We start from the raw sequence: 56026 nt of genomic DNA, 5'->3' as shown, positions 1-56026 counted from the left end.
CAGACCTGCTGGTGCATTTCGGTCGGGAAGAAGTGAATGATCCGGTCCAGCGCCTGGTTGGCGTTGTTGGCGTGCAGTGTGGCCAGACACAGGTGACCGGTTTCGGCGAAGGCGACCGCGTGATCCATGGTCTCCTTGGTGCGCACCTCACCGATCAGAATCACGTCCGGCGCCTGACGCAGGGTGTTCTTCAACGCCACTTCAAACGAGTCGGTGTCGATACCAACCTCGCGCTGGGTGACGATGCAGTTCTGATGCTGGTGAATGAATTCGATCGGGTCTTCGATGGAAATGATGTGCCCGCTGGAGTGCTTATTGCGGTAACCGATCATCGACGCCAGCGAGGTCGACTTACCGGTGCCGGTGGCACCGACGAAGATCACCAGACCACGCTTGGTCATCGCCAGCTGCTTGAGCACCTCTGGCAGACGCAGCTCTTCCATGGTCGGGATATTGATCTCGATCCGACGCAGTACCATGCCGACCAGGTTGCGCTGGTAGAAGGCGCTGACCCGGAAACGGCCAATGCCACGGGCGCTGATGGCGAAGTTGCATTCGCGCTTCTCTGCAAACTCGCGGCGCTGCGCTTCGGTCATGACACCGAGCACGGTCTCGCGGGTCTGTTCGGGGGACAAGGGGGTCTTGGTAACCGGCAGAATCTTGCCGTTCACCTTCATGCTCGGCGGAACACCAGCCGTGATGAAAAGGTCGGAAGAACCCTTTTCAACCATCAGCCGCAACAGCTTCTCGAACTCCATGCGATGCCTCTACTTTCCTTCATGGCGGCCGGCATGCCGCCGCCGACACATTGTTGAACTCAGAACCCGTCTGCGACCTTGGCCTTCTCGCGCGCACTTTCCTTGCTGACCAACCCCTTGGCAACCAGCGTCTTCAGACACATGTCGAGGGTCTGCATGCCGAGGTTACCGCCAGTCTGAATCGCCGAGTACATCTGGGCGATCTTGTCTTCACGGATCAGGTTACGAATCGCCGGGGTACCGATCATGATTTCGTGTGCTGCGACCCGGCCACCGCCAATCTTCTTCAGCAGGGTCTGGGAAATAACCGCCTGCAGCGACTCGGAGAGCATTGAGCGCACCATCGCCTTCTCTTCGCCCGGGAACACGTCGACGATGCGGTCGATGGTCTTGGCCGCCGAGGTGGTGTGCAGGGTGCCGAATACCAGGTGGCCGGTCTCCGCGGCGGTCAGTGCCAGACGGATGGTTTCCAGGTCACGCATCTCACCCACCAGGATGATATCCGGGTCTTCCCGCAGTGCCGAGCGCAACGCTTCGGCAAAGCCAAGTGTGTCACGGTGTACTTCACGCTGGTTGACCAGACACTTCTTCGATTCGTGGACGAATTCGATCGGGTCTTCGATGGTCAGGATGTGGTGGTACTTGTTGGAGTTGATGTAGTCGAGCATGGCCGCAAGGCTGGTCGACTTACCCGAACCGGTCGGGCCGGTAACCAGCACCAGACCACGGGGTACATCGGAAATCTTCTTGAACACGTCACCCATGCCCAGATCTTCCATGGTCAGTACCTTGGAAGGAATGGTCCGGAACACGGCGCCAGCGCCACGGTTCTGGTTGAATGCGTTAACCCGGAAACGGGCCACGCCGGGAACCTCGAACGAGAAGTCGGTCTCCAGGAACTCTTCATAGTCCTTGCGCTGCTTGTCGTTCATGATGTCGTAGATCAGCGCGTGAACCTGCTTGTGCTCCATCGCCGGGACGTTGATCCGACGCACGTCGCCATCTACCCGGATCATCGGCGGCAATCCGGCCGACAAGTGCAAATCCGACGCGCCCTGTTTAGCACTGAAGGCTAACAGCTCGGTAATATCCATAGGGTTCCCCATAACAACCTGCAAGCATGTAGAATGCCCGCAGTGTCTATTCCATTGGCAAGGTATTAACGTCCGTAATGTCCACGATAGCAGAGAATATTGCAAACGTTCGTGAGCGCATCCAGCGGGCGGCCGAGGCCGCCGGACGCCCGCCCGAAGCGATCACCCTGCTGGCCGTCAGCAAGACCCGTCCGGCCAGCGCCATTCGCGACGCCTGGGCTGCGGGCCTGAAGGATATCGGCGAAAACTACCTGCAGGAAGCCCTCGACAAGATGGCCGAGCTGAGCGACCTGCCCTTGTGCTGGCACTTCATCGGCCCCATTCAATCGAACAAGACCCGCCCCATCGCCGAGCACTTCGACTGGGTGCACAGCGTCGACCGTCTGAAGATCGCCCAACGGCTGTCCAGCCAACGCCCGGAACATCTGCCGCCGCTGAATGTCTGCCTGCAAGTGAACATCAGCGATGAGGACAGCAAATCCGGCGTGTCACTGGCCGAGCTGCCGGCACTGGCCGCCGAGATCGCGGCACTGCCGCGCATCCGGCTGCGCGGGCTGATGGCCATTCCGGCGCCGGCTGACACCAGCGAAGCACGCCGCGCGCCGCTGGCTGCGCTGCGCCAGGCCGCCGAGAGCCTGCCGCTGGCGCTGGACACCCTGTCGATGGGCATGAGCGACGACCTGACCGAAGCGGTACAGGAAGGCGCCACCATCGTGCGTATCGGCACTGCTCTGTTCGGGCAACGCCAGTACGCCAACACCTAACGCATGTTGAACGAGGTTTCCCCTATGACTGCACCCGTAATCGGATTCATCGGCGCCGGCAACATGGCCACCAGCCTGATCGGCGGCATGCTGCAGAAGAACGTCAAGCCGGCAAACCTGATTGCCAGCGACACCAAGGCCGAGCAATGCGCTGCCCTTGAGCGTCAGTTCCACATCCGCACCACCACCGATAACGCCGTGCTGGCCGCCGAGTGCGACATCCTCCTGCTGGCAGTCAAGCCGCAGGTCATGCAGGACGTCTGCCGCGCCCTGCCTCGCAGCCGCAAGCCGGGCCAACTGATTATCTCCATCGCCGCCGGTATCACCTGTGACAGCCTTGAGGCCTGGCTGGGCGCGGGCACCGCTATCGTGCGCTGCATGCCAAATACCCCGTCACTGCGTGGTCAAGGTGTCAGCGGTCTGTACGCCAACGCCGCCGTCAGTGACGAACAGCGCGAACAGGCCGAAGGCATCCTCAACGCGGTCGGCATCAGTGTCTGGCTGGAGGAGGAAAAGCTGATCGACGCGGTCACCGCCGTCTCCGGCAGCGGCCCGGCCTACTTCTTCTATTTGATGGAAGCGATGATCGACGCCGGCGAAAAACTCGGCCTGCCACGCGACACCGCCGAACGTCTGGCGCTGTTCACCGGCCTTGGTGCCGCCGACATGGCGGTGCACAGCGATGTCGACGTTGCCGAGCTTCGCCGCCGCGTCTGCTCGCCAAACGGCACCACCGAGCGCGCCATCGAGACCTTCCGCAGCCAGGGGCTGCCGAAGATGGTCGATGACGCCATGCAGGCCTGCGCCGACCGCGCCGCCGAAATGTCCCGCGAGCTTGCCTGAGGATTGACTACCCATGAACAGCCTTAGTACAGCCGCCATCTATCTGCTGCAGACCGTCGGTAGCCTTTACCTGCTGGTAGTGCTGCTGCGTTTTCTGCTGCAGCTGGTCCGCGCCGACTTCTACAACCCCGTCTCGCAGTTCATCGTACGTGCCACCAAGCCGCTGCTGATGCCGCTGCGCCGCATCATTCCCGGATACGGCGGGCTCGACTTCGCCTCGCTGGTGCTGGCGCTGGTAATCCAGCTGGTGCTGATGATCCTGATCATCGTGCTGATGGGCTACGCGCTGCCGAACATCATTCTGCTGGTAGCCTGGTCGGCGATCGCTATCCTCGCGCTGTTCGCCAAAATCTTCTTCTTTGCCCTGATCATCAGTGTGATCCTGTCGTGGGTCGCGCAAGGCAGCTACAACCCGGCGGTACTGCTGATCAACCAGCTGTGTGAGCCGCTGCTGGCACCGATTCGCAAGATCCTGCCGGCGCTCGGCGGGCTCGACCTGTCACCGATTGCCGCCTTTATCGCCATCCGCCTGTTCGACATGCTGGTGATCGCCAATCTGGCGGCCGCGGCCGGCATGCCCCGCGGCCTGACCCTGGCGCTGTAAGCGGGGCGTGGCCTTCTACCACTGGCACGGCGAGGACCTGGTCCTCGACTGCCATCTGCAGCCCGGCGCCAAGCGCGCCGAGTTTGCCGGTCAGCACGGCGAACGGCTGAAAATCCGCATCAGCGCACCACCGGTCGACGGCAAGGCCAACTACGCGCTGATCCGTTTTCTCGCCGACGCCTTCGCAGTCAGCCGCCAGCACGTCAGCCTGCTCAGCGGCCAGACCAGCCGGCAAAAACGCATGCTGGTCCGGCAGCCGCAGCAGCTGCCCGAGGAACTGGGCATCAACCACGGCTGAATGTTGCACCAGAACAACGCCCTCTTTAGACTGGCGCATCCATAATTGGCCCTTCGCCTGCCTGCTGTATCCCGGGAGCGATCCTCCCTACGAAGTCCGGCCAAGCGACACAGGAACAGGTTACCGATGTCCCGACTACCTGCTGACTCCGTCGGCCTGGTCACCCCCCAGCGCCAGACGTTTACCGACCCTCTGCCCCTGGCCTGCGGCACGCCGCTGAACAGCTACGAACTGGTCTACGAGACCTACGGTGAGCTCAACGCCAGCGCCAGCAACGCGGTGCTGATCTGCCACGCCCTGTCCGGCCATCACCATGCCGCCGGCTATCACAGCGAAGACGACCGCAAGCCCGGCTGGTGGGACAACTGCATCGGCCCCGGCAAGGCCATCGACACCAATCGCTTTTTCGTCGTCAGCCTGAACAACCTCGGCGGCTGCCACGGCTCCACCGGCCCATCGAGCATCAACCCGGAAACCGGCAAGAGCTACGGCGCCAGCTTCCCGGTGCTGACCGTTGAAGACTGGGTGCACAGTCAGGCCCGGCTGGCTGATGTACTCGGGATCAAGCAGTGGGCTGCAGTGGTGGGTGGCAGCCTTGGCGGCATGCAGGCGCTGCAGTGGGCGATCAGCTACCCCGACCGCGTGCGTCACTGCGTGGCCATTGCCACCGCACCCAAACTGTCGGCGCAGAACATCGCCTTCAACGAAGTCGCCCGTCAGGCGATCATCACCGACCCGGACTTCCACAACGGCGACTACGCCGCCTTTGGCGTGATCCCCAAGCGCGGCCTGATGCTGGCCCGCATGGTCGGCCACATTACCTACCTGTCGGATGACTCGATGGGCGCCAAGTTCGGCCGCGATCTGCGCTCCGATCAGCTCAACTACGACCTCACCAGCGTCGAGTTCGAGGTGGAAAGCTACCTGCGCTATCAGGGGCAGGAGTTCTCTGGCCGCTTTGACGCCAACACCTATCTGCTGATGACCAAGGCGCTGGACTACTTTGATCCGGCCGCGGCCAACGGCGGCGACCTGGCGCGCACACTGGCAGTCGTTCAGGCGCGCTGCCTGGTAATGTCCTTTACCACCGACTGGCGCTTCTCGCCGGCGCGCTCGCGCGAGCTGGTCGACGGCCTGCTCGCCGCCCGCAAGGACGTCAGCTATCTGGAGATCGAAGCCGCGCAGGGGCATGACGCCTTCCTGCTGCCGATTCCCCGCTATATCGAGGCCCTGAGTGGCTACATGAACCGCATCGAGGTGAACCAATGAGCCTGCGCGCCGATCTGGAGATCATCCAGCAGTGGATTCGCCCGGGCAGCCGGGTACTCGACCTGGGCTGCGGCGAGGGCCAGTTGCTGCGCCACCTGCGTGACCACAAGCAGGTGCAGGGCTACGGTCTGGAAATCGACCCGGACAAGATCAGCAGCTGCATCCGCCACGGCGTCAACGTGATGGAGCAGAACCTCGACGAAAGCCTCGACAACTTCGAGGACAACAGCTTCGACACCGTGGTCATGACCCAGTCGCTGCAGGCCATGCACTACCCCGACCGCGTACTCGAAGACATGCTGCGCATCGGCCACGAAGGCATTCTGACCTTCCCCAATTTTGCCCACTGGCGCTGCCGCTGGTATCTCGGCACCAAGGGCCGCATGCCGGTGTCCGAGTTCATGCCCTACACTTGGTACAACACCCCGAACATCCATTTCTGTACCTTCAAGGATTTCGAGCAGCTGTGCCGTGAGCGCAACATCAAGGTGCTGGACCGTCTGGTGGTCGACCAAACCCACCAGACCAGCTGGTTGAGTGGCCTGTGGCCCAACCTGCTCGGCGAAGTGGCGATTTATCGGGTCAGCCGCTAATCCTCAACGACAGGAGAACTGCCATGTTTCGTCGTCTCTGCCTGCTGAGCCTGATGCTGCTCAGCCTCAACGTATTCGCCGGCCCGGAGCCCACCCGCTTCGGTCATCTGGTGGTCTACCACAACGTCTTCAACAGCAGCATCCTGCAGCCCGACATCGCCGCCAACGCGGGCCTCAAGCGTGGCCCGACCCACGGTGTGCTTAACGTCGCCGTCCAACGCGCCGATGGCAGCGCGGTCGACGCCATCCTCAAGGGCGAGGTGCGCAGCCTGATCGGTCAGCCGGTCGCGCTCGACTTCAAACGCATTCAGGAAGACGACGCCATCTACTTCGTTGCCAACTACACCGCCACCCAGCGCGGCATTTTGCTGTTCAAGGTCGACATTCAGTCTGCCCCGGGCAGCATCATGCACACCCTGAGCTTCCAGCAGGAGTTTTTCCCCGATGACGAGTAACGCCACCCTGCCCTTTAACGAACTCGTACTGGCGAGCAACAACAAGGGCAAACTGGCCGAACTCCAGGCCATGCTGGGTGACCGCATCAAGGTGCGTCCGCAAAGCGACTTCACCGATATCGAAGCCGAAGAAACCGGGCTGACCTTCGTCGAAAACGCCCTGATCAAGGCCCGTCACGCCGCCCGTGTATCGGGTCTGCCGGCACTCGCCGACGACTCCGGCCTCGCGGTCGACGCCCTTGGCGGCGCGCCCGGCATCTACTCCGCCCGCTACGCCGGGGGCGGCGGCGATGCCGCCAACAACGCCAAGCTGCTTGAGGCGCTGAAGGATGTGCCGGACGCCGAGCGCGGCGCCCAGTTCATCTGCGCACTGGCGCTGCTGCGCCACGCCGAAGACCCTATCCCCGTGATCTGCGAGGGCGCCTGGCAGGGCCGCATTCTGCGTGCTGCCAGCGGCGAGCACGGCTTTGGCTATGATCCGCTATTCTGGGTACCGGAGCGCGACTGCTCCAGTGCCGAGCTCAGTCCACAAGAGAAGAACCAGCTCAGCCACCGCGCCCGCGCCATGGCCCTGCTGAAGGCGCGGTTGGGCCTATGACCCGGCCGCTGCCCCCGCTGGCGGCCTACGTCCACATTCCCTGGTGCGTAAAGAAGTGCCCCTACTGCGACTTCAACTCGCACACCAGTCATGATGCCCTGCCCGAAGCCGAGTACGTTGACGCCCTGATCGAGGATCTGGAGCAGGACCTGCGCTTGCTCGACGGCCTGCCCGCCCGGCCGCTGACCTCAATATTCTTCGGTGGCGGCACGCCGAGCCTGTTCTCGGCCGCCGCCCTCGACCGCTTTCTGCAGGCGCTGAACCAGCGCGTGCCGTTCGCCGATGACATCGAAATCACCCTCGAAGCCAACCCCGGCACCTTCGAGCAGGCCAAGTTTCGCGACTACCGGCTGGCGGGCATCAACCGCCTGTCGATCGGCATCCAGAGCTTCAATGCCGAACAGCTCCAGGCCCTGGGCCGGATTCACGATGACCGTGAAGCGCTCGGCGCTGTCGACATGGCGCGCCGCGCCGGCTTCGACAACCTGAACCTCGACCTGATGCACGGCCTGCCAAATCAGGAGCACGCCCAGGCGATGGCCGATCTGGATCAGGCGATGGCGCTCGCGCCCGAGCACCTGTCCTGGTATCAGCTGACGCTGGAGCCCAACACCGTGTTCTACTCGCGTCCGCCCACGCTGCCCGAGGAAGACATTCTCTGGTCGATTCAGGAGGCAGGGCTGCAGCGGCTGGCCGCCGGCGGTTACGCCCAGTACGAGATCTCGGCCTACGCCAAGGATGACCGCCGCGCCCGCCATAACCTTAACTACTGGCAGTACGGCGATTTCCTCGGCCTGGGTGCCGGTGCCCACGGCAAGCTGACCGACGCCAGCGGTCGCGTACAGCGCTACTGGAAGACCCGTCTACCCAAGGACTATCTCAACCCGGACAAAGCCTATCTGGCCGGCAGCAAGAGTCTGGACGCAGACGAGCTGCCGTTCGACTTCCTGATGAACGCCCTGCGGCTGGTCGATGGCGTACCCAGCGCCTGGTACGCCGAGCGCACGGGCCAGCCACTGGAGCAGATCGCCGATACCTTGAACCAGGCCGCGGCCAAGGGCCTGCTCGAGCCCTGGCAACAGCAGCTGCGCCCAACCGAACGCGGCCGGCTGTTCCTCAACGACCTGCTGGAAATGTTCCTCTAGGCTGCCGGGGAAGAACGAGTTCCACCCCGACCAGCAGGCCAAGCCCACCTTCGCAGGGCTGTGAATTACCATCGGTAACATCAATAGCCCTTGCCGCATGAACGTACAGTCAGCAGAATTGGCTCAGTCTGGAAACTGATTTCGATCTCGCCAGCCGGTGACTACCCGGCGACGAATGCACAACAACAGCAGCCTGCAGGCACGCAGCAGATCGAACCCGCACCCAACCCGGAGGCCCGATGAATCCCTTCAGCTTTGCCACCACCGCGCAGATCCTCTGCGAATCCGGTTCCGCCAGCCAGCTCGGCGAGCTGTGCAAGGTCCGCGACGCCCACCGCGTGCTGATTGTCACCGACCCCGGTATCACCAAGATCGGGCTGCTCAACGGCGTCCTGCCGACCCTGAGCAATGCCGGCATTGCCGTTGAGGTGTTCGATCAGGTCGAGGCCGATCCGCCGGAATCCGTGGTGCTGGCGGCCGTTGAGCAGGCCAAAGCCATGCAGGCTGAGCTGATCATCGGTTTCGGTGGCGGCAGCTCGATGGACGTGGCCAAGCTGGTTGCCCTGCTCGCACACCCGAGCTGCAGCCAGACCCTGCAAGACATCTACGGCGTCGGCAACGCCCGCGGCCAGCGCCTGCCGCTGATTCAGGTGCCGACCACCGCCGGTACCGGTTCGGAAGTCACCCAGATCGCGATCATCACTACCGGCGCCACCACCAAGATGGGTGTGGTATCACCGATTCTGCTGCCGGATCTGGCGCTGCTGGATGCCGACCTGACCCTGGGCCTGCCTGCCCACGTCACCGCCGCCACCGGTATCGACGCCATGGTGCACGCCATCGAGGCCTACACCAGCAAGCTGAAGAAGAACCCGCTGTCCGACATGCTCGCCCGCGAGGCCCTGCGCCTGCTGGCTGGCAATCTGGATGCCGTGGTGCAAGACGGTCACAACCGCGAAGCCCGCCAAGCCATGCTGCTCGGCGCCCTGCTCGCCGGTCAGGCCTTCGCCAACGCACCGGTTGCTGCGGTGCACGCGCTGGCCTACCCGCTCGGCGGCCACTTCCACATTCCACACGGTCTGTCGAACGCGCTGGTACTGCCGACGGTGGTCGAATTCAACGCCCCGGCTGCCGCACCACTGTACGCCGAACTGGCGCCGCTGATCGTCGGCCCCGGACTGGTTGCCGGTGACGCCGACAGCCTGACCGCGCAAATGATCAGCGCGCTGGCCGACCTGAGCCCGCGCTGCGGGCTGCCAAGCCGCTTGCGCGACGCTGGCGTGCCGAAAGACACACTGGACATGCTGGCCAAGGACGCCATGCTGCAGCAGCGTCTGCTGGTCAACAACCCTCGCGAGGTCACCGAAGCGGACGCGCTGGCCATTTATAACCAGGCTTACTGAGCCAGAAGCGGAGCATTCATGAGTACAAGCAAGCCCACGCGCAGCGATTACCACTACCTGCACGCCATCACCACCCGCTGGCACGACAACGACATCTACGGCCACGTCAACAACGTGACCTACTACAGCTACTTCGACAGCGCGGTAAACAGCTGGCTGATCGCCGAGGGCGGGCTGGATATCCACACCGGTGATCAGGTCGCCTTTGTGGTCAGCTCCAACTGCGATTACTTCGCGCCCATCGCCTTCCCCGATGCCATCGAGATCGGCGTCAAGGTCGCGCGCCTCGGCAGCAGCTCGGTGCACTACGAACTGGCCGTGTTCAAACAGGGTCGTGAAGAAGCCTGCGCGGCAGGGCGTTTCGTCCATGTGTTCGTGGACCGCGCCAGCAACACCGCCTTCCCGATTCCCAACCGCTGCCGCGCTGCCCTTGAGCGGCTGATGGACCCGATCTGATGCGCCGCCGGTTGCTGTTACCGCTACTGCTCGGCCCGCTGCTGATCGCCGCCGGCCAAAGCCAAGCCGAGCCCCGGCTGCAGAGCCGGGTGGAAAGCTTTGATGTCAGCGGTGCGACCGTCGACACCATCCGCGCCAGCCTCAACCGCAACCGGCAACACAGCGCCAACCGGGTCAACTGGAACTTCCGCTGGACCTCCACGCCCGGCCAGTGCCGCATCACCGAAGCCACTACCGACGTCAGCGTGACCGCCTACATCCCGCGCCTGCAGCCCGACCCGCAACTCGCCGCCAGCGTGCAGCAAAAGTGGGACAGCTATCTCCTCGCCCTGCAGCTGCATCAGGATGGTCACGTGGAGTTGGCAATGAACGCCGCCAGACAGATTGAGCAGGCAATTCAAGCCCTGCCGCCCGCGGCCTCGTGCGAGCAATTGCAACAAGCAGCCAACGCCACCGGCCGCCGCCTGCTGGAACAACTCGCGATCGACGACCGCGAGTACGACAAGCGCACCCAGCAGGGGACGTTAGAGGGTGCGCACTTCCCCTGACGCCTGCAGGCTTGTCCACCCGGCAACAGCAATAGATCGAGCCGGGGCTTTGCCAACACGCCGTGCCTCAGCACCGCAGGCCGGCTTAGAAGCCGGCCCTCCCGGGAAGGTCGAGCTCCCGCTCGACCTGCGTCAGGCGTGAACCACTCTGTTACGCCATCCCACCCGGCGCAAAAATTTCGATCCAATACCCATCCGGGTCACGGATAAAGGCGATGTTGTGCATCTTGCCGTCCTGCGGGCGCTTGACGAAGGACACACCCAGCTCCTCAAAGCGCGCGCAGGCCGCTTCCAGATCCGGCACGGCAAAGCCGATATGACCAAAACCACGCGGGTCTTCGTTGCCGTTGTGATAGCTGAATTCCGGATCGTCCTCGGTGCCCCAGTTGTGGGTCAGCTCGAGCATGGCCGGGCGGCCGAAGGTCTGGTGGGTGCGCTCAACCGGATCGTGCGACCAGGTATCCAGTGCGTTGCTGTCGACTGCAGCCAGAAAGTACAGGCTGAACTTCATCGCCGGAAAATCCAGCTTCTTAACCAGTGTCATACCCATGATGCGGGTATAGAAATCCAGCGTCGCTTTCGGGTCCTTGATGCGCAGCATGGTCTGGTTGAAGACAAAGCCCTCGGTGGCCGGATCGCGGTTCTCGCACAGGCCCGGGGCGGATTCAAAGTGACGACTCATGGCAACAGCTCCCATTGGGTAGAAAAGGCCAAAGCCTAACACTGAAACGCCCGCACACAGAACGTGCGCGGGCGTCAGATCCGGTCAGCAGCGCGTCGCGCTGGCGCCGAACATTAAAAGCGTCACCGCGGCAGGCAGCTTTTACCGAAACTTGCGCTCTTCCCACCACGGGAAGAACGCCGGCTTGTCAGTGCTCGGGCGCAGTTTGAACTGCGGCGCACGCTTCTCCAGGAAGGAGCTGACGCCCTCTTTCGCATCCTCAGACTCACCCATAAAGGCAATCGCGCGCGAATCGATGATGTGCGCTTCCATCGGATGATCCGCCGCCATCATGCGCCACAGCAGCTGACGGTTCAGCGCAGCAGACATGGCGGAGGTGTTGTCGGCAATTTCACGGGCCAGCTCGCGCGCTGCGGGCAGCAGCTCGTCCGGCTCGTGGACGCTGCGCAGCAGACCGCCCTTGAGCGCTTCTTCGGCACTGAATACGCGGCCGGTGTAAACCCACTCAGCCGCCTGCATCGGGCCAACGAGACGCGGCAGGAACCAGCTGGAACAAGCCTCCATGGTGATGCCGCGGCGGGCAAACACGAAGCCGAACTTGGCGTTGGTCGAGGCCATGCGAATATCTGCCGGCAGGCTCATGGTCACGCCCACACCGACCGCCGCGCCGTTAAAGGCAACGATGACCGGCTTGGTGCACTCATAGATACGCAGCGAGACAGTGCCCCCGCCATCACGCAGATCATCACCCTCGGGCTGGTCCTGACGCTTGTGGCGGTTGAAGGTATCCCCGCCCTTCTCCAGATCCGCACCGGCACAGAACGCACGACCCGCACCGGTCATGATCACAACGCGCACCGCATCATCCGCATCGGCCGCATCGAAGGCCGCAATCAGCTCACGACGCATCAGGCCATTGAAGGCGTTCATGCGGTCAGGACGGTTCAGCGTCAGCGTGAGGACACCGTCCTCCACCTGATAATCGAGGGTTTCGTAAGTCATCTGGGCTTTCCTGTTTGTTCAAATGCGGCCCAGTGTAGAACCGGTCAGTCACGGTAACCAGTTGAGTTACCGAGGCGTATGTGTGGGTATTGGCGGGGTGGATGGCAGGTAGCAGAAACCTCATGAACCTAGGGATCCAGCCCGACAGCAGTACGGTGCTCTCTATCGCCGGCCGCGCCAGGGCTACCAGTGACCCTGAAGTGCTCTAACCACTCACGGTGAACAACAAAGCACCGAAGGTGGCGACCGTACTGGAGGTCGGGCGCTATCGCTCTCAGCATTGTCCGGAGCTGATCGGCGCGGCCTGTGGGACACCGCCACCCACCTGCCGGCGGACGCGATACCGGCGTTCTCGAAGATGCTGGCGGAACACATGAACGGCCGCGGCCTGCTCGGCAAGGCGACCACTGTGGTGGTAGACGCGGTGGTCAAGCATGACCTGCGCAACCTCTTTTAGCAGTGCATGGCCCGATTGCGCCCCGCGGACTTGGCGGCATACAGGGCACGGTCCGCGCGATTGAAAATGTCATCTACAGAGGCATCGGCCACCCGCCAGTCGGTATAGCCGATGCTGACGGTGACGCCGGGCAAGTCCGGCTCGCTGGTCACCGCGGCCAGCAGGAGCCGGTTAGCCAATTCGCCTGCCTGCGCCATCGTGGTCGCCGGCAGCAGCACGATGAATTCCTCGCCGCCCAGCCTGCCAAACACATCAGATTGGCGCAGGGCATCCTCCATGCGGCGACAAAACGCTTGCAGTACGCGATCACCAATTTGATGACCAAACTGGTCATTGATCGCCTTGAAGTGGTCGAGATCAATCGACAGCACCGCAAATGGCTCCCGGCTGCGCTTGCTGCGCTGGAACAGGTCACTGGCTGCATCCACCACCGCGCGCCGGCTGCGCACACCGGTCAGCGTATCGGTCATGGCCAGATCTTCGAAGTTTCTACGGATACGCTCGGACGCAAGCAACAAGAAGCCGATATTCACGATCACCAGCCCGAAGCTGAAGGTGCCGAGGTAGAGCGCTTGCAGCCAGGACGAGTCGAGCATGCTCTGTCCGTCCTGCGGCTCAAGGATGGCATGCAGCCAGCGAGCGCCAAACACCAGTGATGAGAAGCTGACCCAAAAGCCGGTAAAGAAAACGCCCAGCAGACGCTGCCCATGGGCGCCACGGCTGCGGTAAATCTCTTGCGCGAACACCAGGGCGTGCATCAGGCTCGCAGCGAACACATATCCGGTGAGGCTCCAGTAGCGCCCGCGCAGGCTGTCTTCAACGTAGGTGTAATACGTCTGCCCAATCCAGGCCAGCACAAACAGCACAACCCAACCCTTGAGCTTGGGCTGCTGGCCGAAGTGCTTGGCGCTGCCAATCCAGAACAGCGTGTAAGCCAACATCGCCGCGGTGTTCTCGACGGTGTAAGTCAGCCAGACCGGCGCCACACCGCGCAAGGTGATCAGGACCCCTGCCACCGTCGTCAGCAACGAACCCGCCGCCCAGTAGCGGACACCAGGAATGCGTGGTGTGGTTGCTCGAGCCATCAACAACAACACGGAACCCATAACGCCGGTCAGCACACTGGCCAACATCAGCAGGGTTTTGGGGTCGTAAGTCGGTGTCAAATCTATAAATTCCGCGTCGTCTGCTGACCGTGGATTATGCACCCAACGGCAGGATTGCAGTGCTACAAGTCTCGCAGGTTATGACCAAATCGCAACTTCGCCGTTGCTATATGGCCCGCTTGGCAACCACGACGTCTGACGGCCAGTGTGATCGGCTCGACACAACAGCTGCGCAACGCCCAAGCGTCACCTTGCCGTAACCTGAATGTCATCTACCTGTCGCACTCTGGCAGCCTCGCACCCCTGCTGTCAGATGAATGAGGTCCATCATGCATTCCGTTCGCCACCACCTGCGCCACCTGTGGCTTTCGCTCGTCCTTTTGCCGGGCCTGGTCAGCGCTCATGCGCTGGAGATCCACGGCTCCAACACCATCGGCGCCACCCTTGCCCCCATGTTGATGACCGGCTTTCTTCAGCAGCTGACCGGCAGCGCGGTCTCCGCCCGCCCGACCGAGACGGCCAACGAGACCATTCTCTCGACAACCTACAACGGCAAACCGATGACCGTTTTGGTAGCGGCCCACGGCTCCAGCACCGGTTTTACCGCGCTGGCAGCCAACCGCGCCGACATTTGGGCGGCATCGCGCCGGGTCAAGAGTAGCGAAAGCGCGCAGATGGCTTCACGCGCCGACATGACCAGCCCGGCCAGTGAGCACGTGATTGCGATTGATGGTCTGGCAATTCTGGTGCACCCATCCAACCCGGTTGAGCAGCTGAACATCGATACCCTCGCGCGCATCTTTGCCGGTGAAATCAGCAACTGGTCAGAGGTTGGCGGCCCGGATCGGGCGATTCAGATCTACGCCCGGGATGAGCAATCCGGTACCTGGGATACCTTCAAGGAACTGGTGCTGGCCGGGCGCTACAGCCTGACACCGGGCGCGCGGCGCTACGAGTCGAACGACCAGTTGTCGAATGACGTCAGCAATGACCCGTCCGGCATCGGCTTTGCCGGCTTTGCCTCCGCGGGCAGCAGCAAACTGCTGGCCATTGCCGACGGCAACGCCCCGGCGCTGAAGCCGAGCAAGCTGTCAGTCGCGACCGAAGACTACCCACTGGCACGCCGGCTGTATCTGTATACCGCGGCAGATACCGGCAAGCCGCTAGCCCAGCAGTTCATCGAGTACGTGCAGAGCCAGGCCGGGCAGGCCATTGTGGCCGAGTCCGGCTTCTTCTCGCAGACACCCTTTGCCGTCGACCTGCCCCCGGATGCCAGCGTCCCGGATACCTTCAAACGCCTGACACAGCACTACCAGCGGCTATCGGTGAACTTCCGCTTTGGCGAAGGCCGCACCCAGCTCGACAACAAGGCCATGCGCGATCTGCAACGCGTGCAGCAGTATCTCGACGACACCGGCAAGACCGGCCGTGATCTGATGCTGATCGGTTTTGCAGACCAGCAGAGCCACGAACTGCGCGCGCAGATGATCTCGGAGCTACGAGCGCTGTCTGCCGCCAAGGCGCTGCGGGAAATGGGCACCCGGGTGCAGGGCTACGTGGGTTACGGACACTACATGCCGGTGGGATCGGCAGGTGGGGAAAGCGGTGCGCGGCGCAACGGGCGGGTTGAGGTGTGGGTCCGGCGCTAAGCCCGTCGCATCAAACAACACAACAGAACGGCGCGCACATACGCGCCGTTCTGCGTTTACTTATTCGACTCGCTCGAACTTCAGATCCCAGACGCCGTGGCCCAGACGCTCGCCGCGGCGCTCGAACTTGGTCACCGGGCGCTCTTCCGGGCGCGGCACGTAACCTGCCTCACCCGCCTGGTTACGGTAGCCGGGGGCAACGTTCATGACTTCCAGCATGTGTTCGGCGTAGTGCTCCCAATCGGTTGCCATGTGGAACACGCCACCGATCTTCAGCTTGCGGCGCACCTGCTCGGCAAAGGCCGGCTGGACGATGCGGCGCTTGTGGTGCTTCTTCTTGTGCCACGGGTCGGGGAAGAACAGCAGTAGACGATCCAGGCTGCCATCCGGAATGCAACGGTTCAGCACTTCGATAGCGTCGCAGTCAAACACGCGAACATTGCTCAAACCGTTAGTCAGCAGGCCGTTGAGCAATGCCCCCACACCCGGTCGGTGCACTTCGATGCCGATAAAATCCTGCTCGGGCGCAGCGGCGGCCATTTCCAGCAGCGAATGACCCATGCCGAAGCCGATCTCCAGCGTGCGCGGCGCGCTGCGGCCAAACAGGGCGTCCAGATCGAGCATGCCCTGATCCAGCGTCAGACCAAAACGCGGCCAACCCTGATCAACGCCCTTCTGCTGACCTTCGGTCATGCGACCAGCGCGCATGACGAAGCTGCGAATGGCGCGGCGCGGTGGGCTCTCGGGATTCGGGGTGTCTGCGCTTTCGGGCAGTTCAGGAGTATCGGACATGGGCAGCTCGGTAATGATTCGAATAAGACGGCGCCCCGCAGGGCGCCTGACAGAAGGATAGCCTGCTCAGCGCAGGGTGCCGTCCAGCGGCGATGAGGCCGAGGCGTACAGCTTGCGCGGCATCCGGCCAGCCAGATAGGCAGCGCGACCGGCGACTACGGCGTGATGCATGGCTTGGGCCATCAACACCGGGTGGTCGGCGTGGGCGATAGCGCTGTTCATCAGCACACCAGCGCAGCCCAGCTCCATCGCGATGGTCGCGTCGGAGGCGGTGCCAACACCAGCATCCACCAGCACCGGCACGGTGGCTTCTTCCAGAATGATGCGCAGGTTCCACGGGTTGCAGATGCCCATGCCGGAGCCGATCAGGCCGGCCAGCGGCATGACCGCGACACAGCCCATCGCTGCCAGCTCGCGCGCGATGATCGGGTCATCGCTGGTGTAGACCATGACGTCGAAGCCGTCCTTGATCAGCACTTCAGCGGCCTTGAGGGTTTCCACCACGTTCGGGAACAGGGTCTTCTGGTCGGCCAGCACTTCCAGCTTGACCAGTTTGTGGCCATCCAGCAGCTCACGGGCCAGACGGCAGGTACGTACCGCCTCTTCGGCGGTGTAGCAGCCAGCGGTGTTCGGCAAAATGGTGTAGCGGTCCGGTGATACCACGTCCAGCAGGTTGGGTTCGTCCGGGTTCTGGCCGATGTTGGTGCGGCGAATGGCAACGGTCACGATCTCGGCGCCGGAGGCTTCGATGGCGCGGCCGGTCTCGTCCAGGTCCTTGTACTTGCCGGTACCGACCAGCAGACGGGAACGGTAGCGAACGCCGGCAATTTCCAGCGCATCCTGGGTCATATCAGTCATCAGGTTCTCCAGCGAAGGGATGGGGTTAGCCGCCACCGATGGCATGCACGATTTCCACCCGATCACCCTCGGCCAGACGGGTTTCGGCGTGCAGACTGCGCGGCACGATATCGAGATTCAGCTCGACCGCCAGACGTTTGCCGGTCAGCCCCAGACGGGCGATCAGCTCAGTCAGGGTCAGCGGCTGGTCGAGGTGATAGGGCTCACCGTTCAAGTGAATCTGCATGGGCGGCTCGGCAACGACGGATGGAGATGATAGGGCAGCTCAGCACGGTCGATCTTGACCGGCGACAAGGGCGCTATGATAACGCCCTTTGCCACCTGCTGACCACGGCGGATCAGATCGTGCGCCAGACGGCTAGGCCCAGACACAGCCACGCGATCAGCCAAAGCATGCCGCCGAGCGGGGTAATCATGCCGAGTTTGCCTACACCCGTGAGGGTCAACAGGTAGAGGCTGCCGGAAAACAACACGATGCCCAGCGCAAACAGCACCCCGGTGGCCTTGAGCAAGGTGCTGTCGGGACTGCGCAGCAGCAACAGCGCTACACCGATGAGCGCCATGGTGTGCCACAGCTGGTAGCTCACCCCGGTTTGAAACACATTCAACAGGTTCTCCGGCAGCTTACCGCGCAGCCCGTGGGCGGCGAACGCGCCGAGTGCCACGCCGGTAAAACCACTCAGTGATGCCAGTAACAGCAGCCATTTGGCCATATGTTGCCCCCTTCAACAGGAAAATGCTGACCCGCCCACAGCCCGCGCCGGTGACCGACGCCTTCGCCGGCAGGTCGCTAGAATTGTCCGGCTCTTGCTTTATACTCCGGACGACATCGCCATCCGGATTCCCATGTTCAAAACCATTCTGCGCAAGACCGCCAAGTGGCTCCTCATCGTCGCCCTGCTCAGCCTGCTGCCCGTGCTGGTGCTGCGCTGGGCCCCTGCACCGGGCTCAATGCTGATGGTCGAGCGCTGGATCAGCCAGCGTGACAACGCCGACTACCGCCGCGAATACCAGTGGCGCCCGTACGAGCAGATCCCCGACAGCATGAAGATGGCGGTGATCGCCGCCGAAGACCAGCGCTTTGCCGATCACTACGGCTTTGACCTGCAGGCCATTCGTGCCGCCGTCGAACATAACATGCAGGGCGGCACTCTGCGCGGCGCCAGCACCATCAGCCAGCAGGTGGCGAAGAACATGTTCCTCTGGTCTGGCCGCAGCTATCTGCGCAAGGGGCTGGAAGTCTGGTTTACCGCCGGTATCGAGCTGCTCTGGCCCAAGCAGCGGATTCTTGAGATGTATCTGAACGTCGCCGAGTGGGACCAGGGCGTGTACGGCGTGGAAGCCGCCTCACGCCATCACTTCGGCACCGGCGCCAGCTATCTCTCTACCCAGCAGGCCGCGCAGCTGGCTGCCGTGCTGCCCAGCCCGCTCAACTGGGACGCCGCCAGCCCGCCGCCACACGCACTGCGCCGCGCCAACTGGATTCGCCGGCAAAGCCAGCAGCTCGGCGGGCGCCACTATCTGGACCGGATGGAAGCCGGCAAGCCCGTACCGAAATGGCTGACCGTGCGCTACTGGCGTAATCGGCTGGATATGTAAGACCGGCGGATTACTGCTCCGCCGGCAACTCCTCGCGCAAACCGAACATGATCGAATGCGCCTGCTCTTCACCAACGGCGACAACCACGCCCACTTTCGGGTAGACCCAAGCCTCCCCTTCGCTGACCGGCAGACGCAGATCCGGGTTGCCAAAGGTACCCTGCACCTGCGCCAGTGACATCGGCTCGTTCGGAATCAGACTCAGGCGCACGACCTTACGGTCTTTCAGGGCATCACCGACTGCCGAGTTGATCGGCTGATCGGGCAGGTCCGGCTGCCAGGCCTGGGCCTGGACCAGGCTTTCGGTCTGCTCCTGAGTCAGGCCGATCACCGCCTGCACACGCCAGCTCAGGTCATCGCTTTCCATGGTGTAACGGCTGACCAGCAGCGGCTGGCCTTCAGAGCTGATCATCCACAGGGTGCCGTGACCCAACGCATCACTGGCGTCGCCGAGGGTCAGTTGTTGCTCATGCAGCGGGGTCAGCAGATTGGCCTGATAGCGCTCCAGCCACTGCATTGGCTCGGGCGCTTCCGGCCGTGACTGCCAGTAACCGAATGCATAGAAGGCGAGAATCACCACGGTGAACAGTGTGGCCAATCGCACACCCTGACGGCGCGTCATGCGTTACTCCTTGGTTTTATGTTTATGTCGGACAAACAAAAAGGGCATCCTGCGGATGCCCCTTTTCGGTCAATGCTGCAAGCCTCAGACTTCAACCTCTGACTCGAGGTTCTTCTTCAACTTGTTCATCGCGTTCTTTTCCAGCTGGCGAATACGCTCGGCAGAGACCTGATACTTGGCCGCCAACTCGTGCAGCGTGGCTTTCTCTTCAGCCAGCCAACGCTGGTAAAGAATATCGCGGCTGCGCTCATCCAGCGCATCCAGGCCGGTCAGCAGGCTGGTGCTGGCGCTGTCGGACCAGTCAGCGGACTCCAGCTGGGTCGCCGGGTCATAGCGCTTGTCTTCCAGATAATGCACCGGTGCATAGGCAGCATCATCATCTTCGTCCTGCGCGCCATCGAAGCCCAGATCCTGGCCGTACAAACGGCTTTCCATCTCGCGCACTTCACGCTCGGCAACACCCAGATCGGCCGCGACCGCTTCCACTTCATTCTGCGACAGCCAGGCCAGTTTCTTCTTGGCGCTACGCAGGTTGAAGAACAGTTTGCGCTGGGCCTTGGTGGTTGCGACCTTGACGATACGCCAGTTACGCAGGATGAACTCGTGGATCTCGGCGCGAATCCAGTGCACCGCGAAGGAGACCAGGCGCACGCCCATCTCCGGGTTGAAACGCTTGACCGCCTTCATCAGGCCAACGTTGCCTTCCTGCACCAGATCGGCCTGAGCCAGACCGTAACCGGAATAGCTGCGGGCGATGTGCACGACAAAACGCAGATGAGACATGACAAGCTGACGCGCAGCTTCCAAGTCTTCGTGATAGTACAGGCGATCAGCCAGCACCCGCTCCTCTTCTGCGCTGAGAATCGGAATGGCGCTGACGCTTTGAATGTAGGCTTCGAGATTGGCTCCCGGAGCCAAGGTATGAACAGGCTGCAACGCAGTGCTCATGTTCGAACTCCCCAAAAAAAGACGGCTGAGTGTATCACCGCAAAATAGGACTGTGAACGTAACCTAAAGTTCAGCCGGAGCCAAGCGACGAATGCACCGCTGATCGGCCGCCGGCCCGCATTCACTGAGGCTCGATCGCCCGCACATGCTGCCCAACCGCCAACCAGGCGCCAGCCAGGCCGAGCACCATGGAACCGAATACCAGCGCCACGCCATCGGTAAAGGGCATGCCGAACAGGGCGAAGTCGCTCTGATACAGCGACGCCACGCGCTCGACGGTGACGTTCAGCCAGGCCAGACCCAGCGCCAGCAGTACCCAGGCCAGCACCCCGGCGAGCAGGCCGTAGAGCACGCCGATATACAGGAACGGGCGACGGACGAAGGCGTCGGTGCCGCCAACCAGCTTGATCACCAGAATTTCTTCGCGGCGGCTCTCGATGGCCAGCCGGATGGTGTTGGCCATGACCAGCAGCAGGGCGATGATCAGCAGCACACCAAGGCCGCCGGCAAAACGTTCGAACATTGCCAGAATCGCCGCCAACCGTTCGACCCAGAGCAAATCGATCTGCACCTGCTCAACACCGTCAATGGCGACCAGACGATCACGCAGCGGCTCCAGCGCTGCGGCACCGCCGTCGATACTCAGCGGGGTGACCACAATCACGCTCGGCAGCGGGTTGTAGTCGAGCTGCAGCAGGGCGTCGCCCATGCCGGCGTGCTGCTGGAACTCGGCCAGCGCCAGATCCTTGTCGAGTAACTGCGCCTGCGCCACACCCGCCAGCTGGCGTACCTGTTCGGTCAGGCTTTGCTCCTTCTCCGCGCTGACGTCATCGGCCAGATACACGGAGATCTGCGCCGCTTCCTGCCAGTTCACTCCCAGTTGTTTGACTTGGCCGATCAGCACCGACAGGCCCATCGGCAGCGCCAGCGCGATGGTCATCACCAAGACGGTCATGGCACTGCTGAACGGGTAATGCCGCACCCGTACCAGCGCCTGACGGGCACTGTCACGGTGACTGCCGAACCAGCTGCGCAGCGGATGACGCCAGTCGCGCTCGGAGCGCGCCGCGCCGCTAGGTGCCTTGCGACGGCCTGGTTGGGGTTGCTTGGCGCTCATCAGGACTCTCCATCGGCCAGCAGGCTGCCCTGATCCAGGGTCAGGGTACGGTGATGCAGACGGGCGATCAGCGGCAGGTCGTGGCTGGCGATGATGACGGTCACGCCAACCCGGTTGAAGTCTTCAAATAGCGCCATGATTTCCGCCGACAGCTCGGGATCGAGGTTGCCGGTCGGCTCGTCCGCCAGCAGCAGCGCGGGCTTGTGCACCACCGCGCGGGCGATGCCGACCCGTTGCTGCTCGCCGCCTGAGAGGGCTATCGGGTAGCTGTTTTCCTTGCTCAGCAAGCCGACCTTGTCGAGCGCTGCGCGCACCCGGCGCCCCACCTCGTCAGCCGGGGTGCCATTGATGATCAACGGCAGGGCAACGTTGTCGAACACCGTGCGGTCGAACAGCAACTGGTGATTCTGGAACACCACGCCGATCTGCCGACGCAGGTAGGGAATGTCGTCGCTGCCCAGATCACGCAGGTTCTGACCACCGACATGCACGGCGCCACTGGTCGGGCGCTCCATACACATGATCAGCTTGAGCAGAGTGCTTTTACCCGCACCGGAGTGGCCGGTAATGAACACCATCTCGCCGGTACGAATATGGAAGCTGAGTTTATCCAGCCCCTGATGTCCGTTGGGGTAGCGCTTGCTTACCTGCTCGAAGCGAATCATTTATTGCTTTTGTCCAAACAGCGCAGCAACAAAATCCGGTGCGGTGAAGGGGCGCAGGTCATCGATCTGCTCGCCCACACCGATAAAGCGGATCGGCAGACCGAACTGCTTGGCCAGGGCGAAGATCACTCCACCCTTGGCGGTGCCATCAAGTTTGGTCAGGGTCAGACCGGTCAGGCCGACCGCCTGATCGAATAGCTTGGTCTGGGAAATCGCGTTCTGGCCGGTACCGGCGTCAAGCACCAGCATTACCTCGTGCGGCGCGTCGGCATCCAGCTTGGCCATTACCCGCTTGACCTTGGCCAGTTCGTCCATCAGGTGATCCTTGTTGTGCAGACGACCGGCGGTGTCGGCAATCAGCACGTCGGCACCACGGGCCTTGGCGGCCTGCAGGCCATCAAAGATCACCGAAGCGGAATCGGCACCGGTGTGCTGGGCAATCACGCCAATCTGATTGCGCTCGCCCCAGACCTGCAGCTGCTCAACCGCAGCGGCGCGGAAGGTATCACCGGCAGCCAGCATTACCTGCTTGCCTTCGCTCTGCAGCCGCTTGGCCAGCTTGCCGATAGTGGTGGTCTTGCCGACGCCGTTCACGCCGACCACCAGAATCACATAAGGCTTCTTGCTGCTGTCGATTCCCAGCGGCTTGGCGACGTGCGCCAGCAGCGCTTCCAGCTCATCCTGCAGCGCGCGGTAGAGCGCCTTGCGGCTGGACACCTGGCGGCGGGTCACCCGCTGCTGCAGGGTTTCCATGATCATGGTGGTGGCTTCGATGCCGACGTCAGCCATCAGCAGCCGGGTTTCCATGTCCTCGAGCAGTTCGTCGTCAATTTCCTTTTCGCCGAGGAACAGGTTGGCCATGCCCTCGCCCAGATTGACGCTGGTCTTGGACAAGCCCTGGCGCATGCGGGCGAAGAAGCCCTTGGCTTCCGGCTCGGCCACGGGCTCCGGCGTTTCGGCGGCGGGTGCCTTCTGGCCCAGCTCGGAAAACAGCGATTCAGCCGCTTCACGGGCCGCCGCTTCGCGACCCTCTACGGTATTCAGGTCACCACTGAGCGGCGCCGGTGCATCGGCCTGCGGCTCATTCTGCGCCGGCTCTTCCCGGCGGCGTGCCCAGCCGAACAAGCCTTTCTTTTCGGGCTTGGCGGCGTTCTCGGCATCGGGGTTTTGCGGTTTGTCTTTGGAACCAAACATGAAGAGTCACTATCTGAGTTCGACGGCGAATGCTTCGCCATATTGAAGGTTGGGTTATCCTACCCCACTTCCGCCAACGGCGGTATGACTCAGCGGCAGGCGGCACGCCGGTCTGCCTGCAAGGTCTTACGATTACCGCGCTGTAAAACAGGACACCTGCATGTTGCGCTTGCGTACTCTCCTGCTACTGCTTCCGCTGCTCGCGCCGACGGCCATGGCCGAAAGCCGACAACCCACCCACAGCTACACTCTCGACAACGGCCTGAACGTCATCATCCGCGAGGATCATCGCGCGCCAGTAGTGGTATCGCAGGTCTGGTACAAGGTCGGCGGGGTCGACGAGCCACCGGGGCAGACCGGTTTGTCCCATGCGCTGGAACATATGATGTTCAAGGGCAGCGAGCACCTCGAACCCGGTCAGGCCTCACGCCTACTGAGCAGCCTGGGTGCCAGCGAAAACGCCATGACCAGCCGCGACTACACCGCCTACTACCAGATGCTCAGCCGTGATCAGTTACCGGTCGCGCTGGAGATGGAAGCCGAGCGCATGCACCTGCTGACCCTACCCGAAGACGAGTTCCTGAAGGAAATTGAGGTCATCAAGGAAGAACGCCGCATGCGCGTCGAAGACAACCCGAACGGCCTGGCCTACGAGCGCTTCCTGGCCCAGGCCTATACCGCCAGCCCCTATGCCCAGCCGGTGATCGGCTGGATGCACGACCTCGACCGCATGCAGATCAACGACCTGCGCGCCTGGTACAAAAGCCACTACGTGCCGGGCAATGCCACGCTGGTGATCGTCGGTGACGTCTACCCGGAAACGGTCAAACCGCTGGTCGAGCGCTACTTCGGCGCGGTGCCGGCGGGCGACCTGCCAGTGGTGCGCAAGCCGCTGGAGTTACCCGCCGTTGGCGAGCGCAGCATGACCCAGCATCTGGACCTGCAACTGCCAAGCCTGCTGCTCGGTTTCAACGTACCGTCGCTCAATACCGTCAGCGAACCCTGGGAGGCCCACGCCCTGCGCCTGCTGGATGCGGTGCTGGATGGCGGCTATAGCGCCCGCCTGCCAAGCCACCTGGAGCGCGGCGACGCCATCGCCACCTCGGTGGGCACCGGTTACGACGCCTTTACCCGCGGTGACAGCCTGTTCGTCTTCAGCGGCATCCCCAACGAAGCACGTAAGGTCGATCTGCCGCAGCTGGAAGCGGCAATCTGGAAAGAGATCGACGCGATCAAGCAGACCCCGCCAAGCACCGAGGAGCTGGCCCGCGTGCAGGCCCAGGTAGTCGCCGGACTGGTCTACGCCCAGGACAACATCATGCAGCAGGCCAACCGCATCGGTGAGCTGGCTACCGTTGGCCTGCCGTGGGAGATGGTCGACAACGATATCGAGGCCCTGCAGGCCGTGACCCCGGAGCAGATCAGCGAGGTCGCCCGCCGTTATCTGGTACGCGAGCGCATGACCCGCAGCTACAACCTGCCACATGCCCGCGAGGAGCAGCAGCCATGAGCCAACGCAAACCCTTTTCCGTCCTGCGCTGGCTGATCGCCCTAGCTGCCCTCGGCGTAATGCTGTTTCTGCTGCTGGAGCGCTCGCCTGAAACCGCCCCGCCGTCTGACGTACCGACCCTTGCCGAGGCACCCACCGACGCCCCGGCGGACACCGCTGCTGAAGTATTCGGCTCGCCGCTGCCGGCACTCAGTTCCCTGCAAGAACTGGATCTGGACACCCCGCCTGCGCGCCGCGGGCTGGACCTGCAGCACTGGCAGACCCGCCAGGGCACCGCGGTCTACTTCATGCACGCCGGCGAGCTGCCGATGCTCGATATCCAGCTGCTCTACGCCGCAGGCGCCAGCCGCGACGGCGACCAGCCCGGGCTGGCAATGTTCACCAACGCCATGCTCAACGAGGGCACCGGCAGCCTGGATGCTGGTGACATTGCCGCCGGTTTCGAGCGCCTGGGCGCCCAGTTCAGCAACAGTTCGCACCGCGACATGGGCCTGATCAGCCTGCGCACCCTGACCGCCGCCGACAAGCTGGAACCGGCGCTGTCGCTGTTCGCGCAGATTCTGGCCAAGCCGAGCTTTCCGGCCAACTCGCTCGAGCGTATCCGCGAGCAACTGCTTGCTGGCCTGCGCTACGCCCGCCAGCGCCCCGGCGCCCAGGCCAGCGAAGCGCTGTGGAGCACGCTGTATCCGGGCCACCCCTACGGCATTCCGCCGGATGGCACTGAAGACAGTCTGCGCGCGATCACTCGCGACGATCTGCAGCGCTTCCAGCAAACCTACTACAGCGCCGGCAACGCGGTCATCGCGCTGGTCGGTGACATCGACCGTGCCCGCGCCGAGCAACTGGCCCAGCATCTGGCCGATGCCATGCCGCAAGGGCCTGCCGCCGAGCCGACACCGCCAGCAGAAAAAATCCAAGCCACGACGCAGCACATCGACTTTGCCAGCAGCCAGACCCACGTTCTGGTCGCCCAACAGGGCATGAGCAAGGATGATCCGGACTACGCCGCGCTGTATCTCGGCAACCAGATCCTGGGTGGCAGCGGCTTTGGCTCGCGGCTGGTGGAAGAGGTACGCGAGAAGCGCGGGCTGTCCTACAGTGTCAGCAGCAACTTCAGCGCGATGCAGGCACCCGGCCCGTTCGTGATTTCGCTGCAGACCCGCAGCGATCAAGCCGAACAGGCGCTGGAGGTGGTCAACCAGACCCTCGACCGTTTTATCAGCGAGGGCCCTACAGAGGCCGAGCTGAGCCGCGCCAAGCAGCAACTGCTCGGCGAATTCCCGCTCAGCACCGCAAGTAATTCGGCGATCGTCTCGCAATTGGCGTCAATCGGCTTTTATCATCTGCCGCTCAACTACATGCAGCTGTTCCTCGACCGCGTGCAGGCATTGACGGTAGACGACATCCGCGCTGCCTTTGCCCGCCACCTGCCCGCCAGCGAGCGCGTGGTGATAACCGTGGGGCCGCCGCAACCGCCAGCAGAACCCGAAGACAATGCCGACCAGCCGAACGCGGCGGCAGAGCAGGAGCCCAGTGCATGAAGTCCAACCAGGCCAAGGCCAGAGTCAGCCAGCTGCGTATCATCGCTGGCGAGTGGCGCAGCCGCCGCTTCACCTTTACCGAACAGCCGGGCCTGCGTCCGACCCCGGATCGGGTACGCGAAACCCTGTTCAACTGGCTAAGCAGCGACGTACCCGGCGCCCATTGCCTTGACCCGTTCACCGGCAGTGGCGCATTGACGCTGGAGGCGCTGTCGCGCGGCGCGGCCAGCGCGCTGGCCGGCGACCTCAGCCGTGACGTCGTGCAAACCCTGCGCGGTCACCTGCAAACGCTGAACTGCGACCGCGCCGAGGTCATCCAGCAAGACGGCCTGTCCCTGCTGGCCGGCACACCGCCGCGGCGCTTTGACCTTGTGTTTCTCGATCCACCGTTCCATCAGGGCTTGCTGGAGCCGGCCTGCGCCTCGCTGGAGTCCAACCAATGGCTGGCCGACGACGCGCAGATCTATATCGAAAGCGAACAGCCGCCCAGCCAGCTGGCACTGCCCGGTAACTGGCAGCTGCACCGCGAGAAACGCGCGGGTCAGGTCTGGTACAGTCTGTGGCAACGACACGCGTGAGCGGTTTTCGGCCGTCGCACTGGCTGCCCGGCGGCCATTTGCAAACCCTGTTCAGTCCATTGCTGCGACGCCCACCGCAGCTAGAGCGTGAGCGAGAACGGCTGACGCTGGCCGACGGCGACTTTCTCGATCTCGACTGGTTCGGCCCGGATCACCCCAAGCAACCCTGTGTGATTCTGCTGCACGGGCTGACCGGCAGCTCCAGCTCGCTATATATCCTTGGTCAGCAACAGCAATTGGCGGCACTCGGCTGGCGCAGCGTGGCCGTCAACTGGCGCGGCTGCTCGGGCGAGCCCAACCATAGCGCGCGTGCCTACCATTCCGGTGCCAGCGACGATCTGGCCGAGGTGGTCAATCACCTGCTGTTGCGCTATCCCGGCCGCACCCTCGCCGCTGCCGGCTTCTCGCTCGGCGGCAACGTGCTGCTGAAGTATCTGGGTGAGTGCGCGCATGAATGTCCGCTGCACGCCGCCGTCGCGGTGTCGGTACCGTTCCGCCTGGATGAGTGCGCCGATCGCATCAGCGTCGGCTTTTCCCGCGTGTACCAGAGCCGCTTCATGCGCGACATGCTGGCCTACGTCAGCAACAAGAAGCGGCTGTTCAGCCACCAGGGCTGGCACAGCGAGCACGCGCGGCTGGATGCGCTGGGCTCACTCGACGGGATGGATACCTTCTGGGATTTCGACGGTCGAGTCACCGCGCCGCTGCATGGCTTTGCCAGTGCCGAGGACTACTACCGGCGCTGCAGCAGTCGCTACTTCCTGGGCGCCATTCAGGTGCCCTGCCTGCTGATTCAGGCCGCCAACGACCCCTTCGTCTACCCGCACAGCCTGCCGCAGCTGAGCGAACTGGGGCCACGCACCGAGTTCGAGCTGCATCAGGGCGGTGGTCACGTCGGCTTTATCGAGGGCTCACCGTGGCGACCGCGCTACTACCTGGAGCAGCGCATCCCTGCTTGGCTGCAACAGCAGCTTCAGTCTTCCGGCAGCTCGGTGTAATACTCGCGCAGCATCGCTTCAACCCGGGGCCGGGCTGCCTCACTCAGCAGCCCCAGCTCCTGCGCCAGCACCTGATACACCGCCCGACGCTGCATCTGCGGGGTCAACTGGGCCTGCGGGTCAGTGAGGACGGTGGTGCAGAGGAAGTTGGTCCAGCTGTTCATCAGCAGCCAACTGTTGAGCGCCAGTACCTGAGCGTTGGCGTAGCGCGCATCAAGGATGCCGGCGTCGATGGTGCCCTGAAAGATCCCCTCCACCGCCCGCAGCGCCCGCCGCGAGAACTGCCGGTAGCGCTCGGCCACCTGCGCATCACTGGCCAGCAGATGCTCCAGATCCCGCTGCACAAAGCGGTAGCGCCACAGCGACTCGCTCAGACTCTCGACATAGCGCGCCTTGTCATCCAGATCGAGCCCTCGCCCGCCCGGCAGCGCCAGGCTCTCTTCCAGCTCAGCCTCGTAGCGCTCGAACAGCTCGGCAATGATCTGCTGCTTGTTGCGGAAGTGGTAATACAGGTTGCCCGGCGAAATGCCCAGGCGCGCGGCGATGTGGTTGGTGGTCACGGCGCGCTCACCCTGCTCGTTGAACATTTGCAGGCTGGCTTCAAGGATGCGGTCGCGGGTCTTCATGGTTGTCGGTCGGCTTTACCATCGATTGTTTGACACTTTAGAGCAATTACTCTAAAAAAGCATTTCATACCGCAGCGGATGGCACTGACAGCCACGCAGACCGGTACAGACCACAACAACAAGCGGCCATCACAGCCGTCACCCAGCCACGGAGGCCACATGGTAGCCGATATCGCCTATATCCAAGAGCAGCAGCAGTCCATCTCCCGCATGCAGCAGGTGTTCGAGACCCAGCGCGCGGCCTTCCGCAAGGCGCCCATGCCCTCCGCCGACGAACGTATCCAGCAGCTACAGGCGCTCAAACAGGGCGTGCTGAAGCACCAGCAGGCACTGATCGAGGCGATCAATGACGACTTTGGCCGCCGCTCCGCCGACGAAACCCGCCTGGCCGAGATCATGCCGTCGCTCGAAGGCATCCACTACGCCAGCAAGCGCGTGCGGCGCTGGATGAAGCCGTCGCGCCGCAAGGTCGGGCTGGCGTTCCAGCCAGCCAAGGCGCAGGTCGTTTACCAGCCGCTCGGCGTGGTCGGCATCATCGTGCCGTGGAACTATCCCCTGTTTCTGGCCATCGGCCCGCTGGTGACCGCGCTGTCCGCTGGTAACCGGGCGATGATCAAAATGAGCGAATCCACCCCTCGCACCGCCGAGGTGGTTACCCGCATGCTCGGTGAAATCTTTTCCGAAGAGCAGGTTGCAGTGGTCACCGGCGAAGCCGATGTCGGCGTCGCCTTCTCCAAGCTGCCGTTCGACCACCTGCTGTTCACCGGCGCCACCAGCATTGGCCGCCACGTCATGCGCGCCGCCGCCGACAACCTGACCCCGGTCACTCTGGAACTGGGGGGCAAGTCGCCGGCGATCATCTCGGCGGACGTGCCGCTGACTGACGCCGCTGAACGCATCGCCTTCGGCAAGGCCATGAACGCCGGCCAGACCTGTGTTGCCCCGGACTACATCCTTTGCCCACGCAGCCGCGTCGAAGAGCTGGCCGAGACCCTGCACCGCAGCTTTACCCGCATGTACCCGACTCTGCGCGACAACGCCGACTTCACCCAAATCGTCAATCCGCGCCAATACCAGCGCCTGCAAGGCTATCTGACCGACGCCGCAGAAAAGGGTGCGCGCATCCTGCCAGCCAATCCGGCCAACGAGGATCTGAGCGGCACGCGCATCATCCCGCCGACCCTGCTGCTCGACGTCAACGACGAGATGACCGTGATGCGGGAGGAAATCTTCGGGCCGCTGCTGCCGATTCTGCCGTACGACAGCCTCGACAGCGCGCTCGACTACATCGCCGACCGCCCCCGCCCACTGGCGCTGTACTACTTTGGGTATAACAAGGTCGAGCAGCAGCGCCTGATGGAACAGACTCACGCCGGTGGCATGTGCGTCAACGACGCGGTCTTCCACGTTGCTCAGGACGACATGCCGTTCGGCGGCGTCGGTGATTCCGGCATGGGCCACTATCACGGTTACGAGGGCTTCCTGACCATGAGCAAGGCCAAGGGCGTGTACATCAAGCAGCGCTATAACGGCGCCAAGCCGATCTATCCGCCTTACGGTGGCAAACTGCTTAATCTGGTATACAAACTGTTCCTGCGCTGAACCTGCGCCGCTGACACCCGGCAGAGCTTGCTCTGCCGGCAACAAGAAGAAGACTGATCATGTCAGACACCCTGCCCCCCGATCTCAACCGGCGCAGCCTGCTCAAGCTCGGCCTCGGCGCTGGTCTGGTGCTCAGCACCGCCGGCCTCACCGCCACCCTGAGCGGCTGCAGCACCTCTGCGCCCGCCGGCAATATGGCGGTGCTGCGCGAATCCGACTTGCCGCTACTCGCCGCGCTGTTTCCCGCCGTGATCGGGCCGCATCCGGCCTTTAGCGAAAACAGCAACGCTACCGAACTGGCCATCGCGCAGCTCGACCGCTCCCTGCAATTCAGCTCGCCCTTCGTTCAGAGTGAAGTGCTGAATCTGCTCGGCATGCTGTCGCTGCCGCTGACCCGCGGCCCACTCACCGGCATCTGGGGCGATCTGGCCAAGGCCAGCCCGGAACAGCTCGAAGCCTTTCTGCTGCGCTGGCGCGACAGCCGCTTCGACCTGCTGCGCAAGGGGCACAAGAGCCTGTTGCAACTGCTGCACATGGCCTGGTACGCCACGCCTCAGTCCTGGGCCGCCGTCGGCTACCCCGGCCCGCCCATCATCTGATTTCGACTTCAGGGAATAACCATGCCCGTACCCGATCTGTTCAAACAGGGTGTTGAGCGCGGCTGGCGCGTCATCGACGCCAGCAAACTCGACAGTGAAACCACCCTCGAAGCCGACGTTGTCATTATTGGCACCGGCGCCGGCGGCGGCACCAGCGCCGAGATTCTGGCCCAGGCCGGCCTGCGCGTGCTGATGGTGGAAGAAGGCTCGCTGAAAAGCTCCAGCGACTTCAAGAATGACGAAGGCAAAGCCTACGCCGAGCTGTATCAGGAGGGCGCTGCACGGGCCACCGCCGATGCCGGCATCGGCATCCTGCAGGGCCGCACCGTTGGCGGCACCACCACTGTCAACTGGACCAGCAGTTTCCGCACCCCGGATCAGACTCTGGCCCACTGGGCCGAAGTGCACGGCGTGAAGGGTATGGACAGCGCCAGCATGGCGCCCTGGTTCGCGCAGATGGAAGAGCGCCTGGGTATAGCACCGTGGGCCATTCCGCCGAACGCCAACAACGATGTCATCCGCCTTGGCTGTGAGAAACTCGGCTATCACTGGAAAATCATTCCGCGCAACGTGCGCGGCTGCTGGAATCTCGGCTACTGCGGTACCGGCTGCCCAACCAACGCCAAGCAGTCGATGCTGGTCACCACCCTGCCCAGCGCACTGGAACACGGCGCCGTACTCGTACACAGCGCCCGCGCCGAGCGGCTGGTGTTCGATGGCGACCGCGTCAGCGAAGTGGAATGCCGCGCGATGGACGCCACGCTGAGCAAGGCCAGCGGGCAACGCCTGCGCCTGCGGGGCCGTCATGTGGTGATCGCCGGCGGCGGCATCAACAACCCGGCGCTGCTGCTGCGCTCGCAGGCACCGGACCCGCATGGTCGAGTCGGCAAACGCACCTTCCTGCACCCGGTCAACCTGACGCTGGCGCAGTACGAACGCGACATTCACGGCTACTATGGCGCGCCGCAGTCGGTCTACTCGGATCATTTCCAGTGGGATCAGGGCACCACCGGGCCGGTCGGCTACAAACTGGAAGTGCCGCCGATGCAGCCCAGCATCACCTCTACGCTGATGGGCGGTTTTGGCTTGCAGCACCTGCACCGCATGGCCGCGCTGCCGCAGAGCAACATTCTGCTGGCATTGCTGCGCGACGGTTTCCACGAGCAGAGTCAGGGCGGCACGGTTGCACTGCGCGACAACGGCGACCCGGTGCTCGACTATCCCGTCACCGACTATCTCTGGGACGGCGTACGCCGGGCCTTCCTCAGCATGGGGGAGATCCAGTTTGCCGCAGGCGCCAAGGCGGTCATGCCCAGTCATGCGAACGGTCGCCTGAGCACCACGTGGGCGGACTACCAGCAGCAGGTCAACGCGCTCACCTACCGGCTGCACGACGTGCGTCTGGCCAGCGCTCACGTCATGGGTGGCTGCGCCATGGGCGAAGACCCGACCCAGTCGGTAGTCGACAGCCGCGGCCGTCACCATCAGCTGGAAAACCTGTCGATCATCGACGGCTCACTGTTCCCGACCAGCATCGGCGCTAACCCGCAACTGTCGGTCTATGGCCTGTCCGCACGGCTGGCCACCCAGCTTGCCGCTGACCTCGGCTGAGCAAGGCGGCGGCACTTCCGCGGTGCCGCCGCCGCTCTGCATCTGGGTTTTCGCCGAGTGTTGAGCTAACATCTGCCTCTCATCAACACAGCCGCAGGACCCGATCACGCATGAATACCGTACTCTACCCCGGCACCTTCGACCCCATTACCAAAGGTCATACCGATCTGGTCGAGCGCGCATCACGGCTGTTTGATCGGGTTGTGGTTGCCGTTGCCGCCAGCCCGAAGAAGAACCCGGCGTTCCCGCTGGAACAACGCGTAGAGCTGGCGAACACCGTGCTGGGCCACCTGCCCAACGTCGAGGTGGTCGGCTTCTCCTCGCTGCTGGCGCACTTCGTCAAGGAAGTCGACGCCAACGTCCTGCTGCGCGGCCTGCGTGCGGTATCCGACTTTGAATACGAGTTCCAGCTGGCCAACATGAACCGAGTGCTGGCACCGGACGTCGAGAGCTTGTTCCTGACCCCGTCGGAAAAGTACTCCTATATTTCCTCCACGCTGGTGCGCGAAATTGCCGCGCTGGGTGGCGATGTCACCAAATTTGTTCACCCGGCCGTGAACGAAGCGCTGATTCAGCGCTATCACGCCTGACTCTGCGGAGAACGCACGCATGTCTCTGATCATCACCGATGACTGCATCAACTGCGATGTCTGCGAGCCCGAGTGTCCGAACGGCGCCATCTCCCAGGGCGAGGAGATCTACGTCATTGATCCCAACCTGTGCACCGAGTGCGTCGGCCACTTCGACGAGCCCCAGTGCCAGCAGGTCTGCCCGGTCGACTGCATCCCGCTCGACCCGGACAACGTCGAGAGCCAGGAGGAGCTGATGGACAAATATCGGATCCTCACCGGCAAGGCCTGACCATGCTTAGCCTCAGCGCGCGACAGCTCCCCCGCCTGCTCGGCCTGACCGCCCTGCTGGCGTTCAGCGCGCCGCTGCTGGCCAGCGACGGCCCCGGCCACAACGCCGTAGCCAGCGCCCACCCGATTGCCACCGAGGCTGGGCTGAAGATCATGGCCGATGGCGGCAACGCCTTTGATGCCGCTGTCGCCGTTGCCGCCACCCTGGCGGTGGTCGAACCCTACAGCTCCGGCATCGGCGGCGGCGGCTTCTTCCTGCTGCGCCAGCCCGGCAACAATGAGCAACCCTACCGCTTCATCGATGCCCGTGAGACCGCACCGGGCAAGGCTGGCCGCGACCTCTACCGCGACGCCAGTGGCGAGGTACAACGTGACCCGGCCATCAACGGCCCGCTGGCCGCCGGTATTCCCGGCATCCCCGCCGCCTTGGTGCATATGGCCAGCCACTATGGCCGCCTGCCGCTGACCCAGTCGCTGGCCCCGGCCATCGATGCCGCCGAGCATGGTTTCAGCAGCAGCGAGCACTACCGCACCCTCGTCGGCTACCGACTCGAAGCCATGCAGCGCGACGCCGAAACCGCCCGTCTGTTCCTGCGCGACAATCAGGCACCCGCCGTCGGCACCCTTATCACCCAGCCGGAACTGGCCACTACCCTGCGCGCCATCGCCAGCAACGGCCGTGACGGCTTCTACCGCGGCCCGGTCGCCGAGCGACTGCTCAGCGGCGTGCAAGCCGCCGGTGGCATCTGGCAGCAACAGGATCTGGATAACTACCGGGTCATTGAGCGCAGCCCAATCCGTTTTGTCAGTGGCGGCTACCAGGTCATCAGCGCACCGCTGCCGTCGGCCGGCGGCATTGCCCTGGCCGGCATCCTGCAGGCATTGCCGGCGCTGCCTGCCAGCGCCAACGGCTCGATCCAACAGACTCACCAGTTGGTCGAGTTGATGCGTCGAACCTACCGCGACCGCGCCATGCTGCTGGGTGACAACGATTTTGTCCCGGTACCGGTTGCCGAGCTGACCTCCAAGGCCTACGCCGTTGCCATGGCCCGGGATATCGACCCCGAGCGCGCCACACCAAGCAGCGCCCTCGGCCCGCTGCGCGAGTTCCACGAAGGCACCAACACCACCCACTTCTCACTGATGGATGCCGAAGGCAACGCGGTCGCCGCTACCCTCAGCATCAACTTGCCGTTCGGCGCAGCCTTTACCCCGCCCGGCACTGGGGTGCTGCTGAATAATGAGATGGACGATTTCGCCGCCGATCCCAGCGGCAGCAACGCCTACGGGCTGGCCGGCAGCGAAGCCAACGCCATCGCCCCGGGCAAGCGCCCACTGTCGAGCATGACCCCGACGATGCTGGAGAACGACCGCCAGCTGGCGCTGCTCGGCACTCCGGGCGGCAGCCGCATCATTACCATGGTGCTGCTCGGTGCATTGGAGGCCATGCACGGCGAGCCGGTCGAGCGCTGGGTCAGCCGTCCGCGCTACCATCACCAGTACCTGCCCGATCACATTCAGGTCGAAGACGCCGCCTTCAGCGCGCGGCAGCAGCAGGCGCTCGAAGCCATGGGGCACAGGATCGAACCGGTTGGCCGTGACTACGGCAACATGCATGCGGTGTCCTGGAACAAGGCAGACAACAGCGTCACCGCGGCCAGCGATCCGCGCGGCATCGGCAGCGCCGCAGTGCGTCGCGTCACCGCCGAGCCGGTCAGCACGCCCTGATCCCCCGCCGACAAGACTGATCAGCGGACAGCGAAAAGACATTACGGCCAGCGCCGATGCTGCTAAGCTGCACGCGGGTCTCGTTGCTCCACCCCGTCAGAGGTCATCCCGTCACACCTGCGCAGCTCCCTTGCGCGACCAGCTGAGCGGCTCTGGCGAGACCTTCCCCGGTGCGTTGCAGAGCGCTGCCGAGGCTCGCTGTGCTTTTCATCGCAAAAGCAGAGCGTATCGCCCAAGAATCCTGTATAGTGTCGCCCTATTTTCAAACCCGGCTATCAGAGAGTGCCATGACTGATCTATCCCTCTACCGCAATATTGGTATCTTCGCCCACGTTGATGCCGGTAAAACCACTACTACCGAACGTATCCTCAAACTCACCGGCCGTATCCACAAGCTGGGTGAAGTACACGAGGGTGAGTCCACCACCGACTTCATGGAACAGGAAGCCGAGCGCGGGATTACCATTCAATCCGCTGCTGTCAGCTGCTTCTGGAAAGGCCACCGCTTCAACGTCATCGACACCCCCGGCCACGTTGACTTCACCGTAGAAGTATATCGCTCGCTGAAAGTACTCGACGGCGGTATCGGCGTATTCTGTGGTTCCGGCGGTGTTGAGCCCCAGTCCGAAACCAACTGGCGCTACGCGAACGACTCCAAAGTTTCCCGTCTGATCTTCGTCAACAAGCTGGACCGTATCGGTGCAGACTTCATCCGCGTAACCGAGCAGGTCAAGAACGTGCTGGGCGCCAAGCCGCTGATCATGACTCTGCCGATCGGCCGCGAAGACACCTTCACTGGTGTTGTTGACCTGCTGAGCCGTCAGGCCTACGTCTGGGACAACACCGGACAGCCGGAAAACTACACCGTCGAAGAAATCCCGGCCGACATGGTCGACGACGTCGAAATGTACCGCGAGCAGCTGATCGAAATGGCTGTCGAAATGGACGACGACCTGATGATGGCCTACATGGACGGCGAAGAGCCGGCCATCGACGACGTCAAGCGCTGCATCCGTAAGGGCACCCTGGAACTGGCGTTCTTCCCGACTTACTGCGGTTCTGCGTTCAAGAACAAGGGCATGCAGCTGCTGCTCGACGCCGTTGTTGATTACCTGCCGTCCCCGACTGAGGTTAACCCGCAGCCGCTGACCGACGAAGAAGGTAACCCAACCGGCAAGCACGCTATTGTTTCTGCCGACGAGCCTTTCCGCGCCCTGGCATTCAAGATCATGGACGACCGCTTCGGCGCCCTGACCTTCTGCCGCATCTACTCCGGTAAGCTGAACAAGGGTGACACCATCCTGAACTCCTTTACCGGCAAGACCGAGCGCGTCGGCCGCATGGTTGAGATGCAGGCGAACGATCGTAACGAACTGACCAGCGCCCAGGCCGGTGACATCATCGCCATCGTTGGTATGAAGAACGTTCAGACCGGTCACACCCTGTGCGACCCGAACAACGAGTGCACCCTGGAAGCGATGGTCTTCCCCGAGCCGGTAATCTCCATCTCCGTTGAGCCGAAAGACAAGGGCTCCACCGAGAAAATGGGTATCGCGATCGGCAAGATGGTTGCAGAAGATCCGACCTTCCGCGTTGAAACCGATCCGGATTCCGGCGAAACCATCCTCAAGGGCATGGGCGAGCTGCACCTGGACATCAAGGTCGACATCCTGAAGCGTACCTACGGCGTTGAGCTGGTTGTTGGTCAGCCGCAGGTTGCGTACCGCGAAACCATTACCCGTGAAATCACCGACAGCTACACCCACAAGAAGCAGTCTGGTGGTTCCGGTCAGTACGGTAAGATCGACTACGTCATCCGTCCCGGCGAGCCGAACTCCGGCTTCACCTTCAAGTCCAGCGTTGTTGGCGGTAACGTTCCGAAGGAATACTTCCCGGCCATCGAGAAGGGCTTCGCCTCTCTGATGGACACTGGCCCGCTGGCTGGCTTCCCGGTTCTGGACGTTTCCTTCGAACTGACCGACGGTGGCTACCACGCCGTTGACTCCTCGGCCATCGCGTTCGAAATCGCGGCCAAGGGTGCGTTCCGCCAGTCCATGCCGAAGGCCGGCCCGCAGATGCTGGAGCCGATCATGAAGGTTGACGTGTTCACTCCTGAGGACCACGTTGGTGACGTTATCGGTGACCTGAACCGTCGTCGCGGCATGATCGCAGGCCAGGAAGCCGGTGTAACTGGCGTCCGCATCAAGGCCGATGTACCGCTGGCAGAAATGTTCGGCTACATCAGCACCCTGCGTACCATGACCTCCGGTCGCGGTCAGTTCTCCATGGAGTTCTCGCACTACTCCGCGTGCCCGGCCAACGTTGCTGAAGCCGTAATCGCCAAGGAGAAAGAGAAGCGCGCAGCCAAATAAGGCTCGCGTTACTCGGTAATAGAAAACGCCTGATGCCCTGCATCAGGCGTTTTTTTATGCCTGCGATTTGCCGCGCACCAACGCCTGGACTGCGCCACACCACAGCAGGTCAGGCGGCGTCTGTCAGCGCCGCACGGGTATAGATCATGTCGTGGGCAGCGCGCAGATTGCTGCTGATCTCCAGCAGGTAGTGGAGGTCGTTGAGCAAGCTGGTTACCTGCCAGCCGTCGAGTTCACCGCTGCGCAACTGTTGCTGCAACCGTTGTTCGAACTGACTCCGGAACAACTGCTCCTGATCCAGATAGTCTGCCGAACGCTGCAAATCGGCGGCACCGGACAGCGAGTCCGCCTCCCGGCGGGCCTGATCGCTCAATAACAACATGCCCTGCTCACGCAGCTGACGGTAACCGTCGCGCATGGCCTGACGGGGGCTCTCGACATGTTTGCGCAGATTGGTTTGCAGATGCTTGGCCGCCTTCACCGCCTCCACAAGGTCGCGTGCGGCGAGATTCACGTCCATCAGCGCCTGCTGCTGCTCTGGCAGCAACTCGCAGTCCAGGTGCCCGATAAAGTCGACGATGTCGGCATAAATGCCCTTGATGTGCTGATGGTAGAGCGCATCTGCATCCTCACGCTCAGCCAGCGGCGGCACCGGCAGGGGCTGGGCGAGATTCAGGCCCTGCACCATATCCTGACTGAACCCCGTCGGCAGGTAGAGCGCCGAGGCAATCACCCGTCGACTGGTCGATGCCAGATGCCCAAGCTCCTGCTGCAACACCCTGACTGCCGACTGGGCATGCAAGCGCGCCGCGCCGTCCAGATAAAGCGCATGCGAGCGCGGCATGTCTGCCAGCTCATCCTTCGCCGGCTCGCTCGGTGGCGGCAACCAGCGATTGAGCAGGCGCACGAGCAGCGGCACCAGCGGCAACATCAGCGCCAGCCCAAGCACATTGAACAGGGTATGAAAAAACGCCAGCTTCAGCGTGTAGGAATCGGCCGCAATACTCAACCACCCGGACAGCGTATCAACCACTTGAGCAAGCAGCGGCAGGACCGATAGCGCCACGGCACCGGTCAGCAGGTTGAACAGGATGTGCGCTACCGCCAACTGCCGACCCGCATTATTGGCACCCAGTGCCGCGATCACCGCGGTTACGGTGGTTCCGAGATTGGCGCCCACGGCCATCGCCAGCGCATTGGTGTACTCGAGCTGACCGCTGGCAAGCGCCGCCAGCGTGATCATCAGCGTGGCATGACTGGACTGCATCAGCACCGTCGCGACAATACCGAGCAGCGCGTAGACCAACACGCCCTGCCAGCCGTCGACGCTGTAGGCAGACAGATCGAAGATCTGCTGCATGCCGTCGAAGCCGAGCTTCATCAGATCGATGCCCAGAAACAGCAGGCCGATGCCCAGCAGCACCTGACCGGTGCCACGCCAGCGCGCTGCGCTATTGCGCTCGAACAACACACCGAGCACCAGCAACGGCATGCCAACCTGCGCCAGATCGACCTTTAAACCCACCAGCGCAATCAGCCATGCACCGGTGGTGGTACCCAGATTGGCACCGAAGACAATACCAATCCCGGCCGTCAGGCTGATCAGTCCGGCACTGAGGAAGGCAATACTGAGAAGGGTAACAAGAGAGCTGGATTGCACCAGCGCGGTAGTGACCGTGCCGAAAGTAAGGCTCTTCCACAAACGGTCGGTGCTGGCAGCCAGCCAACGCTCCAACGCGCCACCGGTAAATGCGCGGAAGCCGTCTTCCAGATAGCGCATACCCAGCAGGAACAGCGCTATGCCGGCAAACAGCTGGGCCAGCGATTGCTGCTTGAGAAACAGCCACACCACGAGGGCGAGCCCGAAGGCCATACCGACCGGGCGCAGCTTCGCCAGCCGCGACCGCAGTACCCGGCTGGCATTCAATGCATCAGACATCCCGTACCCTCAGGGATGACAACGTCAGCGCCGAAAGCGAGTGCCGGCGCTGCAATTTCAGCGGATCTCGTCCTGCTGCTGACGACCGTAGCCGGAGCGCGTGCAACCGAGGCAGCGAACAAAGGTTTCCTCTGCAGGACGCAGCACCAGCTCGCGCCCCGCCTCGGGCACGTTACCGCCAAGAGCACTGAACGGCAGGCTGACCAAAAAGGCGCCGGCACCTAGCACAGTGGCACCCAGCAGCAACGGGCGTGCAATAACCAGATCGCCAATCATGGCGAAGTAACCCGGCTCGTCCTGCTGGTAGTTGTTGTAAGAATCGGCAGCCATGACGCTGGCGCTCATCAGCAGGCCGGCGACAAGTGCGGTGGAATGACGTAACAGGCGCATAGTTAATCCCTGGTTGTGGCCCGAAAGGCAATGATCTGGTTGCGCGGCCCGAATTCCTGTGGGCACGCGGCATCGACTTCATTGTAGGCACAAACCAGGCGTTACGGAACGCGTCCGACAAAATTTGCGAAGCGCGCCACCACGGCGCAGCGCAAGAGCATGCGTCGCTCTAGCGCTGGCACTGCCGGCAAAATACGGTGCTGCGCTGACCCAATCGGCACTCTGACAAGGTTGTACCGCACTGTTTACACAATTCGCCACGGCGTCCGTAGACAAACAGCTCTTGCTTGAAATAACCCGGCTGGCCGTCACCACCCACAAAGTCACGCAAGGTGGTGCCGCCCTGCTCGATAGCCTTGGCGAGGATCCGCTTTATTTCCTCGGCCAGATGCTGATAACGCTGACGACTGACCCGGCCAGCCTCACGCCGCGGATCAATGCCAGCGGCAAACAACGCTTCGGTCGCATAGATGTTACCTACCCCGACCACCACCGCGTTATCCATGATGAACGGCTTGATCGCCATACTCTTGCCACGTGACAGCTGATACAGGCGCTCACCATCAAACGCCTCGGACAGCGGCTCCGGCCCAAGCTTGCCGAGCAGTGCATGCGGCTCGTCCGCCCTGGCCCAGAGTAGCGCGCCAAATCGGCGTGGGTCGGTGTAGCGCAGCACCATGCCCGAATCCAGTTCGATATCGACGTGATCGTGCTTGCCTGCCGGCGTACCAGCGGCTACCAGCCGCAAGCTGCCAGACATGCCCAGATGGCCAATCAGGGTGCCACCACCAATACGCATCAGCAGGTACTTGGCGCGGCGATCAATCCGCTTGAACAGCTGCCCCTCGATCTGGATCGCCAGATCCTCAGGGATCGGCCAGCGCAGGCGCCGGTCACGCACGATCAGGCGCGTAACCCGGCGTCCTTCGAGGTGCGGCGCAATACCACGGCGGGTTGTTTCGACTTCAGGCAATTCAGGCATGTCAGCTTTGCAACCAGTAGGTAATAAAGATCAGCAGCAACAGCAACGGCATGACGCTGGCAACAAAGCGCCCGTTCCAGCCGAAGGCCACCCGGTAGGGCGACTCGCCACTGTAGCGCGACAGAATAAGTGTCGAGGGCCCAAAGGGCGAGAAGATCATCGCCAGCGAAAAGCCACACATCAAGCCGACTGCCGGCGTCATGATCGGCACGCCCAGCAGCGATAACTGGGCCAGCAGTCCCGCGGTCAGCGACAGCGAGACAATCGGCGCCAGCCCCAGCACCGCCAGCGTGATGGTGCTGAACAGGGTGCCGATCGCCAGCAACACATTGTACTTGGGCTCTTGCGCCAACCAGGCCGCAATCTGCTCCAGCGGCGCAACCGCGCCCAAGACCCCGCCCAGCAGCGCAGCGCAGCCGAAGATGAACATCTCGTTATGCATGCTGACCATGTTGGCGGTCACTTCCTGCAGCACCTGTCTCGGCTTGCGCTCACGCCACAGCAGATAGCTGATGACACCCGCCGGCACCAGCACCATCGCCGCCTGCGAGGCGCTGAGATCGGTGAACGAAGCCAGCAGGCCAATAGCACCCAGCCCCAGCAGACTGCCGATCAGCAACTGCGGCATGCCGTCAGCCTTGCTGCTGTCGCCGATGTTGTCGCGCAGCGCCAGCAGACCACGGGTTTCACGACGCCAGCCGACCACGATCATCATCAGCGCAGCGACGGCGCCGTAGGGCACCATGGTGCTCCACGACTGCTCGGGCATCTCCCGCGAGATGATCGCAATGGTCACGCTGGTCGGTGCCAGCAGCGGCACCAGAGCAAAGCCCCGCAGGGTGGTCACCATCACGCTGCGCAAGCCTTCACGGCGCTGCTCATCGGTCAGAGGATAGCGTTTCAAGTGCTCGCTCAAGGTGCCACAGAGCAGGTTCATCATGCCGAAGTTGAGAATCGAGCCGATGCTACCAGCGGCGAGCACATAGCGCGGATAGAGCACCACCTTGGAGCCAGAGAGCAGCGCCTTGTGCAGTTCACGCAACTGCGGCAGACGCTGGGCCAGCAGCTGCATCAACCCCAGCGCGCCAAGAAAGCAGGTGTAGTAGGCCACCGAACTGGCCAGCTTTGGCCACAGCTCGACACCCGGGCGCGCCAGCACGATTGCGGCAACCAGCACCCCGAGGGTGCAGATACCGAGCCAGCGCGGATAGGGATTCAGGCGGCTGAAGAAGCGCAGGAAATAGCCCGCAAAAGCGGCCGCCGCCAGCCAGCTCAGCCAATGCTGGTGACTGAGCAGCCCCGCCAGCTCAAAGGCAACGCCGAGCGGCAGCAACAGCGCCGCGTTCACGGCAGGTCCTTGCGATAGGCGCCCTTCTTGAATACACCCTCGCCAAAACCGATCAGCTTGTCGTTCTGATCGAGCAGATCGCAGCTGGCCATGAATACCTTGTGACCGGCGTTACGGCAGGTAGCGACCGCACGCACGTGGGTGCCGACCGGCGCGGTCGCGGTGAAGTTGGTATTGAGTGACAGGGTAATGGCGACCCGGCGGTCTTCCGCCGATGCCGCCCAGGTGCCACAGAGCCCCATGGCGATATCAAGCAGACTAGCGGTGACCCCACCGTGCAGGGAGCTGGCATTGTTCATGTGCTTCTCGGTCAGGGTCAGCCCGACAACGGCACGACCCTCCGAGTACTCTTCCAGCTGGGCACCAAGCTCCTGAAAGAAGCCGGTTACGGTACGGGCAATGGCCTGACGTTCATCTTGATTCACGGGTGCGACACCTTTTATTCACTACACTCGATCTGGCTGGCCAAGCAGGGAGGAAACAGCTGGCAGTCTGCTCGGCGCGCAACAACGGCCAGTTTGAAGGGCGAGAGTATGCCACGGCGACACGCGCGAAGACTGTCGCCAAACTTGCACTCCCAGAGCACAGGATTTAATCTCGCACCACTTTAAACGAAATACCGTTTCGCCATGCGGAACAATGAGCGTACTCCAGGAGGCAAAGCATGTTCAAGCGGATTGGCGTCATCGGCGCCGGAGCAATGGGGCGCGGTATCGCCCAACTGTTCGCCAGCAGCGGTCAGCAGGTACTGCTGTTTGATACCCGCGCCGAAGCCATCGACGACGCACTGGCCTTCAACCGCAACCTGCTGCAGCGCGCACAGGCCAAGGGAAAGATGACCGAAGCCGAGCTGGAAGCCACCGTAGCGCGCATGCAGCCGGCCGCCAACCTGACTGATCTGGCCGATTGCGACCTGGTGATCGAGGCCATCGTCGAGCTACTGGAGGTCAAACAGAAGCTGTTTGCCGATCTGGAAGCGATTGTCAGCGCCGACTGCGTACTGGCGACCAACACCTCCTCGCTGTCGGTCACCCGCATCGCCAGCACCGCCAAACACCCGGAGCGGGTTGCCGGCTTCCACTTCTTTAACCCGGTGCCACTGATGAAGATCGTCGAAGTCGTGCGCGGCGAGCGCACCGACGAACGTCATATTCAGGCACTGGTGGCGCTAGCCGACCAGGCCGGCCACTTCCCGGCGATTACCCCGGACACCCCCGGTTTCCTGGTTAATCACGCCGGCCGCGCCTTCGGCACCGAAGCACTGCGCATGCTCAGCGAAGGCGTTGCCACGCCGTCGCAGATCGACCGCATTTTGCGCGACGGCCCGGGTTTCCGCATGGGGCCGTTCGAGCTGTTCGACCTGACCGGTCTGGACGTTTCCCACGCGGTGATGGAATCGGTCTACGAGCAGTTCTACCACGACCCGCGCTACACCCCGTCGTTCATCGCCGCGCAGCGCGTTGCTGCCGGCCTGCTGGGTCGCAAGACCGGCCAGGGCTTCTACCGTTACGAAGACGGCCAGAAGATCGAGCCGGCGGAGCAGCAGCCCGAGACCGTGCTGATCAACCGCCCGTTCTGGCTGGAGACCGATGATGACGCGCTGCGTAATCAGGTCGCAGACGTATTGACCAAGGCCGGCGCGACACTGGAAACCGGCAGCAAGCCATCGGACGACGCTATCTGCCTGGTCACCCCGCTGGGCGACGACTGCAGCACCGCCCTGACCCAGCTGGGCCTGCCGGCTGATCGCACGCTGGCTCTGGACAGCTTCGCCAACTGGGACAAGCGCCGCACCCTGATGCGCCAGCCCGCCGCCAAAGCCGAGGTCGTCGCCCAGGCGCGCCAGGCGCTCAGCGCCGATGACGTGCCCGTCGAAGTGATCAACGACTCCCCCGGCTTTGTCATCCAGCGCCTGATCGCCAGCGTGGTCAATCTCGGCTGCGAAATCGTGCAGAAGGGCATCACCGCTCCGCAGACGCTGGATCGCGCCATTCAACTGGCGCTGGGCTATCCCAAGGGCCCACTGGCCTTTGGCGAGCATTATGGCGAGGCCAACATTCTTGCCGTCCTCAACAACCTGCAGGCCGTTTATGGCGAACCGCGTTACCGCCCCAGCCCCTGGCTGCGTCGTCGCGTCCAGCTGGAACTGCCTTTGACCACCCCCGATTTCCAGGAGTAAGAGCATGACTGCCTATATCTATGATGGCCTCCGTTCACCCTTCGGCCGCCACGCCGGCGCCCTGGCCAGTGTGCGTCCCGACGATCTGCTGGCGGAAGTCATTCGCGCTGTAGTGAGCCGCAATCCGTTCGCGGGCCAGGATTACGAAGACGTGGTCATGGGCAACACCAACCAGGCCGGTGAAGATGCGCGCAACGTCGCCCGCCACGCCGGCCTGATGTCCGGTCTGCCGCAGGAAGTAGCCGGTGTCACCGTCAACCGTCTGTGCGGGTCCGGTCTGGCCGCCATCCTCGACGCCGCCCGTGCGGTCAAAGCCGGTGAAGGCGAGCTGTTCGTCGCCGGTGGCGTAGAAAGCATGAGCCGTGCGCCCTTCGTCATCGCCAAGAGCGAAAGCGCCTACAGCCGTGACTTCCGTGCCTTCGACAGCACCATCGGCGCGCGCTTCCCGAACCCCAAGGTCGAGAAGCAGTTTGGTGACGACACCATGCCGCAGACCGCCGACAACGTCGCCGCAGATCTGGGCATTACCCGTGAGGAAGCCGACACCTACGCAGCCCGCAGTCAGGCGCTGTACGAGAAGGCTCGCGCTGACGGTTTCTTCGCCGAAGAGATCCACCCGATCGAAGTTTCCCAGGGTCGCAAGAAGCCGGCCAAGGTCGTCGATCAGGACGAGCATCCGCGTCCGAGCAGCGACATGGCGGCCCTGTCCGGCCTGCGCCCGCTGTTTGAAGGCGGCGTAGTTACCGCCGGCAACGCCTCTGGCGTGAACGACGGCGCCGCTGCGCTGCTCATCGGCAGCGAAGCCATTGGCCAGAAGTACGGCGTCAAGCCCCGCGCCCGCATCCTCGCCGGCGCCGTCTCTGGTGTGGCGCCGCGCGTCATGGGCCTGGGCCCGGTCGAAGCCTGCAAGAAGGCGCTGAGCCGCGCAGGTCTCAGCCTGGAGCAGATGGACGTCATCGAGATCAACGAAGCCTTTGCTTCTCAGGTTCTCGGCTGCGCCAAGCAACTGGGCATCGCCTTCGACGACCCGCGCCTGAACCCGAACGGTGGCGCTATCGCTGTCGGCCACCCGCTCGGTGCTTCCGGCGCGCGTCTGACCCTGACCGCCCTGCGCCAGCTTGAGCGCACAGGCAAACGCTACGCATTGGTCAGCCTGTGCATTGGCCTGGGCCAGGGTGTCGCCGCCGTGATCGAGCGCCTGGACGCCTGATCACTGCCAGCCGCTAAAGCGCCGGCCACCCGGATTGACCTCCGAGCGGTCGGCGCGTCGGTTTTCAGACCGATTTTTTGCTAAGGTAGCGCCTCCACTTTCTGTCAGCGACCCCTTGCATGCAGCTCAATTCCAGCAGCCCCTTCGAATGGCTCGGTTCGGCCATCGGTACCGTCGTCCGCGTTGTCATCGACAGCCTGATCTGGCTGTTCACCATGTTGAGCAACGCCAGCTCCGACTTCATCAACGGCTTCGCCCGCGCCCTCGGCGTCAACAGCAACCTGTTGAGCATCGCCGCCGTGATCCTCGGCCTGTTCCTGATCTATACCGGTGTACGCGCGTTCATCCGCCGCAAGATCGTACTGGGGATCATCTGGGTCCTGCTCGGGCTCTGGTTGTTGAGCGCTCTTATCAATTGACACGCGCTTGTCGCCAGACCGGCGCATAGTAGTATTTCGGTAGTTTTCAGCTTAAAACCTAAGGAGAACACCATGGGATTCGCATTTTCCAATGAACTGGAACTGACCAGCAGCGCCTTCGCCGACAACGGCGCGATCGCCGCCAAACACACCGGCGACGACGTTGACGTCTCCCCCGCCCTGAGCTGGAAGAACGCACCAGCGGGCACCCAGTCCTTTGCTGTCATCTGTCACGACCCGGACGCACCGCTGATTTCCGCCAACGGCACCTACGGCTTCGTCCACTGGGTGCTGTACAACATTCCGGGCACTGTCAGCGCACTGCCGGAAGGCTGCACTGACTACACCCAGGGCGTGAACAACTTCGGCAACAGCGGCTACAACGGTCCGCTACCGCCGGAAGGCCACGGCCAGCACAAGTACTATTTCTGGATCATCGCGCTGGACGCTGAGCTGAACCTGCCAGCCGGCCTGACCCTGTGGCAACTGCTGGAGAAGATCGAGCCACACGCCAAAGCCATGAACCGCCTGATTGGTACCTACCAGCGCGGCTAACGGGCTGCTCGCGGCACCTGCAACGGGTGCCGCGACGTATCAGCAGCGCAATCTGAACACCGCAGCAAGACCCACTTCTTCCCGGTCGATAGCAACGGATTCACAGCATCAAGCTTGATGGTCAAGGCGCTCAAGCACGGCCTATTATGCCCATCATATTGACTCATCCCCGCCGTAACGGAATCCCGCCGATGACCACATCCTCTCCTGCCAGCCATGCCTTCGACCGCGCTGTTACCCTCACCGCCGCCGGCAACAATCTGTTCACAGGGCAGGTCGACGACAGCTTCCAGAACATGGTCGGCCCGTTTGGTGGCGTCACCGCGGCGACCCTGCTCAACGGCGCACTGCAGCACCCGGAGCGCATCGGCGAACCCGTGTCACTGACCATCAACTTTGCTGGGCCGGTGCAGCTTGGCGCCTTCGAACTCGAAGCCATCCCGCTGCGTACCAACCGCTCAACCCAGCACTGGCTGCTGCTGCAGAAACAGAATGGTGAAGTGGTCACCAGCGGTACCGCGTTCTTCGCGACCCGCCGCGAGACCTGGTCCGAACAGCAGCACGACATGCCAGCGGCGCCCCCCGCCGACAGCCTGCCGCAACTGATCCGCGGCGAACGCAATTGGTTCCGCAACTATGACTTCCGCTACGTATCCGGTCTGTTCGACCCCAGTCGCGGCGACAGCAACCATGAGGACGCCCACAGCGAAACCCTGCTCTGGACCCGCGACAACCCTCCCCGGCCGCTGGACTTCGCCTCGCTGACTGCGCTCGGTGATGTATTTGCGCCGCGGATTTTCCACCGCCGTCAGCGCTTCACCCCGGCTGGCACGGTGTCACTGACCCATTACTTCCACGCCGACGCCGAACAACTGGCACGCGCGGGCGATCGCCATCTGCTCGGACAGGCCCGAGCGACGCGTATGCACAACAATTATTCGGATCAGATCGCACACCTGTGGAGCGATGACGGCCAGCTGCTGCTGACCACCACCCAGGTGGCGTATTTCAAGGAATAAACAGAATGGGAAGGTCGAGCTCCCGCTCGACCTGCAAAGCTCCGAGCAACGCTATGGCCGAGTTGGAACTCGGCCCTCCCGTTACCCCTGCAGACCAACAAACGCTTCGCGCAGCGGCGCATTCAGCAACGCACGCGTCTCGCGGTAGGCCCGACGATCCAGCCCCGCCAGCTGACGGGTTTTGGCGCGGGCGCGCTCAAGCAGCTGCTCCGCCGGCTGCAGCTCGTCGAAGAAACCCGCCTCCAGCGCGCCGGCGGACGCAAAGACCTCCGCCTGCAGCACACAGCGGTTTAACCACTGCGGCGACAGCCGGGCCCGCGCCTGCAACATGGCCCCGTCCGGCATGGTCATGCCGATAGCCACTTCATTCAGCGACACCCGGTAATCACCTTCGGTACCCAGGCGATAGTCCGCGAGCAGCAGCATGAAGGCCGCCTTGGCCATCGCGTGACCAGTGGCGGCAATCACCAGCGGCGCAGGGTAATCGAGCAACGCCAGCGTCAGCCGGTCACCGGCAGCGCGCATGGCGTCGCAGGCAGGCCCACCGGCATCGATCAGCTTGCGATCATAGCCGCCGCTGAACACGCCGGAACGGCCGCTGATCAGCAGCGCCGCGTCTGCCTCGGCTGCTTTGGCAATGGCCGCGAGCAACTGTTCCAGCATGCTTTCCGACAACGCATTGACCTTGCCGTCGTCCAGCCGGATTTCGGCAATGCCATCGGCGATGGTCAGTTGCAGCGGCGCACTCACGCTTTCGCCTCACCGCGCGCTTCGTCACGCAATACCCGGCGCAGCAGCTTGCCGACAGTCGACTTGGGCAAGTCGTCGCGAATTTCAACATGCTTGGGAATCTTGTAGCCGGTCAGATTCTCACGGCAGTGGGCGATGATCGCCGCCTCATCAAGACTCGCATCATTGAGACTGACGAAAATCTTGATCGCCTCGCCAGTGCGCTCATCCGGCACACCGACCGCTACACACTCGCGGATCCCGGCATGACGCATGACCGCGTCTTCAACATCGTTGGGGTAGACGTTGAAACCAGAGACCAGAATCATGTCCTTCTTGCGATCCACCAGTTTGAGGAAACCATCCTCGTCCAGCAGCCCGACGTCACCGGTCTTCAGCCAGCCATCCTCAGTAAAGGTAGCCGCGGTTTCGTCCGGACGATGCCAATAGCCCTGCATCACTTGCGGGCCCTTGATCAGCACCTCACCCGGCTCGCCGCGCGGGGTCTCTTTACCGTCGTCATCCACGGTCTTGACCCAGGTATCGATCACTGGCTGGCCGATGAAGCCTTCCTTATAGGGTGTCTTCGAGGTCGAGGCGACTACCACCGGGGAGGTTTCGGTCAAGCCGTAGCCTTCGCGCACCACACTGCCGGTACGCGCCTGCCAGCGGCGGGCGATCTCGGTGTTCAACGGCGCCCCACCCGAGTTGACCCACTTCAGTCTACTGAAGTCGACATTGTCGAATTCCGGGTGATTCATCAGCGATACGAACAGCGAATTGATGCCGGTCAGCAGCGTAAACGGATGGCGCTTGAGATCGGCCATCATGCCGTCGAGGTCACGCGGATTGGTGATCAGGATCGTGTGGAAACCGGTGAAGACCGAGGCGATGCAGTTCGCGGTGAAGGCGAAGATATGGTACAGCGGCAGCGGCGATACCCGCACTTCGCCACCGTAATTGACATCGCCTTCCTTCAGGATGCTAACCGCCTGCAGCACATTGCAGAGGATGTTGCGATGGGTCAGCATCGCGCCCTTGGACACGCCGGTGGTGCCGCCGGTGTACTGCAGCAGGGCCAGATCATCCAGCCCACGGTCGATGGCAACCGGCGCCAATTCGTCGCCCAGACGCAGCGCCTGCATAAAGCGCACCTCGTCTGCCGCTGCCGCATCAAACTGCGGGTTGGCGAAGTCGTCCATGCTGGTGACGATCAGGGTCTCGATCTCCGTCTCGTCCTGGATCTTGCGTACCAGCGGGACCAGCTTGTCGAGTACCACCACCGCGCGCGCACCGGAGTCGGCGAACTGGTGGCGGGTTTCATAGGGGGTGTATTGGGGGTTGGTATTGACGATCACCAGCCCGGCACGCAGTGCGCCAAAAATGGCTATGGTGTATTGCAGCAGGTTAGGCAACTGGATGGCCAGTCGGTCACCCGGCTGCAGACCCACATGCTGACGCAGGTAGCGGGCAAAGGCATCGGCCCGACCGCGCAGCTGATTGAAGCTCAGAGTGTCGGCACCACAGGAGAACGCCGGCTGGTCACCATAACGGTGGCAGGACTGATCAAGGATATCGAAGATCGTGGTATGGCCCAGCTCAGCCAGTTGTGCACTGACGGCGTAATGCTCAGGTGTAGACATCTCAGCCTCTTGTTTTTTGAACTATTGTTTTGCACTGCGAAACGGAATACCAAAAAGATGCTATTCTATTCGAGGCAAGCTGTGCAATGATCGAGACAGTTCACACTGCCCTTGTTAACAAAACAGCAACAGAGTGTCGGTGTGTCACTGTGCAGAACGCCTGATCGTGATATCGTTCCGCGCTCTGACCATAACAATAAAAGCCAGCATCAAATCACATTCGGCCGCACCCACCGATGGGCCACAAGGTATACAACCCAATGAAAGATGAGTTGGAAGCAGCAGTAAAGGAATCCCCTGCCAAGGATCGCAAGTTCGTCGAAGCACTCTCTCGTGGGTTGGACGTTTTACGCGCCTTCAGCCAGGGCTCTGTGGTCATGGGTAACCAGGACATCGCCCGCATCACCGGCCTGCCCAAGCCGACCGTATCGCGCATGACCTACACGCTGACCAAGCTCGGCTATCTGAGCTACTCCACTCAGCTGGAAAAGTATCAGCTCGACTCCGGCGTGCTGGCGCTGGGTTACGCCTACGTATCGAATCTGCGCGTGCGCCAGCTGGCCAAGCCCTACCTCGACGAATTCGCCCGCAACACCAATACCTCGGTTGGCCTCACCTGCCGCGACCGCCTGTCGATGATTTATGTGGAGAACTGCCGCCCGTCGGAATCCACCTCGCTGCGCATGGATGTGGGTGAGCGCCTGCCCCTGGCGACGACTGCCGCCGGTCGCGCCTATCTGGCCGCCATGAAGGAAGACGAGCGCAGCCATCTGCTCGACGCCATCAAGGCCCGCAACCCGGAAGGCTGGCCAGAGCTGGAAGCCTCTCTGCAGCGCAGCTTTGCCGAATACCAGCAACACGGCTTCTGCCTGTCACTGGGCGACTGGGATCGCAACGTTAATGCCGCCGGCGTGCCGCTGCACCTGCAGGATGGCAGCCTGATGGTGCTCACCTGCGGCGCACCTTCGTACCTGGTCTCGGAAGAAAAGGTCAAAAACCAGCTGGCCCACCAGTTGGCGATGCTCGCCCGCGACATCGAAAAACTCGGCGTCTGACCCTCGCCAACCGCGCGCCAGAGCCATTTGCCTGGCGCCGCATCTCGCTTCACGCCGCTCCCCGCACACCGTTCGCTCAATCCGCCACCATCACCTTTACTGATAAATCCGCATTTCCCCCACTCGGGGCATCGACAAGCCGTTTTATTTTTTGTATTTTGCCTAGCGAAACACGGTTTCACTATTTCGCATAGTGAAACGCCATCTTCAACTCTGACGGAGATCAAGCATGTCGGACGTGGTCACTCTGGAGCGCAAAGGCGCCATCGCGGTCGTCACCGTGAACAACCCACCGGTCAATGCGCTGGGTATTGCCGTACGCGAAGGTCTGCAGCAAAGCTTCAACGCTGCCGAAGCCGATCCGGAAGTAAAGGCGATCGTACTGGTCTGTGAAGGCATGACCTTCATGGCCGGCGCGGACATCAAGGAATTCGGCAAGCCGCCGAAGGAGCCGAGCCTGCCTGAAGTGGTCAACGGCATCGAAGCCGGCAGCAAGCCAAGCGTTGCTGTCATCCACGGCACCGCCCTCGGCGGTGGTCTGGAAGTTGCCGTCAGCTGCCACTACCGCATCGCCGTCAAGAGCGCCAAAGTCGGTCTGCCTGAAGTCAAACTCGGCCTGCTGCCGGGCGCCGGCGGTACCCAGCGCCTGCCGCGTCTGGTCGGCGTTGCCAAGGCCCTCGACATGATTGTCAGCGGCAACCCGATCAGCGCCGTCGAAGCACACGATCTGGGCGTGATCGACGAGCTGGTTGAAGGCGACCTGACCGCCGCCGGCATCGCCTTTGCCGAGAAACTGCTGGCCGAGGGCAAGGGCCCACGCCGCACTGGCGAGCGCACCGACAAGCTCGAAGGTGTCGACAACGCTGCTGCAGTTGCGGCCAAGCGCGCTGAAATCGAGAAGAAGATGCCCGGTCTGTTCTCGCCCCAGCGTTGCGTATCAGCGGTTGAAGCCGCTTTCACCCTGCCGCTGGTCGACGGCCTGAAGCGCGAGCGTGAACTGTTCGGTGAGTGCCTGGTTTCTCCGCAGCGCGCTGCCCTGGTACACGCCTTCTTCTCCGAGCGTCAGGCGTCCAAGATCAACGACCTGCCGAAAGACACCCCGGTACGCGACATCAAGTCGGCTGCGGTCATCGGCGGCGGCACCATGGGTGTCGGCATCGCCATCTGCTTCGCCAACGCCGGCATCCCGGTCAAGATTCTGGAAATCAGCTCAGAGGCCCGCGACAAAGCCCTTGAGCGCGCCCGTGACACCTATGGCATGAGCGTCAAGCGCGGCAGCCTGACTCAGGACGCGCTGGAAAAACGCATGAGCCTGATCAGCGGCGTGACCGACTACGCCGACCTGTCCGACGTCGACGTTGTCGTCGAAGCCGTCTTTGAAGAGATGACCGTCAAGCAGAAGGTGTTCGAAGCGCTGGACGCCAACTGCAAGCCGGGCGCTATTCTGGCCTCCAACACCAGCTCGCTGGATCTGGATCAGATTGCCCAGTTCACCAAGCGTCCGCAGGACGTGGTTGGCTTGCACTTCTTCAGCCCGGCCAACGTCATGCGCCTGCTGGAAGTCGTGCGCGGCAAGGAAACCAGCTTCGAAGTGCTGGCCACCGCCATGGCGATCGGCAAGAAACTGAAGAAGGTTTCCGTGCCGGTTGGCGTCTGCGACGGTTTCGTCGGCAACCGTATGGTGTTCCAGTACGGCCGCGAGTCCGAGTTCCTGCTGGAAGAAGGCGGCACGCCGGAGCAGATCGACGGCGCCCTGCGCAAGTTCGGTCTGGCCATGGGCCCATTCGCCATGCGCGACCTGTCTGGCCTCGACATCGGCCTGGCCATTCGTACCCGTCAGCGTCAAACCCTGCCGGCCGAATTCAAACTGCCGACCGTACTCGACAAGATGGCCGAAGCCGGCCTGCTCGGTCAGAAGACCGGCAAGGGCTTCTACGTCTACGAGAAGGGTTCGCGTACTCCGCTGCCGAACCCGGAACTGCCGGCCATCATGGAAGCCGCTTCCAAAGATCAAGGCATCGAGCGCCGCGAGCTGAGCGATGAGTACATCATCGAACGCTGCATCTACGCGCTGATCAACGAAGGCGCCAAGATCCTGGAAGAAGGCATCGCCCAGCGTGCCAGCGACATCGACGTCATCTACCTGAACGGCTATGGCTTCCCCGCGCATCAGGGTGGCCCGATGTTCTATGCTGACGCGATCGGTCTGGATCGCGTATACGCCCGCATCTGCGAGTTCCACGAGCAACACGGCGCCTGGTGGAAACCGGCCGCCCTGCTGGAAAAACTGGCCAAGGAAGGACGCAAGTTCGCCGACCTGTGATGAATCAAAGCGGCTGGCACTAGCGCCGGCCGCCAGATACCCGTATTACAACGAGGACATACAATGGAAATCCATTACTCCCCCGAGCAGCTCGCCTTCCGCGACGAAGTGCGTGAATTCCTCAAGCAGGAACTGCCTGCTGACATCGCTGCCAAGGTCAAACTGGGCAAGCACCTGCACAAGGCCGACCACGAGCGCTGGCAGAAAATCCTGTCCAAGCGCGGCTGGTACGCGCCGGGCTGGCCGGTAGAGCACGGTGGCACCACCTGGGGCCCGATCGAGAAGCACATCTTTGACGAAGAGTCCGCCGCTGCCGGCGCACCGCGTCTGGTGCCGTTCGGCGTCAACATGGTTGCCCCGGTAATCATCAAGTTCGGTACCGAAGAACAGAAAGCGACCTATCTGCCGCGCATCCTCGACGGCACCGACTGGTGGTGTCAGGGTTACTCCGAGCCGGGCGCCGGTTCTGACCTGGCCTCGCTGAAGACCCGCGCCGTGCGCGATGGCGACTACTACATCGTCAACGGTCAAAAGACCTGGACTACCCTGGGCCAGCACGCCAACTGGATCTTCTGTCTGGTTCGTACCGATCCGGAAGCTCAGCAGCAGCGTGGCATCTCCTTCCTGCTGATCGACATGGCGACCCCCGGTATCACCGTTCGCCCGATCATCACCCTGGACGGCGACCACGAAGTCAACGAAGTCTTCTTCGACGACGTCAAGGTGCCGGTTGGCAACCTGGTTGGTGAAGAGAACAAGGGCTGGACCTGCGCCAAGTACCTGCTGACCCACGAGCGTACCGGCCTGGCTGGTATCGGTGCGTCCAAGGCCGCGCTGACCAACCTCAAGCGCATCGCCTCCAAGCAGCAGAAGAACGGCAAGCCGCTGATCGAAGACGCCCTGTTCCGCAGCCAGATCGCGGAAGTGGAAATGTCGCTGATGGCCGCTGAAATGAGCACCCTGCGCATCGTCGCCGCCGCCTCTGAAGGTGGTGTACCGGGCTCCGAAAGCTCCATCCTGAAAGTCCAGGGCACCGAAATTCGCCAGGCCATCACCCACCTGATGCGCAAGGCACTGGGCCCGTACGCCCTGCCCTTCCTGCCGGAAGAGCTGGATCTGGACTTCGACGGCGAAATGCTGGTTGGCGACTACGCCGCCTCCCCGGCGTCGCAGTACTTCAACATGCGCAAACTGTCGATCTTCGGCGGATCCAACGAGATCCAGAAGAACATCGTCTCGAAAATGATTCTTGAGCTCTAAGGAGGCCGACCGTGGATTTCAAACTGACCGAAGAGCAGCAGATGCTCAAAGAAACCGCTGAACGCCTGGTTCGCGACGTTTACGATTTCGAAAGCCGCAACAAATTCAGCGCCAGCGAAGCCGGTTTCAGCACCGACTTCTGGGCACAGCTGGGTGAGCTGGGCCTGACCGCCGTTCCCTTCTCCGAGGAGCTGGGTGGCTTCGGTGGTACCGGCATTGAAACCATGCTGATCATGGAACAGCTGGGCAAGGGCATCTGCCTGGAACCCTACATGGATTCCGTGATCCTCGCTGGCGGTCTGATTGGCCAGCTGGGCAACGACGCACAGAAAGAAGAGCTGCTGGGTGGCATCGCCACTGGCGAACTGCAAGCTGCCGTTGCACTGGACGAGCTGAACAGCCACTACGACCTGGCCAACGTCACCACCACTGCCACCGAGCAGGGCGGCGAGTGGGTTCTGAGCGGTCGCAAGGGTGTGGTCATCGGTGGTCAGACCGCCGGTAAGATCCTGGTCTCTGCCCGCACCGCTGGCGACAGCCGTGACGAGCAAGGCATCAGCCTGTTCGTGGTAGACCCGAATGCGGCTGGCGTTACCCGCCGCGTCTACGCCACCGTTGACGGTCGCAAGGCCTGTGAACTGTTCCTGGACAACGCCAAGGGTGAGCTGCTGGGCGAAGCCGGCAAGGCCTTCGACGCCATTCGCTACCAGAGCGGCCGCGCCATCGCTGCCCTGTGTGCAGAAGCCGTCGGCGCCATGCGCACCGCCTGCGACCTGACTCTGGAATACCTCAAGACCCGCAAGCAGTTCGGCGTGCCGATCGGTAAATTCCAGGTTCTGCAGCACCGCATGGTCGACATGATCAGCGAGCTGGAGCGCGCCACCTCCATGGCCATCCTGGCAGCCTGTCTGGCTGACGACGCTGACAGCGCCGAGCGCAGCGCCAAGCTGGCCGCGGCCAAGTTCATCGTCAACCGCGCAGCCCGCTACGTGGCTGAGCAGTGCATCCAGCTGCATGGCGGTATCGCCATGACCTGGGAGTACAACGGTGCCCACTACGCCAAGCGCCTGGTCATGATCAGCCACCAGTTCGGTGATGACGACCACCATCTGGAAGCCTACGCTGCTCAACTGAGCGCCGCGTAAGTTCCTTCCGGACAGCCGGGTTGGCGAAAATCGGTCGCCAACCCGGCATTTTTGTCCAACAAAGCGACAATTTGTACTTTCGGGCACTCACTCTGCCCGGTATCCTATGCAGCCCTTTTAATGTCATGCGCCCGCGGGCGTCTCAAGACTTGTGGAGGACTAACGTCCATGAAAATCCTCGTTGCCGTTAAGCGCGTGGTCGATTACAACGTCAAGGTTCGCGTCAAGGCCGACAACTCCGGTGTTGACCTGGCCAACGTCAAGATGTCGATGAACCCCTTCTGCG

The 56026-nt window shown here is 62.7% G+C and carries 57 protein-coding genes and 1 pseudogene (1 of these 58 cut by a window edge); 36 read left to right on the top strand and 22 right to left on the bottom strand.

The genetic code is table 11. From position 1 onward, the window contains the following. Together AAFM31_RS11950 and AAFM31_RS11945 are read right to left on the bottom strand one after the other, a co-directional pair. Positions 1-758 carry the 5' portion of a PilT/PilU family type 4a pilus ATPase gene (locus AAFM31_RS11950; protein ID WP_341708165.1) on the bottom strand. 397 nt of this gene lie to the left of the window's left edge, so only the first 758 of its 1155 coding nucleotides appear in the window; it begins with the start codon at positions 756-758; its stop codon lies off the left edge, out of view. Between the two features lie 59 nt (positions 759-817). After that, entirely contained in the window at positions 818-1852 is a 1035-nt protein-coding gene (locus tag AAFM31_RS11945; protein WP_341708164.1) for a type IV pilus twitching motility protein PilT, read from the bottom strand. A 77-nt stretch (positions 1853-1929) separates the two neighbouring features. On the opposite strand from AAFM31_RS11945, the gene AAFM31_RS11940 reads away from it, so the two are divergent. From AAFM31_RS11940 to AAFM31_RS11885, 12 genes are all read left to right on the top strand, one after another. Further along, positions 1930-2616 (top strand): YggS family pyridoxal phosphate-dependent enzyme, encoded by a 687-nt coding sequence (locus AAFM31_RS11940; RefSeq protein ID WP_341708163.1) that lies wholly within the window; start codon positions 1930-1932, stop codon positions 2614-2616. A gap of 24 nt (positions 2617-2640) precedes the next feature. After that, positions 2641-3459 carry a pyrroline-5-carboxylate reductase gene (proC, locus tag AAFM31_RS11935; protein ID WP_341708162.1) on the top strand — a complete coding sequence of 273 codons (819 nt, stop codon included), beginning with the start codon at positions 2641-2643 and terminating at the stop codon, positions 3457-3459. Positions 3460-3472: 13 nt separating this feature from the next. Continuing rightward, positions 3473-4063 carry a YggT family protein gene (locus AAFM31_RS11930; RefSeq protein WP_341708161.1) on the top strand — a complete coding sequence of 197 codons (591 nt, stop codon included), beginning with the start codon at positions 3473-3475 and terminating at the stop codon, positions 4061-4063. 7 nt (positions 4064-4070) lie between these two features. Further along, positions 4071-4361, top strand: coding sequence for a DUF167 family protein (locus AAFM31_RS11925; RefSeq protein ID WP_341708160.1), 291 nt, complete (start codon positions 4071-4073; stop codon positions 4359-4361). 126 nt (positions 4362-4487) lie between these two features. After that, positions 4488-5630, top strand: coding sequence for a homoserine O-acetyltransferase (locus AAFM31_RS11920; protein WP_341708159.1), 1143 nt, complete (start codon positions 4488-4490; stop codon positions 5628-5630). Positions 5631-5632: 2 nt separating this feature from the next. Continuing rightward, on the top strand, positions 5633-6223 hold the full coding sequence (gene metW / locus AAFM31_RS11915) for a methionine biosynthesis protein MetW (RefSeq protein ID WP_341708203.1): 591 nt from the start codon (positions 5633-5635) through the stop codon (positions 6221-6223). Between the two features lie 23 nt (positions 6224-6246). Continuing rightward, positions 6247-6678, top strand: coding sequence for a DUF4426 domain-containing protein (locus AAFM31_RS11910; RefSeq protein ID WP_341708158.1), 432 nt, complete (start codon positions 6247-6249; stop codon positions 6676-6678). Next, positions 6668-7276: an RdgB/HAM1 family non-canonical purine NTP pyrophosphatase gene (rdgB, locus tag AAFM31_RS11905; protein ID WP_341708157.1), complete on the top strand. Its 609-nt coding sequence runs from the start codon at positions 6668-6670 to the stop codon at positions 7274-7276. The genes AAFM31_RS11910 and rdgB overlap by 11 nt, the downstream gene beginning before the upstream one ends. Continuing rightward, positions 7273-8421, top strand: coding sequence for a radical SAM family heme chaperone HemW (gene hemW, locus AAFM31_RS11900; RefSeq protein ID WP_341708156.1), 1149 nt, complete (start codon positions 7273-7275; stop codon positions 8419-8421). The genes rdgB and hemW overlap by 4 nt, the downstream gene beginning before the upstream one ends. 239 nt (positions 8422-8660) lie before the next feature. Next, entirely contained in the window at positions 8661-9824 is a 1164-nt protein-coding gene (locus AAFM31_RS11895; RefSeq protein WP_341708155.1) for an iron-containing alcohol dehydrogenase, read from the top strand. An 18-nt stretch (positions 9825-9842) separates the two neighbouring features. Next, positions 9843-10280, top strand: a complete 438-nt coding sequence (locus tag AAFM31_RS11890) for a thioesterase family protein (RefSeq protein ID WP_341708154.1) — start codon at positions 9843-9845, stop codon at positions 10278-10280. Beyond that, positions 10280-10828, top strand: coding sequence for a DUF922 domain-containing protein (locus tag AAFM31_RS11885; protein WP_341708153.1), 549 nt, complete (start codon positions 10280-10282; stop codon positions 10826-10828). The genes AAFM31_RS11890 and AAFM31_RS11885 overlap by 1 nt, the downstream gene beginning before the upstream one ends. A gap of 151 nt (positions 10829-10979) precedes the next feature. Here AAFM31_RS11885 and gloA read toward each other — a convergent pair whose 3' ends face one another. Together gloA and AAFM31_RS11875 are read right to left on the bottom strand one after the other, a co-directional pair. After that, positions 10980-11510, bottom strand: a complete 531-nt coding sequence (gloA, locus tag AAFM31_RS11880) for a lactoylglutathione lyase (protein ID WP_341708152.1) — start codon at positions 11508-11510, stop codon at positions 10980-10982. 141 nt (positions 11511-11651) lie between these two features. Then, positions 11652-12512 (bottom strand): crotonase/enoyl-CoA hydratase family protein, encoded by an 861-nt coding sequence (locus AAFM31_RS11875; protein ID WP_341708151.1) that lies wholly within the window; start codon positions 12510-12512, stop codon positions 11652-11654. Positions 12513-12792: 280 nt separating this feature from the next. On the opposite strand from AAFM31_RS11875, the gene AAFM31_RS11870 reads away from it, so the two are divergent. After that, positions 12793-12969 carry a hypothetical protein gene (locus AAFM31_RS11870; protein ID WP_341708150.1) on the top strand — a complete coding sequence of 59 codons (177 nt, stop codon included), beginning with the start codon at positions 12793-12795 and terminating at the stop codon, positions 12967-12969. Here the strand turns inward: AAFM31_RS11870 and AAFM31_RS11865 are convergent. Then, positions 12966-14135, bottom strand: a complete 1170-nt coding sequence (locus AAFM31_RS11865; protein ID WP_341708149.1) for a GGDEF domain-containing protein — start codon at positions 14133-14135, stop codon at positions 12966-12968. The genes AAFM31_RS11870 and AAFM31_RS11865 overlap by 4 nt on opposite strands. A gap of 269 nt (positions 14136-14404) precedes the next feature. Between AAFM31_RS11865 and AAFM31_RS11860 the strand changes: the two genes are divergently transcribed. Further along, positions 14405-15724, top strand: coding sequence for a substrate-binding domain-containing protein (locus AAFM31_RS11860; RefSeq protein WP_341708148.1), 1320 nt, complete (start codon positions 14405-14407; stop codon positions 15722-15724). A gap of 60 nt (positions 15725-15784) precedes the next feature. Here AAFM31_RS11860 and trmB read toward each other — a convergent pair whose 3' ends face one another. The 4 genes from trmB to AAFM31_RS11840 form a co-directional block, all read right to left on the bottom strand. After that, positions 15785-16516 carry a tRNA (guanosine(46)-N7)-methyltransferase TrmB gene (gene trmB / locus AAFM31_RS11855; protein WP_341708147.1) on the bottom strand — a complete coding sequence of 244 codons (732 nt, stop codon included), beginning with the start codon at positions 16514-16516 and terminating at the stop codon, positions 15785-15787. A 66-nt stretch (positions 16517-16582) separates the two neighbouring features. Beyond that, positions 16583-17374 (bottom strand): thiazole synthase, encoded by a 792-nt coding sequence (locus AAFM31_RS11850; protein ID WP_285677793.1) that lies wholly within the window; start codon positions 17372-17374, stop codon positions 16583-16585. 25 nt (positions 17375-17399) lie between these two features. Further along, positions 17400-17600 (bottom strand): sulfur carrier protein ThiS, encoded by a 201-nt coding sequence (gene thiS, locus AAFM31_RS11845; RefSeq protein WP_341708146.1) that lies wholly within the window; start codon positions 17598-17600, stop codon positions 17400-17402. Positions 17601-17712: 112 nt separating this feature from the next. Further along, complete coding sequence (locus AAFM31_RS11840) at positions 17713-18087, bottom strand: DUF423 domain-containing protein (protein WP_341708145.1); 375 nt, start codon at positions 18085-18087, stop codon at positions 17713-17715. A gap of 133 nt (positions 18088-18220) precedes the next feature. Between AAFM31_RS11840 and mtgA the strand changes: the two genes are divergently transcribed. Continuing rightward, positions 18221-18973 carry a monofunctional biosynthetic peptidoglycan transglycosylase gene (gene mtgA / locus AAFM31_RS11835; protein WP_341708144.1) on the top strand — a complete coding sequence of 251 codons (753 nt, stop codon included), beginning with the start codon at positions 18221-18223 and terminating at the stop codon, positions 18971-18973. Between the two features lie 10 nt (positions 18974-18983). Here mtgA and AAFM31_RS11830 read toward each other — a convergent pair whose 3' ends face one another. The 5 genes from AAFM31_RS11830 to ftsY form a co-directional block, all read right to left on the bottom strand. Continuing rightward, on the bottom strand, positions 18984-19595 hold the full coding sequence (locus AAFM31_RS11830; protein WP_341708143.1) for a hypothetical protein: 612 nt from the start codon (positions 19593-19595) through the stop codon (positions 18984-18986). A gap of 84 nt (positions 19596-19679) precedes the next feature. Beyond that, positions 19680-20543 (bottom strand): RNA polymerase sigma factor RpoH, encoded by an 864-nt coding sequence (gene rpoH, locus AAFM31_RS11825; protein WP_341708142.1) that lies wholly within the window; start codon positions 20541-20543, stop codon positions 19680-19682. 121 nt (positions 20544-20664) lie between these two features. After that, complete coding sequence (gene ftsX, locus AAFM31_RS11820; RefSeq protein WP_341708141.1) at positions 20665-21660, bottom strand: permease-like cell division protein FtsX; 996 nt, start codon at positions 21658-21660, stop codon at positions 20665-20667. After that, on the bottom strand, positions 21660-22325 hold the full coding sequence (gene ftsE, locus AAFM31_RS11815; RefSeq protein ID WP_341708140.1) for a cell division ATP-binding protein FtsE: 666 nt from the start codon (positions 22323-22325) through the stop codon (positions 21660-21662). Before ftsE ends, ftsX begins: the two co-directional genes overlap by 1 nt. After that, positions 22326-23519: a signal recognition particle-docking protein FtsY gene (gene ftsY / locus AAFM31_RS11810; protein ID WP_341708139.1), complete on the bottom strand. Its 1194-nt coding sequence runs from the start codon at positions 23517-23519 to the stop codon at positions 22326-22328. A 160-nt stretch (positions 23520-23679) separates the two neighbouring features. On the opposite strand from ftsY, the gene AAFM31_RS11805 reads away from it, so the two are divergent. From AAFM31_RS11805 to AAFM31_RS11790, 4 genes are read left to right on the top strand one after another with little or no spacing between them, the layout of a single operon-like run. After that, positions 23680-25029: a pitrilysin family protein gene (locus AAFM31_RS11805; RefSeq protein WP_341708138.1), complete on the top strand. Its 1350-nt coding sequence runs from the start codon at positions 23680-23682 to the stop codon at positions 25027-25029. After that, complete coding sequence (locus AAFM31_RS11800; protein WP_341708137.1) at positions 25026-26570, top strand: pitrilysin family protein; 1545 nt, start codon at positions 25026-25028, stop codon at positions 26568-26570. Before AAFM31_RS11805 ends, AAFM31_RS11800 begins: the two co-directional genes overlap by 4 nt. After that, positions 26567-27148 (top strand): 16S rRNA (guanine(966)-N(2))-methyltransferase RsmD, encoded by a 582-nt coding sequence (gene rsmD / locus AAFM31_RS11795; protein ID WP_341708136.1) that lies wholly within the window; start codon positions 26567-26569, stop codon positions 27146-27148. Before AAFM31_RS11800 ends, rsmD begins: the two co-directional genes overlap by 4 nt. Beyond that, entirely contained in the window at positions 27130-28146 is a 1017-nt protein-coding gene (locus tag AAFM31_RS11790) for a hydrolase (RefSeq protein WP_341708135.1), read from the top strand. Before rsmD ends, AAFM31_RS11790 begins: the two co-directional genes overlap by 19 nt. Here AAFM31_RS11790 and AAFM31_RS11785 read toward each other — a convergent pair. Then, on the bottom strand, positions 28122-28772 hold the full coding sequence (locus AAFM31_RS11785) for a TetR/AcrR family transcriptional regulator (RefSeq protein ID WP_341708134.1): 651 nt from the start codon (positions 28770-28772) through the stop codon (positions 28122-28124). The two genes, AAFM31_RS11790 and AAFM31_RS11785, sit on opposite strands and share 25 nt — an antisense overlap. 159 nt (positions 28773-28931) lie before the next feature. Between AAFM31_RS11785 and AAFM31_RS11780 the strand changes: the two genes are divergently transcribed. The 7 genes from AAFM31_RS11780 to fusA all read left to right on the top strand — a co-directional run bounded on the left by AAFM31_RS11780 (position 28932) and on the right by fusA (position 37544). Next, positions 28932-30374 carry a coniferyl aldehyde dehydrogenase gene (locus tag AAFM31_RS11780; protein ID WP_341708133.1) on the top strand — a complete coding sequence of 481 codons (1443 nt, stop codon included), beginning with the start codon at positions 28932-28934 and terminating at the stop codon, positions 30372-30374. A gap of 59 nt (positions 30375-30433) precedes the next feature. After that, complete coding sequence (locus tag AAFM31_RS11775; protein WP_341708132.1) at positions 30434-30973, top strand: twin-arginine translocation pathway signal protein; 540 nt, start codon at positions 30434-30436, stop codon at positions 30971-30973. Positions 30974-30994: 21 nt separating this feature from the next. After that, positions 30995-32584 carry a GMC family oxidoreductase gene (locus AAFM31_RS11770; RefSeq protein ID WP_341708131.1) on the top strand — a complete coding sequence of 530 codons (1590 nt, stop codon included), beginning with the start codon at positions 30995-30997 and terminating at the stop codon, positions 32582-32584. Positions 32585-32694: 110 nt separating this feature from the next. Then, positions 32695-33174 (top strand): pantetheine-phosphate adenylyltransferase, encoded by a 480-nt coding sequence (gene coaD / locus AAFM31_RS11765; RefSeq protein WP_341708130.1) that lies wholly within the window; start codon positions 32695-32697, stop codon positions 33172-33174. Positions 33175-33193: 19 nt separating this feature from the next. Further along, positions 33194-33445, top strand: a complete 252-nt coding sequence (locus AAFM31_RS11760) for a YfhL family 4Fe-4S dicluster ferredoxin (protein WP_104736558.1) — start codon at positions 33194-33196, stop codon at positions 33443-33445. Between the two features lie 2 nt (positions 33446-33447). Beyond that, positions 33448-35172, top strand: a complete 1725-nt coding sequence (gene ggt / locus AAFM31_RS11755) for a gamma-glutamyltransferase (RefSeq protein WP_341708129.1) — start codon at positions 33448-33450, stop codon at positions 35170-35172. A 287-nt stretch (positions 35173-35459) separates the two neighbouring features. Then, a complete protein-coding gene (gene fusA, locus AAFM31_RS11750; RefSeq protein ID WP_341708128.1) occupies positions 35460-37544 on the top strand; it encodes an elongation factor G in 2085 nt (694 codons plus the stop codon). 109 nt (positions 37545-37653) lie between these two features. On the opposite strand, the gene AAFM31_RS11745 is transcribed toward fusA, so the two are convergent. From AAFM31_RS11745 to AAFM31_RS11725, 5 genes are all read right to left on the bottom strand, one after another. Further along, positions 37654-39483: a Na/Pi symporter gene (locus tag AAFM31_RS11745; RefSeq protein ID WP_341708127.1), complete on the bottom strand. Its 1830-nt coding sequence runs from the start codon at positions 39481-39483 to the stop codon at positions 37654-37656. A 57-nt stretch (positions 39484-39540) separates the two neighbouring features. Then, positions 39541-39873, bottom strand: coding sequence for a multidrug transporter (locus AAFM31_RS11740; protein ID WP_341708126.1), 333 nt, complete (start codon positions 39871-39873; stop codon positions 39541-39543). A 169-nt stretch (positions 39874-40042) separates the two neighbouring features. After that, positions 40043-40855 (bottom strand): bifunctional DNA-formamidopyrimidine glycosylase/DNA-(apurinic or apyrimidinic site) lyase, encoded by an 813-nt coding sequence (mutM, locus tag AAFM31_RS11735; RefSeq protein ID WP_341708125.1) that lies wholly within the window; start codon positions 40853-40855, stop codon positions 40043-40045. 1 nt (position 40856) lies between these two features. Next, positions 40857-42203, bottom strand: coding sequence for a hypothetical protein (locus AAFM31_RS11730; protein WP_341708124.1), 1347 nt, complete (start codon positions 42201-42203; stop codon positions 40857-40859). Then, positions 42200-42628, bottom strand: a complete 429-nt coding sequence (locus AAFM31_RS11725) for a PaaI family thioesterase (protein ID WP_104736566.1) — start codon at positions 42626-42628, stop codon at positions 42200-42202. Before AAFM31_RS11725 ends, AAFM31_RS11730 begins: the two co-directional genes overlap by 4 nt. A 239-nt stretch (positions 42629-42867) precedes the next feature. Here AAFM31_RS11725 and AAFM31_RS11720 point away from each other — a divergent pair, with 239 nt between their 5' ends. The 5 genes from AAFM31_RS11720 to AAFM31_RS11700 all read left to right on the top strand — a co-directional run bounded on the left by AAFM31_RS11720 (position 42868) and on the right by AAFM31_RS11700 (position 47585). Continuing rightward, positions 42868-44382 (top strand): 3-hydroxyacyl-CoA dehydrogenase, encoded by a 1515-nt coding sequence (locus AAFM31_RS11720; RefSeq protein ID WP_341708123.1) that lies wholly within the window; start codon positions 42868-42870, stop codon positions 44380-44382. A gap of 4 nt (positions 44383-44386) precedes the next feature. After that, complete coding sequence (locus AAFM31_RS11715; protein ID WP_341708122.1) at positions 44387-45592, top strand: 3-oxoadipyl-CoA thiolase; 1206 nt, start codon at positions 44387-44389, stop codon at positions 45590-45592. A gap of 119 nt (positions 45593-45711) precedes the next feature. Next, positions 45712-46011 (top strand): hypothetical protein, encoded by a 300-nt coding sequence (locus tag AAFM31_RS11710; RefSeq protein ID WP_341708121.1) that lies wholly within the window; start codon positions 45712-45714, stop codon positions 46009-46011. A 72-nt stretch (positions 46012-46083) separates the two neighbouring features. Then, positions 46084-46566: a YbhB/YbcL family Raf kinase inhibitor-like protein gene (locus tag AAFM31_RS11705; protein ID WP_341708120.1), complete on the top strand. Its 483-nt coding sequence runs from the start codon at positions 46084-46086 to the stop codon at positions 46564-46566. A 191-nt stretch (positions 46567-46757) separates the two neighbouring features. Then, positions 46758-47585: a thioesterase family protein gene (locus tag AAFM31_RS11700; protein WP_341708119.1), complete on the top strand. Its 828-nt coding sequence runs from the start codon at positions 46758-46760 to the stop codon at positions 47583-47585. 81 nt (positions 47586-47666) lie between these two features. On the opposite strand, the gene AAFM31_RS11695 is transcribed toward AAFM31_RS11700, so the two are convergent. Both AAFM31_RS11695 and AAFM31_RS11690 read right to left on the bottom strand, forming a co-directional pair. Then, positions 47667-48335: a crotonase/enoyl-CoA hydratase family protein gene (locus AAFM31_RS11695; RefSeq protein WP_341708118.1), complete on the bottom strand. Its 669-nt coding sequence runs from the start codon at positions 48333-48335 to the stop codon at positions 47667-47669. Beyond that, positions 48332-49957, bottom strand: a complete 1626-nt coding sequence (locus AAFM31_RS11690) for an AMP-binding protein (protein ID WP_341708117.1) — start codon at positions 49955-49957, stop codon at positions 48332-48334. Before AAFM31_RS11690 ends, AAFM31_RS11695 begins: the two co-directional genes overlap by 4 nt. A gap of 260 nt (positions 49958-50217) precedes the next feature. Here AAFM31_RS11690 and AAFM31_RS11685 point away from each other — a divergent pair, with 260 nt between their 5' ends. The 5 genes and pseudogenes from AAFM31_RS11685 to AAFM31_RS11665 all read left to right on the top strand — a co-directional run. Continuing rightward, the gene (locus AAFM31_RS11685; protein ID WP_341708116.1) at positions 50218-51012 is read left to right on the top strand and encodes an IclR family transcriptional regulator; all 795 of its coding nucleotides are present in this window, start codon (positions 50218-50220) and stop codon (positions 51010-51012) included. Positions 51013-51241: 229 nt separating this feature from the next. After that, the gene (locus tag AAFM31_RS11680) at positions 51242-53335 is read left to right on the top strand and encodes a 3-hydroxyacyl-CoA dehydrogenase NAD-binding domain-containing protein (protein ID WP_341708115.1); all 2094 of its coding nucleotides are present in this window, start codon (positions 51242-51244) and stop codon (positions 53333-53335) included. Positions 53336-53398: 63 nt separating this feature from the next. Beyond that, on the top strand, positions 53399-54595 hold the full coding sequence (locus tag AAFM31_RS11675; RefSeq protein ID WP_341708114.1) for an acyl-CoA dehydrogenase family protein: 1197 nt from the start codon (positions 53399-53401) through the stop codon (positions 54593-54595). An 11-nt stretch (positions 54596-54606) separates the two neighbouring features. After that, on the top strand, positions 54607-55740 hold the full coding sequence (locus AAFM31_RS11670; protein WP_341708113.1) for an acyl-CoA dehydrogenase: 1134 nt from the start codon (positions 54607-54609) through the stop codon (positions 55738-55740). 168 nt (positions 55741-55908) lie between these two features. Next, a pseudogene (locus tag AAFM31_RS11665) lies at positions 55909-56026 on the top strand (electron transfer flavoprotein subunit beta/FixA family protein); the annotation flags it as partial.

This window comes from Halopseudomonas sp. (assembly GCF_038130085.1).
GTDB lineage: Bacteria > Pseudomonadota > Gammaproteobacteria > Pseudomonadales > Pseudomonadaceae > Halopseudomonas.
This window is presented reverse-complemented; position numbering and strand designations above follow the sequence as displayed.

What these genes read in the sequence shown, in the direction of transcription:
- rpoH (WP_341708142.1), bottom strand. Translation starts at nt 20,543, where the DNA reads ATGAGCACTGCGTTGCAGCCTGTTCATACCTTGGCTCCGGGAGCCAAT.
- ftsE (WP_341708140.1), bottom strand. Translation starts at nt 22,325, where the DNA reads ATGATTCGCTTCGAGCAGGTAAGCAAGCGCTACCCCAACGGACATCAG.
- AAFM31_RS11780 (WP_341708133.1), top strand. Translation starts at nt 28,932, where the DNA reads ATGGTAGCCGATATCGCCTATATCCAAGAGCAGCAGCAGTCCATCTCC.
- AAFM31_RS11800 (WP_341708137.1), top strand. Translation starts at nt 25,026, where the DNA reads ATGAGCCAACGCAAACCCTTTTCCGTCCTGCGCTGGCTGATCGCCCTA.
- AAFM31_RS11700 (WP_341708119.1), top strand. Translation starts at nt 46,758, where the DNA reads ATGACCACATCCTCTCCTGCCAGCCATGCCTTCGACCGCGCTGTTACC.
- trmB (WP_341708147.1), bottom strand. Translation starts at nt 16,516, where the DNA reads ATGTCCGATACTCCTGAACTGCCCGAAAGCGCAGACACCCCGAATCCC.
- AAFM31_RS11680 (WP_341708115.1), top strand. Translation starts at nt 51,242, where the DNA reads ATGTCGGACGTGGTCACTCTGGAGCGCAAAGGCGCCATCGCGGTCGTC.
- AAFM31_RS11850 (WP_285677793.1), bottom strand. Translation starts at nt 17,374, where the DNA reads ATGACTGATATGACCCAGGATGCGCTGGAAATTGCCGGCGTTCGCTAC.
- AAFM31_RS11705 (WP_341708120.1), top strand. Translation starts at nt 46,084, where the DNA reads ATGGGATTCGCATTTTCCAATGAACTGGAACTGACCAGCAGCGCCTTC.
- AAFM31_RS11875 (WP_341708151.1), bottom strand. Translation starts at nt 12,512, where the DNA reads ATGACTTACGAAACCCTCGATTATCAGGTGGAGGACGGTGTCCTCACG.
- AAFM31_RS11770 (WP_341708131.1), top strand. Translation starts at nt 30,995, where the DNA reads ATGCCCGTACCCGATCTGTTCAAACAGGGTGTTGAGCGCGGCTGGCGC.
- AAFM31_RS11740 (WP_341708126.1), bottom strand. Translation starts at nt 39,873, where the DNA reads ATGCGCCTGTTACGTCATTCCACCGCACTTGTCGCCGGCCTGCTGATG.
- AAFM31_RS11690 (WP_341708117.1), bottom strand. Translation starts at nt 49,957, where the DNA reads ATGTCTACACCTGAGCATTACGCCGTCAGTGCACAACTGGCTGAGCTG.
- AAFM31_RS11805 (WP_341708138.1), top strand. Translation starts at nt 23,680, where the DNA reads ATGTTGCGCTTGCGTACTCTCCTGCTACTGCTTCCGCTGCTCGCGCCG.
- fusA (WP_341708128.1), top strand. Translation starts at nt 35,460, where the DNA reads ATGACTGATCTATCCCTCTACCGCAATATTGGTATCTTCGCCCACGTT.
- AAFM31_RS11890 (WP_341708154.1), top strand. Translation starts at nt 9,843, where the DNA reads ATGAGTACAAGCAAGCCCACGCGCAGCGATTACCACTACCTGCACGCC.
- AAFM31_RS11830 (WP_341708143.1), bottom strand. Translation starts at nt 19,595, where the DNA reads ATGACGCGCCGTCAGGGTGTGCGATTGGCCACACTGTTCACCGTGGTG.
- rsmD (WP_341708136.1), top strand. Translation starts at nt 26,567, where the DNA reads ATGAAGTCCAACCAGGCCAAGGCCAGAGTCAGCCAGCTGCGTATCATC.
- AAFM31_RS11775 (WP_341708132.1), top strand. Translation starts at nt 30,434, where the DNA reads ATGTCAGACACCCTGCCCCCCGATCTCAACCGGCGCAGCCTGCTCAAG.
- ftsY (WP_341708139.1), bottom strand. Translation starts at nt 23,519, where the DNA reads ATGTTTGGTTCCAAAGACAAACCGCAAAACCCCGATGCCGAGAACGCC.
- AAFM31_RS11885 (WP_341708153.1), top strand. Translation starts at nt 10,280, where the DNA reads ATGCGCCGCCGGTTGCTGTTACCGCTACTGCTCGGCCCGCTGCTGATC.
- AAFM31_RS11785 (WP_341708134.1), bottom strand. Translation starts at nt 28,772, where the DNA reads ATGAAGACCCGCGACCGCATCCTTGAAGCCAGCCTGCAAATGTTCAAC.
- AAFM31_RS11840 (WP_341708145.1), bottom strand. Translation starts at nt 18,087, where the DNA reads ATGGCCAAATGGCTGCTGTTACTGGCATCACTGAGTGGTTTTACCGGC.
- gloA (WP_341708152.1), bottom strand. Translation starts at nt 11,510, where the DNA reads ATGAGTCGTCACTTTGAATCCGCCCCGGGCCTGTGCGAGAACCGCGAT.
- AAFM31_RS11760 (WP_104736558.1), top strand. Translation starts at nt 33,194, where the DNA reads ATGTCTCTGATCATCACCGATGACTGCATCAACTGCGATGTCTGCGAG.
- AAFM31_RS11720 (WP_341708123.1), top strand. Translation starts at nt 42,868, where the DNA reads ATGTTCAAGCGGATTGGCGTCATCGGCGCCGGAGCAATGGGGCGCGGT.
- AAFM31_RS11910 (WP_341708158.1), top strand. Translation starts at nt 6,247, where the DNA reads ATGTTTCGTCGTCTCTGCCTGCTGAGCCTGATGCTGCTCAGCCTCAAC.
- AAFM31_RS11930 (WP_341708161.1), top strand. Translation starts at nt 3,473, where the DNA reads ATGAACAGCCTTAGTACAGCCGCCATCTATCTGCTGCAGACCGTCGGT.
- coaD (WP_341708130.1), top strand. Translation starts at nt 32,695, where the DNA reads ATGAATACCGTACTCTACCCCGGCACCTTCGACCCCATTACCAAAGGT.
- AAFM31_RS11860 (WP_341708148.1), top strand. Translation starts at nt 14,405, where the DNA reads ATGCATTCCGTTCGCCACCACCTGCGCCACCTGTGGCTTTCGCTCGTC.
- rdgB (WP_341708157.1), top strand. Translation starts at nt 6,668, where the DNA reads ATGACGAGTAACGCCACCCTGCCCTTTAACGAACTCGTACTGGCGAGC.
- AAFM31_RS11945 (WP_341708164.1), bottom strand. Translation starts at nt 1,852, where the DNA reads ATGGATATTACCGAGCTGTTAGCCTTCAGTGCTAAACAGGGCGCGTCG.
- AAFM31_RS11940 (WP_341708163.1), top strand. Translation starts at nt 1,930, where the DNA reads ATGTCCACGATAGCAGAGAATATTGCAAACGTTCGTGAGCGCATCCAG.
- ggt (WP_341708129.1), top strand. Translation starts at nt 33,448, where the DNA reads ATGCTTAGCCTCAGCGCGCGACAGCTCCCCCGCCTGCTCGGCCTGACC.
- AAFM31_RS11920 (WP_341708159.1), top strand. Translation starts at nt 4,488, where the DNA reads ATGTCCCGACTACCTGCTGACTCCGTCGGCCTGGTCACCCCCCAGCGC.
- hemW (WP_341708156.1), top strand. Translation starts at nt 7,273, where the DNA reads ATGACCCGGCCGCTGCCCCCGCTGGCGGCCTACGTCCACATTCCCTGG.
- proC (WP_341708162.1), top strand. Translation starts at nt 2,641, where the DNA reads ATGACTGCACCCGTAATCGGATTCATCGGCGCCGGCAACATGGCCACC.
- AAFM31_RS11685 (WP_341708116.1), top strand. Translation starts at nt 50,218, where the DNA reads ATGAAAGATGAGTTGGAAGCAGCAGTAAAGGAATCCCCTGCCAAGGAT.
- mutM (WP_341708125.1), bottom strand. Translation starts at nt 40,855, where the DNA reads ATGCCTGAATTGCCTGAAGTCGAAACAACCCGCCGTGGTATTGCGCCG.
- thiS (WP_341708146.1), bottom strand. Translation starts at nt 17,600, where the DNA reads ATGCAGATTCACTTGAACGGTGAGCCCTATCACCTCGACCAGCCGCTG.
- ftsX (WP_341708141.1), bottom strand. Translation starts at nt 21,660, where the DNA reads ATGAGCGCCAAGCAACCCCAACCAGGCCGTCGCAAGGCACCTAGCGGC.
- mtgA (WP_341708144.1), top strand. Translation starts at nt 18,221, where the DNA reads ATGTTCAAAACCATTCTGCGCAAGACCGCCAAGTGGCTCCTCATCGTC.
- AAFM31_RS11895 (WP_341708155.1), top strand. Translation starts at nt 8,661, where the DNA reads ATGAATCCCTTCAGCTTTGCCACCACCGCGCAGATCCTCTGCGAATCC.
- AAFM31_RS11745 (WP_341708127.1), bottom strand. Translation starts at nt 39,483, where the DNA reads ATGTCTGATGCATTGAATGCCAGCCGGGTACTGCGGTCGCGGCTGGCG.
- AAFM31_RS11710 (WP_341708121.1), top strand. Translation starts at nt 45,712, where the DNA reads ATGCAGCTCAATTCCAGCAGCCCCTTCGAATGGCTCGGTTCGGCCATC.
- AAFM31_RS11675 (WP_341708114.1), top strand. Translation starts at nt 53,399, where the DNA reads ATGGAAATCCATTACTCCCCCGAGCAGCTCGCCTTCCGCGACGAAGTG.
- AAFM31_RS11715 (WP_341708122.1), top strand. Translation starts at nt 44,387, where the DNA reads ATGACTGCCTATATCTATGATGGCCTCCGTTCACCCTTCGGCCGCCAC.